This window comes from Peribacillus asahii (assembly GCF_004006295.1).
Taxonomy (GTDB): Bacteria; Bacillota; Bacilli; order Bacillales; family DSM-1321; genus Peribacillus; species Peribacillus asahii_A.
This window is the reverse complement of record NZ_CP026095.1, coordinates 4,458,872-4,516,542: the sequence shown is the minus strand read 5'-3', so window position 1 is coordinate 4,516,542 and position 57,671 is coordinate 4,458,872. Positions and strand designations below refer to the sequence as shown.

44 protein-coding genes and 3 pseudogenes (2 of these 47 running past the window's edge) are annotated in these 57,671 nt (G+C 37.5%); 39 read left to right on the top strand and 8 right to left on the bottom strand.

The window, feature by feature from the left end; genetic code table 11:
• Positions 1-696, top strand: partial view of a sporulation protein gene (locus tag BAOM_RS22205; RefSeq protein WP_127762157.1) — the 3' portion only. The gene continues 234 nt to the left of window position 1, outside the view; only the last 696 of its 930 coding nucleotides appear in the window; the start codon falls outside the window, past its left edge; it ends in the stop codon at positions 694-696.
• A gap of 601 nt (positions 697-1,297) precedes the next feature.
• Here BAOM_RS22205 and BAOM_RS22200 read toward each other — a convergent pair.
• The gene (locus BAOM_RS22200) at positions 1,298-2,179 is read right to left on the bottom strand and encodes a LysR family transcriptional regulator (RefSeq protein ID WP_127762691.1); all 882 of its coding nucleotides are present in this window, start codon (positions 2,177-2,179) and stop codon (positions 1,298-1,300) included.
• Positions 2,180-2,310: 131 nt separating this feature from the next.
• Between BAOM_RS22200 and BAOM_RS22195 the strand changes: the two genes are divergently transcribed.
• Genes BAOM_RS22195 through BAOM_RS22185 form a run of 3 tightly spaced genes read left to right on the top strand, consistent with a single transcriptional unit; the run spans position 2,311 to position 4,900 of the window.
• Positions 2,311-3,012 (top strand): CoA transferase subunit A, encoded by a 702-nt coding sequence (locus BAOM_RS22195; RefSeq protein WP_127762156.1) that lies wholly within the window; start codon positions 2,311-2,313, stop codon positions 3,010-3,012.
• Positions 3,013-3,041: 29 nt separating this feature from the next.
• Positions 3,042-3,695: a 3-oxoacid CoA-transferase subunit B gene (locus tag BAOM_RS22190; protein WP_127762155.1), complete on the top strand. Its 654-nt coding sequence runs from the start codon at positions 3,042-3,044 to the stop codon at positions 3,693-3,695.
• A gap of 17 nt (positions 3,696-3,712) precedes the next feature.
• Positions 3,713-4,900, top strand: coding sequence for an acetyl-CoA C-acetyltransferase (locus BAOM_RS22185; RefSeq protein WP_127762154.1), 1,188 nt, complete (start codon positions 3,713-3,715; stop codon positions 4,898-4,900).
• Between the two features lie 130 nt (positions 4,901-5,030).
• Here BAOM_RS22185 and BAOM_RS22180 read toward each other — a convergent pair whose 3' ends face one another.
• Both BAOM_RS22180 and BAOM_RS22175 read right to left on the bottom strand, forming a co-directional pair.
• Entirely contained in the window at positions 5,031-5,501 is a 471-nt protein-coding gene (locus BAOM_RS22180) for a low molecular weight protein-tyrosine-phosphatase (protein ID WP_127762153.1), read from the bottom strand.
• Complete coding sequence (locus BAOM_RS22175) at positions 5,498-6,328, bottom strand: EcsC family protein (RefSeq protein WP_127762152.1); 831 nt, start codon at positions 6,326-6,328, stop codon at positions 5,498-5,500. The genes BAOM_RS22180 and BAOM_RS22175 overlap by 4 nt, the downstream gene beginning before the upstream one ends.
• 137 nt (positions 6,329-6,465) lie before the next feature.
• Here BAOM_RS22175 and BAOM_RS22170 point away from each other — a divergent pair, with 137 nt between their 5' ends.
• From BAOM_RS22170 to BAOM_RS22085, 20 genes and pseudogenes are all read left to right on the top strand, one after another.
• Complete coding sequence (locus BAOM_RS22170) at positions 6,466-8,778, top strand: bifunctional metallophosphatase/5'-nucleotidase (RefSeq protein WP_257467488.1); 2,313 nt, start codon at positions 6,466-6,468, stop codon at positions 8,776-8,778.
• 260 nt (positions 8,779-9,038) lie between these two features.
• Positions 9,039-10,493, top strand: coding sequence for a circularly permuted type 2 ATP-grasp protein (locus BAOM_RS22165; RefSeq protein ID WP_127762151.1), 1,455 nt, complete (start codon positions 9,039-9,041; stop codon positions 10,491-10,493).
• A complete protein-coding gene (locus BAOM_RS25265) occupies positions 10,486-11,448 on the top strand; it encodes an alpha-E domain-containing protein (RefSeq protein ID WP_257467487.1) in 963 nt (320 codons plus the stop codon). The genes BAOM_RS22165 and BAOM_RS25265 overlap by 8 nt, the downstream gene beginning before the upstream one ends.
• A 51-nt stretch (positions 11,449-11,499) precedes the next feature.
• Complete coding sequence (locus BAOM_RS25260) at positions 11,500-12,375, top strand: transglutaminase family protein (RefSeq protein ID WP_257467486.1); 876 nt, start codon at positions 11,500-11,502, stop codon at positions 12,373-12,375.
• Between the two features lie 645 nt (positions 12,376-13,020).
• Complete coding sequence (locus BAOM_RS22155; RefSeq protein ID WP_127762150.1) at positions 13,021-15,615, top strand: hypothetical protein; 2,595 nt, start codon at positions 13,021-13,023, stop codon at positions 15,613-15,615.
• A gap of 583 nt (positions 15,616-16,198) precedes the next feature.
• On the top strand, positions 16,199-16,927 hold the full coding sequence (locus tag BAOM_RS22150; protein ID WP_127762689.1) for a YveK family protein: 729 nt from the start codon (positions 16,199-16,201) through the stop codon (positions 16,925-16,927).
• Between the two features lie 19 nt (positions 16,928-16,946).
• Positions 16,947-17,642: a CpsD/CapB family tyrosine-protein kinase gene (locus tag BAOM_RS22145; RefSeq protein ID WP_127762149.1), complete on the top strand. Its 696-nt coding sequence runs from the start codon at positions 16,947-16,949 to the stop codon at positions 17,640-17,642.
• Between the two features lie 126 nt (positions 17,643-17,768).
• Positions 17,769-18,533: a tyrosine-protein phosphatase gene (locus BAOM_RS22140; protein ID WP_127762148.1), complete on the top strand. Its 765-nt coding sequence runs from the start codon at positions 17,769-17,771 to the stop codon at positions 18,531-18,533.
• A 625-nt stretch (positions 18,534-19,158) separates the two neighbouring features.
• Entirely contained in the window at positions 19,159-20,982 is a 1,824-nt protein-coding gene (locus tag BAOM_RS22135) for a nucleoside-diphosphate sugar epimerase/dehydratase (RefSeq protein WP_257467484.1), read from the top strand.
• A gap of 145 nt (positions 20,983-21,127) precedes the next feature.
• Positions 21,128-21,435: pseudogene (locus BAOM_RS22130) on the top strand (polysaccharide biosynthesis protein); the annotation flags it as partial.
• 280 nt (positions 21,436-21,715) lie between these two features.
• On the top strand, positions 21,716-22,960 hold the full coding sequence (locus BAOM_RS22125; protein ID WP_127762147.1) for an oligosaccharide flippase family protein: 1,245 nt from the start codon (positions 21,716-21,718) through the stop codon (positions 22,958-22,960).
• Between the two features lie 197 nt (positions 22,961-23,157).
• Positions 23,158-24,489 carry a polysaccharide pyruvyl transferase family protein gene (locus BAOM_RS22120; RefSeq protein WP_164853314.1) on the top strand — a complete coding sequence of 444 codons (1,332 nt, stop codon included), beginning with the start codon at positions 23,158-23,160 and terminating at the stop codon, positions 24,487-24,489.
• 285 nt (positions 24,490-24,774) lie between these two features.
• Positions 24,775-25,974: a hypothetical protein gene (locus BAOM_RS22115; RefSeq protein WP_127762145.1), complete on the top strand. Its 1,200-nt coding sequence runs from the start codon at positions 24,775-24,777 to the stop codon at positions 25,972-25,974.
• Positions 25,971-27,110: a glycosyltransferase family 4 protein gene (locus BAOM_RS22110; RefSeq protein ID WP_127762144.1), complete on the top strand. Its 1,140-nt coding sequence runs from the start codon at positions 25,971-25,973 to the stop codon at positions 27,108-27,110. The genes BAOM_RS22115 and BAOM_RS22110 overlap by 4 nt, the downstream gene beginning before the upstream one ends.
• A 5-nt stretch (positions 27,111-27,115) precedes the next feature.
• Positions 27,116-28,165: a UDP-glucose 4-epimerase GalE gene (gene galE / locus BAOM_RS22105; RefSeq protein WP_127762143.1), complete on the top strand. Its 1,050-nt coding sequence runs from the start codon at positions 27,116-27,118 to the stop codon at positions 28,163-28,165.
• A gap of 54 nt (positions 28,166-28,219) precedes the next feature.
• Positions 28,220-28,822: a sugar transferase gene (locus BAOM_RS22100; RefSeq protein WP_127762142.1), complete on the top strand. Its 603-nt coding sequence runs from the start codon at positions 28,220-28,222 to the stop codon at positions 28,820-28,822.
• 1 nt (position 28,823) lies between these two features.
• Positions 28,824-29,441 (top strand): acetyltransferase, encoded by a 618-nt coding sequence (locus tag BAOM_RS22095; RefSeq protein ID WP_127762141.1) that lies wholly within the window; start codon positions 28,824-28,826, stop codon positions 29,439-29,441.
• Positions 29,442-29,460: 19 nt separating this feature from the next.
• Complete coding sequence (locus tag BAOM_RS22090; RefSeq protein WP_127762140.1) at positions 29,461-30,627, top strand: DegT/DnrJ/EryC1/StrS family aminotransferase; 1,167 nt, start codon at positions 29,461-29,463, stop codon at positions 30,625-30,627.
• 135 nt (positions 30,628-30,762) lie between these two features.
• On the top strand, positions 30,763-30,909 hold the full coding sequence (locus BAOM_RS24675; RefSeq protein ID WP_164853313.1) for a hypothetical protein: 147 nt from the start codon (positions 30,763-30,765) through the stop codon (positions 30,907-30,909).
• A gap of 679 nt (positions 30,910-31,588) precedes the next feature.
• Complete coding sequence (locus tag BAOM_RS22085; RefSeq protein ID WP_164853312.1) at positions 31,589-32,989, top strand: glycosyl hydrolase family 28-related protein; 1,401 nt, start codon at positions 31,589-31,591, stop codon at positions 32,987-32,989.
• A 346-nt stretch (positions 32,990-33,335) separates the two neighbouring features.
• Here BAOM_RS22085 and BAOM_RS22080 read toward each other — a convergent pair.
• Positions 33,336-33,629 (bottom strand): annotated as a pseudogene (locus BAOM_RS22080) (ATP-binding protein); the annotation flags it as partial.
• Between the two features lie 115 nt (positions 33,630-33,744).
• On the opposite strand from BAOM_RS22080, the gene BAOM_RS22075 reads away from it, so the two are divergent.
• Positions 33,745-34,080, top strand: coding sequence for a hypothetical protein (locus BAOM_RS22075; protein WP_127762137.1), 336 nt, complete (start codon positions 33,745-33,747; stop codon positions 34,078-34,080).
• Here BAOM_RS22075 and istB read toward each other — a convergent pair.
• Both istB and istA read right to left on the bottom strand, forming a co-directional pair.
• Entirely contained in the window at positions 34,056-34,823 is a 768-nt protein-coding gene (istB, locus tag BAOM_RS22070; protein WP_127760599.1) for an IS21-like element helper ATPase IstB, read from the bottom strand. The two genes, BAOM_RS22075 and istB, sit on opposite strands and share 25 nt — an antisense overlap.
• Complete coding sequence (gene istA, locus BAOM_RS22065) at positions 34,820-36,052, bottom strand: IS21 family transposase (RefSeq protein WP_127760600.1); 1,233 nt, start codon at positions 36,050-36,052, stop codon at positions 34,820-34,822. The genes istB and istA overlap by 4 nt, the downstream gene beginning before the upstream one ends.
• 766 nt (positions 36,053-36,818) lie before the next feature.
• Here istA and BAOM_RS24670 point away from each other — a divergent pair.
• From BAOM_RS24670 to BAOM_RS22050, 5 genes and pseudogenes are all read left to right on the top strand, one after another.
• Positions 36,819-36,992 (top strand): annotated as a pseudogene (locus BAOM_RS24670) (Ig-like domain-containing protein); the annotation flags it as partial.
• Positions 36,993-37,526: 534 nt separating this feature from the next.
• Positions 37,527-37,685, top strand: coding sequence for a LytR family transcriptional regulator (locus BAOM_RS22060; protein WP_127762136.1), 159 nt, complete (start codon positions 37,527-37,529; stop codon positions 37,683-37,685).
• Positions 37,686-37,749: 64 nt separating this feature from the next.
• A complete protein-coding gene (locus tag BAOM_RS22055) occupies positions 37,750-38,400 on the top strand; it encodes a hypothetical protein (RefSeq protein ID WP_127762135.1) in 651 nt (216 codons plus the stop codon).
• 34 nt (positions 38,401-38,434) lie between these two features.
• Complete coding sequence (locus tag BAOM_RS24665; RefSeq protein ID WP_164853310.1) at positions 38,435-38,587, top strand: YwzD family small protein; 153 nt, start codon at positions 38,435-38,437, stop codon at positions 38,585-38,587.
• On the top strand, positions 38,584-39,063 hold the full coding sequence (locus BAOM_RS22050) for a VanZ family protein (protein WP_127762134.1): 480 nt from the start codon (positions 38,584-38,586) through the stop codon (positions 39,061-39,063). The genes BAOM_RS24665 and BAOM_RS22050 overlap by 4 nt, the downstream gene beginning before the upstream one ends.
• 43 nt (positions 39,064-39,106) lie before the next feature.
• Here BAOM_RS22050 and BAOM_RS22045 read toward each other — a convergent pair whose 3' ends face one another.
• Positions 39,107-39,604 carry a hypothetical protein gene (locus BAOM_RS22045; protein ID WP_127762133.1) on the bottom strand — a complete coding sequence of 166 codons (498 nt, stop codon included), beginning with the start codon at positions 39,602-39,604 and terminating at the stop codon, positions 39,107-39,109.
• A 342-nt stretch (positions 39,605-39,946) separates the two neighbouring features.
• On the opposite strand from BAOM_RS22045, the gene BAOM_RS22035 reads away from it, so the two are divergent.
• From BAOM_RS22035 to BAOM_RS22010, 6 genes are all read left to right on the top strand, one after another.
• Positions 39,947-41,122 (top strand): hypothetical protein, encoded by a 1,176-nt coding sequence (locus tag BAOM_RS22035; protein WP_127762132.1) that lies wholly within the window; start codon positions 39,947-39,949, stop codon positions 41,120-41,122.
• 262 nt (positions 41,123-41,384) lie between these two features.
• Positions 41,385-43,448, top strand: a complete 2,064-nt coding sequence (locus tag BAOM_RS22030; RefSeq protein ID WP_127762131.1) for a hypothetical protein — start codon at positions 41,385-41,387, stop codon at positions 43,446-43,448.
• 324 nt (positions 43,449-43,772) lie between these two features.
• Complete coding sequence (locus tag BAOM_RS22025) at positions 43,773-45,905, top strand: hypothetical protein (RefSeq protein WP_127762130.1); 2,133 nt, start codon at positions 43,773-43,775, stop codon at positions 45,903-45,905.
• Between the two features lie 250 nt (positions 45,906-46,155).
• A complete protein-coding gene (locus BAOM_RS22020) occupies positions 46,156-46,791 on the top strand; it encodes a phosphatase PAP2 family protein (RefSeq protein WP_127762129.1) in 636 nt (211 codons plus the stop codon).
• 120 nt (positions 46,792-46,911) lie between these two features.
• A complete protein-coding gene (locus tag BAOM_RS22015) occupies positions 46,912-47,451 on the top strand; it encodes a transposase (RefSeq protein WP_127762128.1) in 540 nt (179 codons plus the stop codon).
• Positions 47,452-47,673: 222 nt separating this feature from the next.
• Positions 47,674-48,903 (top strand): right-handed parallel beta-helix repeat-containing protein, encoded by a 1,230-nt coding sequence (locus tag BAOM_RS22010; protein ID WP_257467483.1) that lies wholly within the window; start codon positions 47,674-47,676, stop codon positions 48,901-48,903.
• A 96-nt stretch (positions 48,904-48,999) separates the two neighbouring features.
• Here BAOM_RS22010 and BAOM_RS22005 read toward each other — a convergent pair whose 3' ends face one another.
• Positions 49,000-50,346: an alkaline phosphatase gene (locus BAOM_RS22005; RefSeq protein WP_127762685.1), complete on the bottom strand. Its 1,347-nt coding sequence runs from the start codon at positions 50,344-50,346 to the stop codon at positions 49,000-49,002.
• A gap of 343 nt (positions 50,347-50,689) precedes the next feature.
• On the opposite strand from BAOM_RS22005, the gene BAOM_RS22000 reads away from it, so the two are divergent.
• From BAOM_RS22000 to BAOM_RS21985, 3 genes are all read left to right on the top strand, one after another.
• Complete coding sequence (locus BAOM_RS22000; protein ID WP_127762127.1) at positions 50,690-54,112, top strand: S8 family peptidase; 3,423 nt, start codon at positions 50,690-50,692, stop codon at positions 54,110-54,112.
• Between the two features lie 580 nt (positions 54,113-54,692).
• Positions 54,693-57,080: an accessory Sec system translocase SecA2 gene (gene secA2 / locus BAOM_RS21990; protein ID WP_127762126.1), complete on the top strand. Its 2,388-nt coding sequence runs from the start codon at positions 54,693-54,695 to the stop codon at positions 57,078-57,080.
• Positions 57,080-57,671: the 5' portion of an accessory Sec system S-layer assembly protein gene (locus tag BAOM_RS21985; protein WP_127762125.1), read on the top strand. The gene runs 299 nt beyond the window's last position; the window shows 592 of its 891 coding nt (coding positions 1-592); it begins with the start codon at positions 57,080-57,082; its stop codon lies off the right edge, out of view. The genes secA2 and BAOM_RS21985 overlap by 1 nt, the downstream gene beginning before the upstream one ends.

Sequence of the window (57,671 nt, the reverse complement as noted above, 5' to 3'; positions counted from 1 at the left end):
ATTCAGCCTAAAGAACAAAAGGTAATCCCTTTTCATTATGCACTGCCTACGAATATCCCGGTTTCACGAGGAACGGTTTCCTATCATTTTGATACACACCTAGATATCGAGGGAGGAGTCGATCGTAAAGATGTTGATCATCTCATTGTTCAACCACAAGGGGCACTTCAAGCCATTTTTAATGCAATGGGCCGATTAGGTTTTCGAGAGAAGGCGGATTCAGGTAAAATTGATCAATATGGTCAGGAATTTGCTTTTTTCCCTACTCAGGCATTCTTAGGACAAGTAAGTGAAGTGGAAATGCGCTTTGCTGCTGAACAATCGGGGATTTCTGTTTGGATGGAAGTAGATTGCAAAAACGGCTACAAAGAAGTGGAAGCAAAACGAGAATTTCGCTTAGATTGGACTATTCTTGAAAATGAAGCAGAGCTTGAGAAAGTATTAGGTCAATATATCGCTGAAGCAGTTGAACAGCCATATATTTATACACAGCCTTTTTCTTATGAGGCTAATCGTCATCACGGTATTTCTTCCGCTTTACCCGGCATGATTGGCGGATTAGCTGTTGGTGTGTTAGGAGGTATGTTAGTTGCCGAAGTGATGGATGAGTTTGTTGAGGAAATGTTTGAAGAAGAAGCAGAGGAATTTGAAGAAGCTTTTGATTTCTTCGGCGGCGATGATGGTGAGGAGTCTTAATTAAGTCAATGATATATAGATATATATAAGGCTGTCCCAAAAGTCATGAAAAGTGGCTTTCGGGGCAGCCTTCCTTTTTGCCATTCTTAAAGTGTGTTGAAGGACAAAATCAAGAAAATGAGCCAGGAAAATGTCCTTCATCAGGGTCATGAAGGACAAAACCGAGAAACCGAGCCAGAGAAATGTCCTTCATTAGGGTTATGAAGGCCAAAATCGAGAACTTGAGCTAGTGGAATGTCCTTCATTGGAGTTATGAAGGACAAAACCGAGAAGTTCAACCAGTGAAATGTCCTTCATTAGGGTTATGAAGGACAAAATCGAGAAAACGAGCCAGAGAAATGTCCCTCATCAGGGTTATGAAGGACAAAATCAAGAACTTGAGCTAGTGAAATGTCCTTCATTGGAGTTATGAAGGACAAAATCAAGAACTTGAGCTAGTGAAATGTCCTTCATTGGAGTTATGAAGGACAAAACCGAGAAGTTCAACCAGTGAAATGTCCTTCATTAGGGTCATGAAGAACAAAACCGAGAAAACGAGCCAGAGAAATGTCCCTCAATTTTCAGACCTCCCTTTCCCCCAACATATCATTATCCTTAAAAATCACTCTTCTTCACCTAACATCTTCAATAACTCTTTTAATGCAAAAGAATGATAGGCGCCTTTTTTAGTAATAATCCCGAGCTTCCAAAGGAGAGTGGAGTTTTCTTCAATCGGTATGATTTTGACATTGCTGTTAGTTTGTTTGTCATAAATTAATCTCGGCAATAACGCGATACCAAGTTTTGATGAGACGAGTCCGACGATTAAATCCCACTGTGAGCTTTGATAAGAGATCGTTGGGGTGAATCCATGGTTTTCACATGCTTGGATAACGTGGTCATGTAAAGTAAAGTCCTTCGAAAACAAGATGAATCTTTCGTCTCTTAGTTCACTCAAAGAAATAGACTGTTTATGGGCGAGTGGATGATCTTCGTGAATATATAAAACGAATTCATCTTGAATAAACGGGTAGATATTGAATTTTTTCTCATTGGCTGGCATGACAATGATACCTAGATCGACCTGTCCATCTTCGATAAGCTGGCCAAGCAATTTGGCGCCGAGTTCAGTCAGCTCAAGGGATACTTTTGGATATTTTTGATTGAAGCGACGAGCGATATCAGGGAAAAAAAGTGTGCCAATCAGAGGAGGAATCCCGATTTTAATTGTGCCCGCAGTAATATCCATGAGCTCCTCTAAAAGTACATCTAATTCAGACAATGCTGCCAGTGCTTTTTGCCCCTGCTGGTATACAATCTGCCCTGCATCTGTCAGTCGTAAATGTCTCGTTGAGCGATCAAACAGTTCAACATGAAGTTCCTCCTCTAATTTCTTTATAGCTTTACTTAAAGAAGGTTGCGTTAAGTAGGAATGGGCAGCAGCTTTTGTAAAACTTTTATGATTAGCGACTTCGATAAATGAGTTTATGTCTCGTAATTCCATCATTTTCTCCTATTTATTCTTTATTTTCATATTCCTTATTCCTTTTATGTATTTTACTTATAGAGAATAGAAATGTAAACTGTAAATAAATAAATTATTCTAAATATTCAAAGTGTTGGAGGGGGAGCCAGATGAAAAACAGCAAAGTAATGAATTCCTTCTTGGAAGCGGTTTCAGATATTAAGGATGGTTCAACGATTATTGTGGGCGGTTTTGGTCTTTCAGGTATTCCGGAGTATTCGATTCAGGCTCTTAAAGAGCAAGGAACAAAGGATTTGACAGTTGTTAGTAATAATTGCGGAGTCGATGATTGGGGACTTGGGCTGTTGCTTGCAAATAAGCAAATCAAGAAAATGGTCGCTTCTTATGTCGGAGAAAATAAAATTTTTGAACAGCAGTATTTAAGCGGAGAATTGGAAGTCGAATTGACTCCTCAAGGTACACTTGCAGAGCGAATGCGAGCTGGCGGTGCAGGCATCCCTGGTTTTTATACAGCAACAGGAGTCGGTACACCAATTGAAGAAGGAAAAGAAACGAAGATTTTTGACGGGAAGAAATATCTTTTAGAACGAGGAATTGTAGGGGATTTCGCACTTGTAAAAGCATGGAAAGCAGATAAATTTGGTAACCTCGTGTACCGAAAGACTGCTCGCAACTTTAATCCACTTGCAGCGATGGCCGGAAAAATAACGATTGCAGAAGTAGAGGAAATTGTGGAACCTGGTGAACTAGATCCAGATGAAATCCATACACCAGGCGTTTATGTACAACGTTTATTGCTTGGGTCGAATTATGAAAAACGCATTGAACGACGGACGGTTGCAAAAGCTTAAAATTTTTTGAAGGAATGGAGTGTCTGAATATGAGCGATAAACGTTTGGATATTGTAAAAAGAGCAGTTCAGGAAATTAAAGATGGCATGAATGTTAACTTAGGTATTGGCCTGCCGACACTTATTGCAAATGAAATTCCAGATGATTGCGATGTGTTGCTTCAATCGGAAAATGGTCTACTTGGTATTGGGCCATATCCAGTAGCAGGTGAGGAAGATGCGGATTTAATCAATGCTGGAAAAGAAACCGTGACTGTCGTTCCGGGTTCCTCATTTTTTGACAGCGCAGAGTCGTTTGCTATGATTCGCGGCGGCCATATTGACCTTGCTATTCTTGGGGGAATGGAAGTGTCAGAACAAGGGGATTTGGCGAACTGGATGATTCCTGGGAAAATGGTAAAAGGTATGGGCGGCGCGATGGATCTTGTCAACGGAGCAAAGCGTGTGGTAGTGATTATGGAGCATGTGAATAAACATGGAGAATCAAAAGTGAAAAAGGCATGTACACTTCCATTGACTGGTCAGCAAGTGGTGAACCGATTAATTACTGATTTGGCTGTTTTTGATTTTACTCCTGAAGGGATGGTTCTAGTCGAAACGCAAGGGAATGTTTCTGTTGAAGAAGTAAGAGCAAACACAGAGGCACAGTTTTCTGTAGCTCCTGAGCTTGTAGCAGTAAACTAAAAAAAGGGGATGATTCTATGTCAAGAACGGTAATTGTAGATGGGGCACGAACACCTTTTGGAAAATTTGGCGGTGCACTTTCATCATTAAGTGCATCAGAGCTTGGTGGAATTGCAATGAAAGAAGCACTTAATCGTGCGGGCGTGAAGCCGGAAGAAATCGATGAGGTTATTTTTGGTAATGTCCTGCAGGCCGGGCAGGGGCAAATTCCCTCCCGCCAAGCTGCACGTGCAGCCGGTATTCCGTGGGATGTTAAAACGGAAACAATTAATAAAGTATGTGCCTCAGGTCTTCGCAGTGTGACGCTTGCTGATCAGATTATTCGTTCAGGTGATGAGGAAGTCATTCTCGCCGGTGGCATGGAGTCGATGTCGAACACCCCTTATGCTGTGCCTAAATCCCGTTGGGGCATCCGCATGGGTGATACGCCAATGGTGGATTTGATGATTCATGATGGTTTATCGTGCAGTTTCACTGGTGTACACATGGGGAATTACGGGGACAGCACAGCAACAGAATTCGGGTTGTCACGTGACTTGCAGGATGAGTGGGCTGTCCGAAGTCACAGACTGGCATTTGAGGCAATAGAAGCTGGGAAGCTTGCAGAAGAAATTGTAGCAGTGGAAGTGCCTCAGAAGAAGGGCAATCCGATTATTGTAGAAAAAGATGAAGCTCCGCGTAAGGAAACTACGAAAGATGTATTAGAAAAATTACGTCCAGCCTTTAGTAAAGAGGGCACGATTACAGCAGGTAACGCACCTGGTATTAATGACGGTGCTGCTGCGCTTGTACTCATGAGTGATGAACGTGCTAGAAAAGAAAACAAAGATGTTCTTGCTACAGTAATAGCTCATGCAGAGGTTGCGGTAGAGGCTGGAAACTTCCCGCAAACACCGGGTCTTGTTATAAATAAGCTTTTAAATAAAACAGGAAAAACGGTTGCGGATATTGACTTATTTGAAATTAATGAAGCTTTTGCTGCTGTTGCACTTGTAAGCAATCAAATAGCTGGACTTGATCCGGAAAAAGTAAATGTTAACGGCGGTGCAGTCGCTCTTGGTCATCCAATCGGTGCCAGTGGCGCACGTGTTATTTTAACGCTTGCTTATGAATTGAAGCGCCGAGGCGGCGGTATCGGAATCGCAGCGATTTGTTCTGGCGGCGGTCAAGGGGACGCGATTATGATTGAAGTGCCCGGTAAATAAGCTTGGTTAGACCTCCTTGTCGGGGCAGCGTGAGGAAAACGGAATTCCTCGCGCTGCCCTATTTTGAACTTTCTTTGGCGTTTGTAAAAAAAGGAAATCCCACTCACATTCGCGGGATTTCCTTTTCTTATTATTTCGTTACGTTATGCTCGACCCGGATCTTCTCAAGTAAAGCTTGGCAGCCGTCTGTAACAAGGTTAAACGTTTCTTGGAAATCCCCTGTATAGTAAGGGTCCGGGACATCTTTTTTATGGTCTGTTAAATCGAGCAGGCGGATAATTTTTGGATGGTTAGGTTGGCCTGTCATTTCATAAATGTTCGCAACATTACTTTCATCCATCCCTACAATGTACTCGAATTTCTCAAAGTCTTCTTTTTGCAGTTGGCGTCCGGCAAGGCCTGCTGATGAGATGTTATATTTTTTTAAAATCGTCACCGTGCCTTTATGTGGAGGACTTCCAATATGCCATGAACTTGTGGCCGCTGAATCGACCGTTATTTGGTCGCTTAACTGTTCTTTTTCAAGTAAGTCACGAAAGATTGCTTCAGCCATCGGTGAACGGCAAATGTTTCCGAGGCAAACAAATAAAACGTTAATCATGTAGTAGGCTCCTTTTTATCTGTGATTAGTAGATCTAGATTGTCCAATCGTTCTAATCGCTCCAACACTCGTCTTTTTTTATACAGCATATTAGCGGCTTCGCCAACATCTTGAATCGCTGTTTTGTTCATATACGCTCCGAAAATCATCCCGGCAATCGGAATCATTTGAAAAAGCTTCTTCCAGCCAAAATTATCTCGGTACGTCATAAATACTTCTCGCCATCCTTGTAGTTGGGAGAAGCCTTGCTCTCTTTTTGGAGCGGTCAATTCTTCTAATATCGCTTTCTTTCCTACGACATCGGATGAAGTAAATTGCATGCATTTGACCATAAAGATTCGTTCTTCTTTATCTGTTGGATCATACCCATAAGCGACAGCTACTTCCTGAATCGTCTTCAATGTTAATCCTAGAATAAGCGGAATATCGATAGCTAATGTAAATATCCCGCCAATTCCAGTAGTCGCTCCTTGAATTTGAGCATTTTTCGCTCTTGTCGCGATAAAAGCATTTGCGACTTTATCCATATTCTCAAGAGGGAATGTTTGAACATCTTCTAATGTAAGTTTTCCATCGGAGGATAATAGTTTAGATGCTTTATCTAGCGTAGCATCATTGTTCACTAAATATTGACCGCCAGTGTCGATATAATTCGCAATTTCATCTAGTAAATCGTTTATTTTATTATGAAGAAACTTAGGCGTTACTTTGTCCAGCATCATAAAAGGGATGCGCCCTAGCTTCTCCCAAAAAAACAATCCTTTTTGATCTTTCTCCCATTTTTCAATTGTTTTCAATTCTTCTCGCAATTGGTCTTTATTTTCCATTGGAAACACCTCAGCCGCTTGTGGATATATTTTTTATGTGAATTAATGTAAAATTTTGTATTGAAAGGCTTTTATTTGCCCATTTCATCGTATCATAAGAGATAGGGAAATTCTATTTATAAGGGGGATGTACCAGTATGGGGAATAAGAAGATGTTTAAAGTGGCAATGGCTGCGGCAATCGCCGGAAGTGTGATTACGACGGTTGCTCCGACGCAGTCAGAAGCAGCAGATAGCCTTAGAAGCAAGATTCAATTGGCCAAGTCTACTATGAAAAAACCTTATAACACCTATTTCAAGACGACGACATTAGCTTCCGTAGCAACGGTTGAAAAAGAAATTAAAGCCGCGAAAAAAGTAAAAAAAGAAATCGACGCAGCCATTAAAAAATCTAATTTATCCAATAAACAAAAAGAAGCTCGATACAAAGAAATTAAAGCATACAACAAGTACATCACGCGGGCAGAAGGATATGTCAAAGGCTACAAAGCAGCTGAAAAGGCAAAATTCGCGAATGATAAAGCATTAAAAGCGCTCGAGCAAGCAGTTGTAAATCAAAAACCGAATCAAGTGTTGAAACGATATGAAGCACTTCAAGAAGCTGTAAAAAAAGCCGATAAAGCGATTAAAAATACAGTATACGGTGCCAAAATTGAAGCACTTCTTTCTAACCAATTCACAAAAGTGACGAAACAAGCGCTAGCAGGCGATATAAAAGTATATTATTACTACGCACAAGCAGAGGATTTAATTGAAAAAGGAAAATTGCAAACGGCAGAAAAGCGGATGACAGCCGTTGCTGCCCAGCTTGAAAAAGTCGATAAAACTTCAGTGCTCGGTCAAGCGATTCACCAATATGTACAAGCTGTAAAGGCGAAGTATGATGCAAAGGAAAAGTTCACCTTATCTTTAATGCATACGAACGATACGCATGCTCATCTTGATAATGTCGCGAAACGAGTAACGGCAGTGAAGGAAGTGCGAGCGAGCAAACCAGCTGCTCTGTTAGTCGATGCAGGTGATGTGCTAACGGGAACGTTATATTTTAATGAATTTAAAGGACAAGCTGATCTGCGGTTTATGAACCTAATGAAATACGATGTGATGACATTCGGCAATCATGAATTCGATTTAGGTGCAACGGCTGAGGGGCATGGAGCATTAGCCCAGTTTGTGAAGGGAGCTGAGTTTTCATTTGTCAGCTCCAATGTGAATTTTAGCAAAGACGATAAGCTGAAAGGATTGTTTACGAATGCCATTACGTCTAAGCCGAGGGATGGTCAGATTTATAATGGAATCATTAAAGAAGTAAACGGTGAAAAGGTTGGAATCTTCGGCTTAACGACAGAGGAAACGAAGGCTATTTCGAGTCCTGGAAATGTTGAGTTTGAGAATTATAAGGAAGAAGCGGAAAAAGCCGTTACAGCTTTTGAAAAACGAGGCGTAAATAAAATTGTTGCTGTGACTCATATTGGGTATGATGACAATCCAGCCTACGATAATGACCTTACGTTAGCGACGGAAGTGGATGGCATTGATGTCATTGTTGGCGGGCATAGCCATACACAATTAGATCAACCGGTCGTCGTGAATAAAGATGAAAAAGGGAAAACGAAAGCGCCGACTGTTATTGTTCAGGCCTATCAATATAGTGATTACTTAGGAACGGTTGATGTTCAATTTAATCAGAAGGGGCAAGTGATCGGCCAAGCCGGTCAACTGATTAAACTAGCCGATAAACAAGAAGACCCTGAAGCGGCCGCATTGTTAAAAACATATTCAGCCAAAATAGAAGAAGTGAAAAACACGCCAATCGGAGCAACAGCCGTTCAAGCCCTAGATAATCCTCGTGATTCCGGGGACGATACGAAGCCGAGTGTGCGCAAAAATGAAACGGCACTCGGCAATTTAATTACAGATGGCATGCTGAGTAAAGCGAAAGAGTTTAATAAAGATACAGTGATTGCGTTCCAAAATGGCGGTGGAATCCGCGCTCCGATTGACCAAGGAGAGATTACGTTAGGCGATGTGTTAACCGTACTTCCGTTTGGAAATACGTTAGCAACAGTGAAACTGACAGGAGCAGAGATTATCCAAGCGTTAGAACATAGTGTTAGTCAAGTGCCGAAAGAAAGCGGCGGCTTCTTACATGTATCAGGCTTGAAATTCACGTTTGACAGCAGTAAACCTGCGGGCAGCCGTGTTCAGAAAGTAGAAGTGCTACAAGGCGGTTCGTATTCAGAGTTGCAGTTATCCAGTGAATACGTTGTTGCTACAAATGCCTTTACCGCAAAAGGTGGAGACGGCTTCGCCGTTTTCCAAAAAGCCTATGAACAAGGACGAGTCACCGACATCGGCCTAGCTGACTGGGAGAACTTCAGTGAGTATGTGAGTGGGTTGAAGACGGTTAACCCGCAAATAGAGGGTAGAATCAAAAACGTGTCACAGTGACTTTTCAGAATGTGTATAACATGTGGATAACTCTGTTGATATCTACCCCTAAAAGGAAGATGCATCCGATAATGGATGCATCTTTTGGTGTTTGAAAGTCACAGTGACTTTTCGAGTTGTGGATATCCTGTGGAAAACCTAACACTTTAGGAGTTTTTGTTAATTTTAACCAAAAAAGAAGGAATTGTACCTAGTTTGTCGTATTGATTAACAGATATGTTCTAAAACATTTAATTATTTAACATCGGAGGCGAGTAGTCATGTTTGAACCGTACAAGACAGGTCATTATTATGATGAAATGTTGCAGGAAAATGGTGAGCCAAAAGAGCATTATCGGCAATTTCATTCTGTGCTGCAAAGGTTGTCAGAAGAAGAGTTTAAAGAAAAGCACGAAACAGCACAATCTAGCTTTCTGAGACAGGGTATTACCTTTACCGTCTATGGAGAAGAAGGCGGAACAGAGCGGACAATGCCTTTTGATTGTGTTCCGATTATTATTCCAGCTGATGCTTGGGAGACGATTGAAAAAGGAATGAAACAACGCGTTGAGGCGCTTAATTTATTTTTAGAAGATATTTATCATGATCAACACATACTCAATGATGGCATTATTCCGAGAGAACTTGTAGAACAAAATCCATACTATTATAAGCAGGTAAGCGGCACTCAATTCCCCTTGAAAAACCACATTTTCCTAGCAGGGATTGATTTAATAAGAGATGAACAAGGGACATATCGTGTACTTGAAGATAATTTACGTAATCCTTCGGGCATTTCTTACGTCTTTCAAAATCGATTTGTTATGCGGCAAGTGTATCCGGAGTTTTTCTCGAGACACTCTCTTTGTTCGCTGGAAGATCAAATTACCCATCTTCAATCTGCCCTGCTTTCACATATCCCATCTAATATGAAGAAACATACTGAACCTCGCGCTGTATTGCTAACAGCAGGTATGTACAATTCCGCTTATTATGATCATGTTTTTCTCGCGCAGCAAATGAATATTGCGCTTGTGGAAGGGCGGGATTTGATTGTAAAAGATAACGTTGTCTATATGAAGACGATTCAAGGTTTAAAACGAGTCGACATTATTTATCGTCGAGTTGATGATGATTTCTTGGATCCAAAAGCATTTCGTGAGGACTCTCTGCTCGGTGTTCCAGGTTTAATAGATGCTTATAAACAAGGAAATGTCGCCATTTTAAATGCCGTTGGTAATGGAGTGGCTGATGATAAAGCGATGTATACATATGTTCCTGATATGATTCGTTATTATTTAAAAGAAGAACCGATTATTCAAAACGTCGAAACATATATTTTGAGTGATCCGAAACAGCGGGAGTGGGTGCTTGAGCATTTACATGAGCTTGTTGTAAAAAACGTTGGTGCTTCAGGTGGATACGATATGTTAATTGGGCCGCATGCATCAGAAGAAGAAATTGAAATATTCCGCTCGAAAATTTTAGAAAATCCGAAGCAGTACATCGCCCAACCGACGATTAAGCTATCCAGAGCTCCAGTCTATCAGCAAGGCAATTTTTATCCATGCCATGTGGATTTGCGTGTTTTTGTCATGAAAGGGGAAGAAACGCATGTCTTACCTGGGGGACTTTCACGAGTTGCTTTGAAAAAAGGGTCGCTTGTTGTTAACTCGTCTCAAGGCGGCGGCGGTAAGGACACATGGGTGTTGAAGGAGGTTATGCAGCATGCTTAGTCGCGTAGCAGATGCGTTATATTGGATGGCTAGAAATGGTGAACGAACAGAAAATAATGCTCATATTCTTCAAGTTCAATTGGTGAAAATGTTAGAAGAGTCAGGAAGAGAAAGTGTGAATTATCAAGATTGGCAGACGGTAATCGATATATGCGGCTCGAAATCAGCGTATGAAGAGGATTACGGAGAACTTCGTGTGCACAAGGCCGTTGATTATATTGCATTTTCTAATGGGAATTCGAATGCCCTAACGAATACACTCTCTTATGTTCGAGAAAATGCACGCATGACAAGAGATGTGATTCCAAATGAATTATGGGAAGTATGGAATGACCTATATTTACATTCACAAAGTAAAGGGCCGCATACAGAGTTCTCATTTCAAGACATTCATAGTTTTTTGCAGCATATTAAAACAACGTCCATGACATCGACAGGAATCATTGATTCGATGATGTCCCGAGATTTACCTTATCATTTCATGAAGATTGGGCAGTGGTTGGAGCGAGCTGAAAAGACGGCCCTTATTATGAAAGTAATGCTTCAAAAGGCGAAGCTTTCTGATTGTCATAGTTTTAGTGAATACGATGGACAATTCGCTCTTCGGCTAGTGAATGGGTATCAGGATTATTCAAAGAAATTTCGTCTCAAAGATCCGGCGCTTATCCTGCAATTTCTTATTTCTGACCGGACGTTCCCGCGCTCCATTTACTATTGTATCGAACATGTTAAAGAAGTAATTTGGAAGATTGAAAGTGAGAAGGTGGCACATTACTCCTGGAGAATGTATGCCGCGTTAGATGAATTAATCGCTTCAGTCGAGGACGTTTGTGTTCAACAGCTAAGTTTTGAAGAACTAGAGATGTTTATCGCGGATATACTGAATCAATGTATCGAGTTTGGCAAAATCTTCTCAACGACGTATTATTTAATAGAAGCTGATGCAAGCAGATGAAAGAGTAGAAATGTTAAAAGGTCCTTCTCTCTTAATAATCAGCAATAATTTTTGCATCTAGGGAGTGGATGGACAATGAAATATGAAATTGTACATAAGAATACCTTTTATTATGAAGATGATGTACAGCAAAGTTTAAATACGATTCGCTTAAAGCCGAGAAGTGATGCATGTCAGCGTCTGCTGTCTTATCGTAAAAAAGTAACGCCGACCTCCATGGCGAAGGAACATATCGATATATGGGGGAATTATGTAGAAAGTTTTTTTATTCCAGAGAAGCATCGTATTTTAGAAGTCGAAGCAACATCCGTTGTCAGCATTCAAAAAACACCATTTATTCATCAACTAGACTATTCACCAGAAATGAAATCAATCTTTCATTCAGCATTATTCCACGAACATTATTTACCCTTTTTAAATCGGACCGCTTACACGTATTTGGAACAGCATCAAATCGATGAAGTCGTTCGCGAAGTAGGAGATATAGACAATCCGATTCAATTTGCCCTACAGTTAATGAACTATTTGTTTGAAGTATTCGCATATGATACCGAAGCAACAACCGTGGAGACGAAGGCTGTTGAATCATTGCAGTTAAAACGAGGGGTTTGCCAAGATTACACCCATGTCATGCTGGGGATTCTGCGAGCACGCGGCATTCCTGCGCGATACATGAGCGGCTATTTATATGTTGGCGAGAATTCTAATCTCGTTGGCAGCGCTGCCTCACATGCCTGGGTAGAAATCATGGTCCCCGGTATCGGCTGGGTTGGGCTAGATCCAACCAACAACGTAGAAGCCATCGACAACCACATTTGCCTATCCGTCGGCCGCGATTACTCAGATGTCAGCCCGCTTCAAGGCGTCTATCATGGCGGGAACCATACGCTTGAGGTGGAGGTAGAAGTATCTAAGTCACACACCTAAAGTCGCCACCCCTAAAGTCACTCTAAAGTCACAGTGACTTTTCAAATTGTGGATATCTTGTGGATAAATTTGTTAACAAGTCCACCAAAGTATAGAGTAACAAAAAATGCATCCAATACTATTGGATGCATTTTTTTATGGCTGAGTCACAGTGACTTTCTAGAATGTGAATATTCTGTGAATAAAAGTTTTAGAATATTAGAAATATATTCTTTATAAAATATATTTAACCAGTATAGATATATATCGGAATAATTTTTTTAATTTTTTGGGTGTGGGTCTTAGGTCTAATATCACAATGTAGTTTCATATAAATGGGTTAGTTGGAAATGTTGGTATATAAGTAGTTGAGCTATCGTGACTATTGTAGCTGTTAATGTTAAAAAGATTACAAAACTAGTGAAACTTAACTCCTATTATGTAATGATTGTTATATTAATCTTTATATTGAGATAAAATTGATGTATGATAATTGCAGGGGAAAGAGACTAGAAAAAGTACCCTATATTGTAATATTAATGATAGTTTCTGTGAAAAAAGTAGCTTTTAAAGTCTGATAGGACCAGAAACTTGTAATAAGATAGGACTCTTATTCTATAGACGATAGAATGAGTAAGAGTTAATTTGAGGGGAGTATATTCTACTATGAGTAAAAAGAAAGCAATTAAAATCGCAACAGCATCGGCAATCGCTTTAACAGGAGCAGTAGCAGTGGCACAACCACAAGCAGACGCTGCAACAAACTCTGTTGATAAAGCGATCACAAAAGCTACAACACAAGTAAACAAAGCGTTTAACTTGTACTACAACACTGCTAAGAAAAGCAACAAACTTCCTAGCGGTTCTGCAATCAGAAAAGAAGTTAAGTTAGCTGAGCAATACTATGCAGCTGCACAAAAAGAAATCGCTGCAAAAGGTGGAAGCAAAAAAGCTGCTTACACTAAAAAATTAGAAGCAAGCAAAACTTCTTTAAACCGTGCGAAAAACTACGTTGCAGCAGTTAGCGTAACATTAAAAGCTTCAAGAACAGCTCTAGATTCAGCAATCGAATCTGGTACACAAAGCAAAGTTCTAGCAGCACAAACTGCATTAGACAAAAAAATTGCTGAGTTCGAAAAAGCGGTTGCAAAAGTATTCGGCCCAGATACTCGCCGTTTATTAACAAAAACTTACACAACTCCAGCTAAAGCAGAATCTGCTGCTGTAGATACTGAAATGAAAGTTTATACTGCTTATAAAGAAATCGAAAGCAAAAAATTAATCACAACAGATCTTGAAAAAGCTGGCGAAAAAATCGAAAGCGTTAAAGCTGACGTTGAAAAGTTAAAAGCTAAAGATACTAAATTAGCTAAAAACATCTTAAAAGCTGTTGAGAAAAACAACGCTAAATATGAAGGGGCACAAGGTTTTAAAGTTTTAAAAGTAAGTGCGATTAACGCAACTCAAGTTGAAGTGAAATTCAACAAAGCTGTAGATGCAGGGACAGTATTTGCAGATGGGAAAAGTGGAGCGTTTAAAACTGGTGCAACAGTTACTTTAACTTCTTTAGATGCAAAAGTATCAGGAGCTTTAACTGGTGAACTAAGCAAAGATGGCAAAACTTTAACAATCACTGCTGCAAATGAACTTTCAAAACGTTATGATTTAGTAATTGATGGCATCAAAGAAGTGAACGGAAAAGCATTAGTTAAATATGAAGAAACAATTAAAATTGAAGCAGATACTAAAGCTCCAACAATCGCTGGAACTGAACAAATTTCTGCAAACTTAGTTAAAATTAAATTCTCTGAGCCGGTACAAGCACATACTACTGCAACACTTAAATATGCTGATGGAAAAGCTGTTTCAAATGCATCAGTTAGCGTAGCTGAAGGAGCTACTGAAGTAGTAGTTGACTTATCAGATGCGGCTGTTGAAGTTAACAAGCCAATCACAGTTACTTTCATCGGTCTTAAAGATAAAGCTGGTAACCTTGTAACGCCAAACCCAGCTACAGTAGAAATCACTAAACAACAAGCTGATGGTGTTAAACCTGCAGTTGAATCTCTAACACAAACTGGTGTTAAAACTTTCAATGTTAAGTTCTCTAAAGATTTAGCAGCAGCGCCTACAGTTACTGTTTCTAATTACGATGTAGATTCAGTAGAAAAAGTTTCTGGTAACGAGTACAAAGTTACTGTGAAAACAAACCTTAACGGTGTTCAAAACGTAACTGTAGCTAGCTACAAAGATTTATCTAACCAAGCTGGTGAATCAGTAACTAAAGTCGTTACATTTACTGAAGATACAGCTGCTCCAAAAGCAACGAGTGCAACAGTAGTTGTAGGTTCTGACAACGCTGAATACCTTGAAGTTACTTATGATAAAGATGTTACAGAAGGTAAACTTGCAATCTCTGGTTCATATGTAAAAGATCATGTGACAACATCAGTAGCAACTGTTAACGCAGACGCTAAATATGCTTCAAAGGACAGCAAAAAAGTACTTCGCGTAGCATTATCAACTTTTGCAGCTGAGAAAGGTGCAGCTTATAAAGTTGACGTTGTTCCAGCAACTACAGGTGGTGTAGCAAGTCTTTCTGGAGTAGCTCCTGAAAAAGCTTCAGCTTCATTTACACGTGGTGAAGATGGTGCACAATCTAACACTAATAAATTAGCAGCTCCTGCACTTGCAGTAGTAGATAACAATACACTTACTGTAACATTTACTGGAGCAGTTGATGGTGCATCTGCAACAAACGCAGCTAACTATAAAGTTGACGGTGCTGTAGTTGAATCAGCAACATTAGCAGCTATTGCAGACGGTAAACAAGTAGTTACTTTGAAACTTAAAGCTAACTCAAATACATTTACAGGTGTTCGTAACATCACTGTTGAGAATGTAAAAGCTCTTGGTTCTACAGTAACTATGGATAAATTCGTTCAAAACGATCTATCTCTTAAAGAGAACGTTGCGCCTACAGTAACTTCTGCTAAACTTACAGCTAACAATACAATTACTTTAACTTACTCTGAAGCAGTAGTAACAACTGGTGCGAAAGAAGATTTTGAAGTTCTATATGGTGGTAAATCACTAGCTACTAAAGTTGAACGTAACGCTACAACTACAATTTCTATCCCTGCTGTTACAGCAGAACAATTAGCTCAAGGCTTATCATTAAAAGCTCTTGAAACTTTAGATATTGAAGATGCAGCTGGAAACAAACTTTCAGTACCAGCAAACATTACTGTAGCTCAGTAAGATTTGTGTCACAATGACTTTTCAACTTGTGGATATTCTATAGATAAACACAGCTGGAAAGGGGAGGGTCTATCATTTTTCAAAATGGTAGGCTCTCTTTTTTGGGTTTTCATAGATTAATTATGTCACAGTGACTTTTCAAAATGTGGATATCCTGTGGACAACCCCAACAAAAAAGGAGAATCCCTCATTTTCTTTAAAATGGTGGATTCTCCTTTTATTTTTCAAAAATCTCCCTAATTCTGATGGGCTTTTCGTGTTAAAATGGATAAGGTGTTCTTATTTTACGATATGTTATCTGTTAATAGCAGAAAAAATGAAACAATATCAACATCGAACTCATTCAAATCAGTGGGAATTTGAGGAGATTTAATCGATGAAAATGGATTAAATTGGTGTTTGTGATGAAGTGATCAAATCCTTCAATGGTGGGATTTTCTTTTGGGAGGGGTTAATGACATAGACTAAGAGTAGTGGTAATACTTTCTCATATAAAAAATCTAAATTTAGAAAAAATCTCAAAAAATGTATGCTATAATAATGTGTAGTTTTTGTCGAGAAATAATATATCTTGGAGGAAATGATGGAAGAGACGATTAGTTTACGAGAATTGTTTGAAACGTTAAAAAAACGACTGTCTTTAATTCTAGTTATCACCTTACTAGCTGCAGCGGTTAGTGGCGCAATTAGTTATTTTGTACTAAAGCCTGTTTATAAATCATCATCACAAATTTTAGTAAGCCAATCAGCGGCGGGCTCGTTAGCTTCGATTGCAGGCATTTCTTTAGATGATGACGCGAAATATATCGAAACGTACAATGTTATTTTAAAAAGTCCTTATATATTGGATCAAGTAATTAAAGAGTTGAAGATGGATACAACTCCTGAACAGCTAAATGGTAGTGTGAGCGTTACCCAAGAAGGTGCATCACAAGTCGTGACGATTAGTGTGACGAATAATGACCCAGCGGAAGCGGTACGTATTGCGAATGAAATTGCAGAAGTGTTCCAAAGAGAAATTGCACAATTAATGCGCATTGATAATATTACTATCCTTTCAGAAGCAGAATTAGCGGAGAATCCAGCTCCTGTAAAACCAGAGCCACTATTAAATATTGCGATTGCGATTGTCGTTGGATTAATGGCCGGAGTAGGGCTAGCTTTTCTACTTGAGTATTTGGATAACACAATTAAGTCTGAACAAGATATTGAAAAGCTGTTAGAGCTTCCTGTCTTAGGTGTTGTTACAAAGATTACCCCGAATGAGGAAACGGAATCTTCTTCAGTTTCAGTACAAAAGAAAGCAATATAAACTTGAGGTGAACATGCTAATGTTTGGTAAAAAAAAGAAAAACGAGCAACCTTTAAATCGGACGCTGATTACACATACGGATCCACGTTCGCCTATAGCTGAGCAATACAAAACGATTCGTACGAACATCGAGTTTTCTTCGGTGAGTGAATCGATTCGTTCTATAGTCGTTACATCATCAGGACCAGCAGAAGGAAAGTCAACGACTGTCTCAAATTTAGCCGTTGTCTTTGCGCAGCAAGGAAAAAAAGTATTGCTCATTGATGCCGATTTGAGAAAGCCGACTGCTCATTATACGTTTAGAAAAGACAATAGAGTGGGCTTAACGAATGTACTGACAAAACAAATGGAACTAAGCAAGGTTGTCTCTAGAACGGATATCGAAAATCTATATCTTTTAACAAGCGGCCCAATCCCGCCGAATCCAGCAGAATTGTTAGGTTCAAAGGCAATGGGCGAATTACTGGATGGTGCTTTTCAATCTTTCGATATGGTGTTATTCGATACGCCGCCAGTGCTAGCGGTGACAGATGCACCCATTCTAGCTAGTAAATGCGATGGTACGATTCTAGTTGTTCATAGTAATCAGACGGCTACCGAAGCTGCTAAAAAAGCGAAGGAGCTACTTATGGCAGCTCAAGCTAAAATTATTGGAAGTGTATTAAATGATAAACAGCAAAAAGAGAGTCATTATTACTATTACTATGGTAAGTAATTAATAAAAAAGTTACAAAAACATGACATAAAAACCTTTTTTTGTTTAGTTGATAGGTCTATAATAATGGTTATATATGGATAAAAAGGTCAGAGATACAATTTTAATACAAAAGGAGGATTTGCGATGATTGATATACATAGTCATATTTTGCCAGGTATCGATGATGGAGCTATGGATGAACAAGCAAGTATAGCAATGGCGAAACAAGCTGTAGCAGAAGGGGTTCATACAATTATCGCAACTCCCCATCATAAAAACGGGCAGTTTGAAAACAAGAAAGAATTTATTTTACAGCAAGTAAAGAAATTAAATGAGATTCTTTCAATAGAATCGATTCCTCTTACCGTACTTCCTGGACAAGAACTGCGAATTAATGGGGATGTTCTCGCTGACTATGAAGCAGGGGAAATTCTCACTCTTAATGGAACACAATACTTATTTATTGAATTTTCCTCAGGACATGTTCCACGCTATGCTGAGCAACTATTGTATGACATTCAATTAAAGGGGCTTACGCCGATTATTGTTCATCCAGAACGAAATCAAGAGCTTATTACAAATCCTGATCTGTTATATCAATTTGTCGAAAAGGGTGCGCTAACACAAGTAACAGCGGCGAGTATTACAGGAGGATTTGGGAAGAAAATTAAGAAGTTTTCGCATCAATTAATAGAAGCTAATTTAACCCACTTCATCGCCTCAGATGCTCACAACATCACAAGCAGAAGTTGCAACATGCAAGGAGCTTACAGTGAAATTGAAAAGGAGTTCGGCAAAAGCAGCGTCTGTTTGTTTATGGAGAATGCTGAGCTATTAGTAGAAGGAAAGCTAGTGTATAAGGAAATGCCGCAGAGGATAAAAACGAAGAAATTTTTAGGTTTATTCTAAAAAAACTTCATATCTTGTCAGAAACATTGACCGGTGAAGCTTCCTAACCGTTATCAACGGAAGCACTCGATCATACTGTGGGTGGCCTATATTCGCACACCTTAGACGCTTGTCGTCAGGAGTATGGTGTGAGGGTGGGTTAGATGCCCAAATTTATTATGTTAATTAAACTATATATTTATATTATCGTCCAATATATATAACTTTTAATAGATTTATTGAAAAAAATCCGATTTTTTTAGATGGTTAATGGGGATATATGTGTTTAACGTATTTTATCATTAACTATTTAACTTTATAAGGATTAATATCCGGGAAATAAAGGGGGAGAAGTAACTGTATGTTGTAATTTGGGTCTGAGCTGTATCAGGAGAGGAAACTTATCGTTAAGGAATTACTAATCCCAATGCTTATAATGGCCAGCGCTATCAAGCGAGTAATTTCGTCGAAGGCTTCACCTAATCTCATAATCATTAGGGAGATACATATTAACACCTGGAATTTTCATGTTCTTAGAACAACAAGAAACAGGTGCAGGTGAAGTACTTCGATTGATAAATGCAATTCTAAAAAATTAAGTTTAGTCAAATCATGAAACATATTTTATGTCAAGGAGGGATCGCAATTGGTTTATAAAAGACGGGTTCCGTTATTAGTTCTGTTGGACTCCATCATCGTGTTATTTGCAATATTTATTGGATACTTTATTTTAAATCCCTATATGAATGTGTATACGATTCCTATGCTATGGGTAAGCTCAATATCCTTACTTATAAGCCATCATGTATTTGCGACTATTTATCGTCTTTATCAAAAAGCATGGGAGTATGCAAGTGTTGGGGAATTAACAGCGATTGTGAAGGCTATTACGTTTTCGATTACGGTGACAGCGATTGTTCAACTTATCGTGACTCAGGATATTTATTTTCGGGTGTTAGGAATTACATGGATGTTGCATGTTATTTTAATTGGTGGTTCCCGGTTTTCATGGAGAGTTTTCCGAGACCGGCTTATTGCACCGAACCCCGATAAGAAACGGACACTAATTGTTGGAGCAGGTTCAGCTGGAACAATGGTGGCAAGACAACTTCTGAGAAATACAGATGCGGACCTTTATCCGGTTGCCTTTGTAGATGATGACCCTAAAAAATATAAACTGGACATCTATGGAATCGAAGTACAAGGAACTAGTAAGGATATTCTACGAATTGTAGAAGAATCAAACATCGAAAATATTGTCATTGCAATTCCGTCATTACAAAAACAAGAGATGAAAAAAATCTATGAGGAATGTGCAAAAACAAAAGCGAAGACGAAGATTATGCCATTAATAGAGGACCTTGTAACTGGGAAAATTTCTGTTAATCAAATGAGAGATGTTCAAGTAGAAGATTTACTTGGTCGAGAACCAGTGGAATTAGATATGAGCATGATTTCAAAAAAACTAACAGGAAAAACGGTACTCGTTACAGGTGCTGGCGGATCTATTGGTTCGGAAATATGCAGACAAATATCTAAATTCCAACCAGAAACATTACTTCTTTTAGGTCATGGTGAAAATAGTATTTACACAATTGATATGGAATTAAGAAAAAAATATGCCGATGAATTTGAAATCATCCCGATTATTGCAGATGTTCAAGATCGGGGCCGAATCTTTGATATCATAAATCAATATCGGCCAGATGTTGTATATCATGCTGCTGCTCATAAGCATGTTCCGTTAATGGAGTATAACCCGATAGAAGCGGTTAAGAATAATATTTTTGGTACGAGAAACGTAGCGGAGGCTGCTGATACGTTTGGAGTGAAAAGCTTTGTTCTTGTTTCAACCGATAAAGCCGTCAATCCCCCAAATGTGATGGGTGCGACAAAACGTTTTGCAGAAATGATTATTCAAAATCTAGCAAAGGAAAGTAAGACAACGTTTGTTGCTGTACGCTTCGGAAATGTACTTGGAAGTCGTGGAAGTGTTATTCCTCTATTTAAAAAGCAAATTCAAGCAGGTGGTCCAGTCACGGTTACTCATCCAGAAATGACAAGATATTTCATGACAATCCCTGAAGCTTCACGACTCGTTATTCAAGCCGGTGCTTTGGCCCGGGGAGGGGAAGTGTTTGTTCTTGACATGGGAGATCCCGTTAAGATTGTGGATTTGGCCCAAAATCTCATCACTCTTTCAGGATATACGGAAGAAGAAATTGGCGTTCAATTCTCTGGCATAAGACCTGGAGAGAAGTTATTTGAAGAGTTATTGAATGAAAATGAAGTTCAGGCAAAGCAAGTGTTTCCTAAGATTCATATCGGAAAGGCAGAGCCGATGGAGAAGGAAGCGTTATATTCTATGATTGAGACTTTGCCTTATAAGGATGTAGTAGAGTTGAAGGACATATTGGTCGGGGTTGCTAATACGAAGTTTAGTGGGCAGAAGCAAATAGTAGGATCTTGATTTAAAAAGTTAATGGATGAATTCAAAGCAACATGACTTAATTATTGCTTCCGTTAATTATTTTACAGATGTTATAAAAAAACAATGAAATAGAAAAAAATATTTTAGTTCGTGTTTACATGATTAATCTTATTATTATGGATTAGGTGGATTTGTACTAGTGACTCATCCGGAAATGATGAGATATTTCATGACGATACCAGAAGCATCACGACTTGTCATTCAAGCTGATCCCCTTACATGAGGTGAAGAAATCTTTGTATTGAATATGGGAGAGCCTATTAAAATTTTCAATTTAGTGACGAGCCTTATTCAGTTATCGGGCTATAGAACTGAGAAAATTGGAATTAAATTCTCAGCACTTCCACCTGGGAGGGAAAATGTTCGAGGATTTGCTTAATGAAAACAAAATTCATTCAAGTGAGTTATTTCCGAAAATTCACATTAGGAAGACTAGTAAGGTGGAAGGTGATACTATTTAGCTGTTTGTCCAAAATATATCTGAAAAAGATAGTAATCTAATAAGAGAACAGTTGATTGAGATTGCGAATACGAAAGAGAATCTAAAGACTGTGATAAAAGAAGCTACGTGGGTATAAGTAAGTATTGAAAATATTATTTCTTAATTTCAAAACTTGGGGATTTGGAGTTGTTTAAAAGTTATATTAGATTAAGCGTAAGTAGATTTAACTCACTCCAAATCACAAAAAATTAAATAAAAGGATTATATTCAATGAGGGGAAATTTTAAAAAGATATATGTGAACAATCAAAAAAAATTCAGTAAATTTTCTTGGTTGTTTTTTGGAAATGTTATTTATGCATTAAGCCAATATGTATTATTAATTACCATAGCCAAATTAGGTCAAATTGAAATGGTTGGCCAGTATGGTCTAGCTCTAGCATTAACTGCACCATTGCTTATGTTTTCAAATATGAATTTACGTTCAATATGGATTTCTGAGAGAAAAATGAAATTCGATGATTTTGTAGGTTCTAGAATAATAATTAATAGTTCTTTATTAGGCTTTTTTTTAATATTAGTTTTTTTTCTGGATTACAATGAAAAGACAAAAACAATTATATTATTAGTTTTTTGTCTTAAAATAATAGAATCGTTTAGTGATATATATTATGCCCAGCTCCAGAAACAACAAATGTTGGAGTCTATCGGCAAATCATTGATTTTAAAAAGCATAATATCAGTTGCTTTATTTTCTTTGTCAATGATTGTTTGGGGGAATCTAATTTTAGCCCTGTTAATCCAAATTTTTGGTTTTATTGTCTTATTCTATATTTATGAATATAGAATAGTAAATATTAATTTAAATTTTAAACTTTTTTTAAAAAAGAAAAACTTTAAATTAATAATTGTAAAAGGATTTCCGCTAGGTGTTGCAGGATTGTTAATTTCGCTCAATGTAAATATACCAAGATTTTTTATTGAAAAATTTCTTGATATATCGTTATTGGGATATTTTATAGCCATTAGTTACCTATTACAGTCTTTAAATACGTTTATCGCATCGCTCTCTCAGTTTTTTTTACCACTATTATCAAGAAAATATGATGAAGACCTTTCAATCTTTAAAGATATTTGTTGGAAAATAATAATATTTATGGTTGGATTTTCAATAATAATGATTTCTATTTTTTGGTTTTTAGGAGAAGAGATATTATTAGTTGTTTACGATAAAAGTTATATGGATTATAAAAATATATTAATTTTATTATCTATAGCATTTTCATTTAATTTTTTAAGTACAATGTTAGAAACTATATTAAATTCAATGAGGAAATATGTGATTCAATCCAAAAATGTATTTATTTCTTTTGTCTGTGTTACTATCTTTTCATTATTCCTTTTACCTTCATTAGGATTAGAAGGAGCCGCTTATGCTATTATTATTTCAGCAGTATTAAGGATGAGTGTTAACTTTGTAGTATTTGTAAGAACAATAAAGTTAAGTAATATTTAAGTAGAAGAAAAAGGTACCACAGGTCTATTAGAAACTTTACAATCTCGTTCTAAAAAGCGTCAACATAAAGATAAGGAAGGCGCGAAATCAGTGTCGTTATCGAGGAGACTGTCAATATATATGTTAATTCTAGGAAGTATATTAGTAATTAAGGATTCTTAGCACTAAAATAAATATAAAAAGGTTGGTTGCTTAAATTGGATAACTATTTGTTGGTTCCGGGAAATACAGATTTAAATAGGGGAGATCAAGCGCTAATTTGGGAATCTATAAGAATTATTAAAGAAATTGATTCAGAAGCCGACTTTGCGCTTCTTAGCACAGGGGAGACTGAGGAGGAAAAGTATTTACAATCATATCAAACCAAAGAGATGGGATATAAATTTTTTAATCCTTTAGTAAATCACCCAGGACGCGGAGAAAAAGAAAAAAACAAACAATATTATTCTAAAGTACAATATATTAAATGGGGAGTAAGAGCAATTAAAGATTTAATTCCCAGAGTTTTAATTTTGCCAAATATCAAATTATTAAATAAAATTGGCTTTAAATTTTTATCGGAAGATTTTACAGAAACATATAGCATTTTAAAAAATTCAAAGGCTGTAATATTTAAAGGTGGAGGTTTCATTCATAGCTATGGTGCTGTTACTGATTCTTATGTAATGTTTTATTTTTTATACTATGCTATGCTTGCAAAAAAGTTTAATATTAAGGTTATTTTTATGCCTAATTCATTTGGTCCTTTTAGAAATAAGTTAGCTACAATTTTAATAAAAAAAGTATTACAAAATGTTGAACTAATTACTGTTAGGGAAAAAATTTCTCAGAGTGCACTTAGTCATGTGATACAAAAACGGCCGCCTTTCTACCCTGACTTGGGTTTTTTTATGCCTTCAGATGAAAGTTTTGACGCAAAGGGTTATTTAAAAAAACTAAAGGTTCCTTTTGATAAAATAAAAGTTGGTATAACTGTAAGACCTTATAGGTTCGACGGACATCCTAATCCGGAGGAGGCATATGCTAAGTATATAAAAAGTTTCACAGAATTTATTGAATATCTCATTGCTAAGCATTATCATCCAGTTTTAATAGCGCAAACCATGGGACCGAGTTATAATGAAGATGATAATGAAGCGATTAAATTAATTGTTTCGAAGCTTAAGGAAAAACATATAAGTGTGATTTCTGATGGAAGTCTTAATGCTAAAAAAATAAAAAAAATATATAGTTGTATGAACTATGTAGTCGGAACACGTTTTCATTCAGTTATTTTCTCATTATCGTCTAATGTACCTTCTATAGCAATTTCATATGGAGGGAATAAAGGTAAAGGAATAATGGAAGAGATGGGTTTGTCTGAATTTGAAATACCTATAGAAGATTTAAGTGAACATTCTTTAATAGAAACGTTTAAATCAATGGAATTAAATAAAGATAGCTATATTAGTCAAATAGAAAGAAAAATGAAAGAGTATTTAGTTGCAAGAGAGGAATTGAAAAAGGAAATAAGAAGGGTGTTAAAGTAATGTTATGAAAGGTTAATGTTAGAAATTCCAATTATTTTAGATAGGAAAATGATTGGGGATATTGAAAAAATTGGAGAATGAATATCTATACAAGATAAGAAAGTTAATATAATTTAAGGGGCTTCACTGAAATATATATTGTCCTTAGTAAATTCCTTTGTCTATAATAATTTGGATTGTATGTATGAAGTTGTTTTTTATGTCAAGAACAGAATTTGATATTGAACCTAATTTATTAGTATTAAAAAAATATCTTGTGATTCTTATAATATCGAGGACGTATAAATGAACAGAAATATAAGTTTACTTGCCTTTTTTACTATTGTATATTGTTTTGTTTATTTTGTATTATCTAGCATCGTTTATTTTATTAGCTTGTCTCAAGGTTATGGCGGACTAGCTCTTCCACTATTTGGTGGAGGGGATGACGGTAAAAGATATGCTCAAGAGGCCATCAATGTCGCAAAAGATTTGCCAGCTACGCTAACGTCCATTCATGCACTTGTTTTAGGATATGTTTTAAAGATTTTCCATTCGGAAAATCTTTTTTTATTGAAGGCTTTTAACTATTTGGGTAATGTATTGTTGGCACTTGTCTCTTTAGTCATATTGAAAAGGACGGTAAAGGCACCTAAGGTATATAATGTGTCAGCATTTGTTTTATTGTTACTATTAATTTGTTATCCTAGCTTATTATTAAATTCGAGTATGTCAATTATTCGGGATGCTTGGATTTGTCTATATTACCTTTTAGCAATTTTATTCTTCTCAAATATATTTATGAAGGGTAATCATAAAAGTATTTTATTGAACATCGTATTTCTAATTATTGTAGTATATCTCTTATTTGGATATCGTGAGTATGCGCTACTAAGTTGTATAATGGGTTCCCTTCTTTATTTATTTTTCTTGAAATCAAAGAAACCCAAGCGCAGTAATAAAAAAATAATTCTTTTTTCTCTGATTTTATTTGCTATTGTATACACATCATTACGTTCTTATACTATACCAATTGTTAATATGTCTTTGCAGGATGCCTTAATGTATCGACAATCTGGTATAGAATTATTTACTGGTGGAAGCCAAATGAATATTTCTCTTGATCAGTCTAATGTTGTTTTGTTTTTAATTAATTACGTTTATAGCATTATTAGTAATGCTTTTGGGCCGTTTCCATGGCAAATCACGGGTGTTTCAACCTTACTTATTTTCTTGACAGAAAGTTTATTCTTTTCGTTTGTTTTTATATTTCTGTATAAAAGAAAGCATATTTTTTCAAAAATGGATTTATTATTGATTACCCATTCAATTGTCTGGTTCATGTTGATTGGCATTACGAATGATAATATAGGAACTGCTGCTCGCTTAAGAATGGTGGGATGGATTCCGGCATTAATTGTATTTGCAAAATATTTTGGTTTATATTTGATATCTAAAAGAACTGAGAAAAAAGTAAATGAGGAAAAAGAAAGTGGGATATTATGAAAGTATTATTTGTAGCTTCTGTTTTTTATCATCTAACCACCTTTCATGTCCCTTACATGAGGCTACTCCAAAGCAAGGGATATGAAGTATGGGCAGCAGCGGATGGAAATTCGGAATTAAAAGCATTGTTAGAAGAAAAAGGAGTTCGATGTATAAATGTCGCATTTTCGAGGAGTCCTTTGTCTGCATCTAATTTTAAAGCATATCAGCAAATGAAACAGTTACTTCGTGAACAGGAGTTTGAACTTGTTCATGTACATACACCAGTTGCTGCGTTTTTGACGAGATTGGCGTTTAGTGGGCAGAAGAAAGGTAAAATTCTTTATACGGCTCATGGCTTTCATTTTTATGAAGGAGCACCGAAAAAGAATTGGTACATTTTCTATAATGCTGAAAAGATGGCCCGAAAATGGACGGATGGCTTGATTGTAATGAACAGTGAAGATCATCGTAATGCAATGAAGTTGGGCTTTCGAAAAGATGAGGTCTTTTATGTACATGGTGTCGGAGTTGATATTCCTAATTATTCGAAAAGTGATTCTGAAATAGAGCGTATAAAAAAAGAACTAGATATTAAGCCAGATAGTCTTATCATTTCATTTGTAGCAGAATTGAATGACAATAAAAATCATCAATTTTTACTTCGAAATTGGAAAGTAATTGTTGAGGAGTGTCCGAGGGCAGTATTATTACTGATTGGTACAGGTGATAAAGAGGCCGAATGGCGTCAGTATATAGAGGATAATAAATTATTGAACGTAAAGGTGCTTGGTTATCGAAATGATGTGCCAGAGATATTGAAGGTGACGGATATTGTGACGTTATTATCAAAGCGAGAGGGGTTGCCGAAAAGTATTATGGAGGCAATGGCATATAAGATTCCATGTATAGTAACAGATACAAGAGGATTGCGCGATCTAATTAACGATGGAGAGAATGGTTTTGTTGTACCCCATGAAGATGACGTCCGTATTCAGCAAGCATTTATTGATATGTTACAAGATGTTAAACTAAGACAATCAATGGGGGAACGGGGTTATGAACTTGTCCAACCATATGCGATTGACCGGGTGTTGAAAGAATATGAGTTAATTTATAGGAAATATTTGAACTTCAACTCTATAGAAAAGGAGTGAGAGAGATGTCTATATTGGTGACTGGAGGAGCCGGCTTCATTGGAAGTCATACAGCTCTTTTGTTGTTGGAAGCGGGTTATGAAGTCGTCGTTGTCGATAATTTTTCTAACAGTAAGCCGGAAGTGATAAGTAGAATGGAGTCATTAGCAGGTCAGAAGATTCCTTTGTATGAAGTTGATTTACGTGATGAGATAGGGTTGTCGACCGTTTTCGAGAACCATCAAATAGAAGCAGTTATTCATTTTGCTGGGCTAAAAGCTGTCGGAGAATCGGTTTCGAATCCTCTATATTATTATGAAAATAATATAGGAGGTACGATTACGCTGTGTCAAGTAATGGAGAAGTATAATGTGCATAAGATGGTATTTAGTTCATCTGCTACTGTTTATGGAAAACCAGATCAAGTGCCAGTTGCGGAAAATGTACCACTTCGTTCAACGAATCCGTATGGAAGGACGAAATTGATGATTGAGGAGATATTACGAGATGTTTATATATCTAATCCAGATTGGAGTATTGCGCTGCTTCGTTACTTTAATCCATTAGGTGCTCATGAAAGTGGTAAAATTGGTGAAGACCCGAATGGAATCCCGAATAACTTAATGCCATATATTACACAAGTGGCAATTGGAAAACGTGATGAGTTACTTGTATATGGTGGAGATTATGAAACTCCGGACGGTACAGGAATTCGTGATTATATACATGTTACTGATCTTGCAATGGGACATTTGAAAGCATTGCAAAGAGTTAAGAATGTAACAGGTGTAGAGGCTTATAATCTGGGTACAGGGACAGGATATAGTGTATTGGACGTTGTACGTGAATTTGAAAAAGTGACAGGTGTTAAAATTCCGTATCAAATTGTTGAACGTCGCCCAGGTGATATTGCGGAATGTTATGCGAATCCAAATAAGGCGGAGCGTGAACTAGGATGGAAAGCAGATAAGACACTCGCTGATATGTGTCGTGATGCTTGGAAGTGGCAGAAGGTTAATCCGGAGGGATATTCAGAAAGTCTACAGAAAAAATTTGATAGTAGTATTAAAAATTGAAAATCTTAATGTGTATAAAACTAATGAAGTTAATTGATAAAAGCGGGTGTTTAAATGAAACGAATCTTTGATTTTGTGTGTTCATTGATGGGACTGATTATGTTGTCACCAGTTATTCTGGTTACTGCCTGCCTAATTTGCTTAAAACTCGGTTCACCTGTTATTTTTAAACAACAACGCCCAGGTTTGCAGGGCAAGCCTTTTTTTGTGTATAAATTTAGAACTATGACGGATGAGAGAGATGAAGATGGGGAACTACTGCCTGATCATGTTCGCTTGACATCATTTGGAAAGTTGTTGCGCAAACTTAGTTTAGATGAGTTACCACAGCTGTTTAATGTATTAAAAGGTGATATTAGCTTAGTCGGTCCTCGTCCTTTGCTGATGGAGTATTTGGACTTGTATACTCCAGAACAAGCACGTCGCCATGAAGTTCGTCCTGGTATAACAGGCTGGGCGCAGGTGAATGGTCGGAATGCAATTTCGTGGGAAGAGAAGTTTAATTTGGATGTATGGTATGTGGAGAACCGCTCTTTTTGGTTAGATATAAAGATTTTGTTCATGACAGTGTTGAAGGTATTTAAGTCTGAAGGGATTAGTCAGACAGGGCATGTGACAATAGAGAAATTTAAAGGTTCGAAAGGGCGGGGAGCATAAAATGAAGCCCATTATTGTGATTGGTGAAGGGGGCCACAGCAAGGTTATTCAGGATATTATTTCTGCTAGTGGAGTTTATACAATCATTGCTATCTTAGACGATAAATATACTGAGCTTTTCGAGAAAGATGGTATTAAGATAGGCCCAATATCTGAGTTCTCTAAATTAGAATCTTCTGAAGCTATTATTGCAATTGGTAGCAACCATATTCGTAAAAAAATAGTGGAAAGACTTGAATGTGTAACTTATGCAACACTTATTCACCCCTCAGCTATTATTAGTCCTTCTGCAAATATTGCGGAAGGAACTGTTGTGATGGCGGGGAGTATAATCAATGCTGATACTATTATTGGGAAGCATGCAATTATTAATTCTTTAGCTGTAATAGAACATGATAATAACATTAGAGACTATGCACACATTTCTCCAGGTGCTATTTTAACCGGTAATGTACAGGTAGGAGAGGGGACACATATTGGGGCAGGAGTTACTATAATACCGGGGAAAAATGTTGGAAATTGGTCTATAATTGGAGCGGGGGCCACTGTGGTTCAGGATATTCCTAATGATGTAACCGCTGTGGGAATACCAGCGAAAGTATTAAAGCATTTAAATTAACAGACTGAAAGGTGATTATATGTCTAACTATTCAAGAATTTTCCTTTCCTCTCCTCATATGAGCGGAAATGAGCAAAAGTATATTAATGAAGCATTTGAAACAAACTGGATTGCACCACTTGGACCGAATGTGGATCAATTTGAGCGTGAACTTTCGGACTATGTAGATGTACGTGACGCAGCTGCTACAAGTTCAGGAACAGCTGCAATTCATTTAGCATTGCAATTGCTCGAGGTTGAACAAGGTGATGTCGTATTTTGCTCGTCGTTAACGTTTATTGCAAGTGCGAATCCAATTGTGTATCAGGGAGCAGAGCCGGTATTTATTGATTCAGAACCCGATACGTGGAATATGTCACCTCTAGCATTGGAGCGGGCACTTTTGGACGCAGAGTATGAAGGGAAGCTTCCTAAAGCAGTTATTGTTGTGAATTTGTATGGACAAAGTGCTAAGATGGATGAAATTATGGCAATCTGTAATCGATATAGTGTGCCAGTGATTGAAGATGCAGCTGAATCCCTTGGAGCGGAGTACAAAGGTAAGAAGAGCGGTACATTTGGTAAGTTTGGGATTTATTCGTTTAATGGTAATAAGATTATTACTACGTCCGGTGGTGGGATGCTGGTATCCAATGATGAAGCAGCCTTGAAAAAGGCACGTTTTTTAGCTACACAAGCACGGGATCCAGCACCTCATTACCAGCATAGTGTGGCAGGTTATAACTATCGCATGAGCAATATTTTAGCTGGTGTTGGACGAGCACAGTTGGAAGTATTGAATGATAGAGTAGCAGCAAGACGATCTATTTTTAATCGATATGTAGAAGCATTTGGTAATATTGAAGGTATAAACTTTATGCCGGAACTTGAAGGTACACTACATAACCGTTGGTTGACAACGTTGACTATCGATCGAGAAGAGCTTGGTGTATCACCAATGAAACTAATTGATGCTTTAGCAGAAGAAAACATCGAAGCCCGTCCAGTTTGGAAACCACTTCATTTGCAACCGTTGTTTGAAGGGAAAAAGTATTACATGCATGAAGAAGGACGAAGTGTGTCAGATAAGTTGTTTGCAAATGGTCTATGTTTGCCTTCGGGATCAAATATGACCGAAGAACAGCAACAGCGTGTGATTGATAAGGTGTTAGATGTGGTGCATAGTAATAAAGTAAGAATAAGTTGAGATTGGTGTATATAAATCATAGTGGTTATTGATATATTACCAATTATTATAAGTGAAAAACATATTGTTAATTTTATGTAGTGAGAGAGGGCTATCGGTTGATAGCCCTCTATTTTTATATAGGGAAATCTTACAATGATATCAAGTGTAACCAAGAAGGCTTTTCATCAATTACTTCAAGAGGCAGTTGATAATAAAGGGAGGTCTATGCCGAATCTAACAGTAAGTAAATCAGTAGAAGAACTATCTATTAAATTAAGTGGGAGTTTTAAAAAGAGTTAATTAAATTTTTTTCTAAAAGGATAGGCCTGGGGGATGCGTGGTAGGTATGTTGCGATTATTTATTAGACATTTAAAATCAACACGGTTGCACAGGATATAAGGGAATCTTGCAAGTTTTCGATATTTTCTATGGGATTTGCTAAAGAAAAGTACAAATACTCCAGGAATTCACTCCTAATTATTCTGAATATAGGTAAAACCTTTAGTATAACAGAGTGTTTCAATCCTTCTACAGATTACTTCACAGGAAAGTCAATTTAAAAAATCCAATTGTTATTATAATGCAATAGATACCTTGAAAGATGAACTAATAAAAATAAACAATGCTTACAGTAATCCATGATGTTAGTCTAAGAAATGGGCACGATAAATAACGATTCTAGTATAATTAGAAGAACGAATAAGAATGAGATGTCCAGTATGGAAAAAAGTTACGATAAGGAATTTAAACTATATGCAGTAAAAATGGTCATAGAGTGGCACTGGCATTTAAAAAATGTAGTGTTTGGTAATTTAGAATATGCACTATTTAGTGTATATTCATCGTTTTACATGCAGTGGCGGGTATGATAGGCTCGTGCACGAAGCCTACTACCTGTTCCTTTGTGATAAGTTATATCCGCAGAAGCTCCATGTAAAGTGTTCAAAAGTGGCAAACGTTCACAAGGAGGAATATTCTTTGAAAAGAAGGAACTTATTACGGTTTTTTTTACTTTCTATTTTCACTTTTACTTTTGGCTGGATAATAAAAAAGGTAAGTGAAAATACGATACTGCAACGAGGCGATTCTGGGGAAGTTACGGAATCTGGTACTAATGAAATTAAGCTTTTAACGGAAAAGTTGGCGGATAATGCAAAGAAACTTAATGGATGGATTGATGTTACTCAAGCCCCATATAATGCGAAAGGGGATGGAGTAACAGATGACTGGCAAGCTATTCAAGATGCAATAAATGCAGGAGATAAAATATTTTTTCCTCATAAGAGATTTAGATTATCTAATTCTTTGTCATTTAACTCAACAAAAATACTTGAAGGTTCTGGATGTGGTTTGGATTATTCTACTTCTAAAACCGTTTTGGAATTTGATGAAGGGGTAGCAGGAATCATACCTATGACAAATAATGCAGCTTTTACTGAAATATCAAATATATGTCTATATTCAAAATCAGTTGATTCTGGTACCGATGACGGTATAAAAATCGAATCAAATAGGGTTAACTTGAGAAATGTCCTAATAGAAGGGTTTGGAAGACATGGAGTGAATTTAGATTCTACAGGCGTTAATAGTAACTTATGCCAATTGTCTAATGTACGTGCTTATCGAAATAAAGCAAACGGATTCAATTTAAGCGGTGGAGTAGATAATAATGTAATTACTTTAGATAAATGTGATGCCTCAGTAAATGGTGGATGGGGTTTTTACAATACAGCTAGGCATACTCTACATTTGAACTGTCACGCTTCGCAAAATACACTAGGGGCAATCTATGATAATGGTAATTCTAATGTCTATTTTATGCCTTATATTGAGAAAGGGGAAGGAGATACTGCAATAATTGATTCAGCATCAAGCACAGGAACATGGATAGCGGGTCAATATGCGGCTGTATATCCTACTGTTCATGCTAAAGCTCAAACTTCATGGACGATACTTTTTGGTTCATCTTTCACAAGAAGGTTAAGAATAGATAACACTGAGGGACCAACGACAGGGAAAACATACGAGTTTGATTCAGGTGTTTATAAGAAGGATTATTTTAGATTGAGAAATGCCACTGATTCAAAAAATATTTTTGAAATAAATTCAACAACATCACGTTTTAACTTCTTTATACCTGTTGCTTTTACTCCTGTTACAGCTAGCACCGTAAACAATAGTGTTTTTGTCGATGGTGCGGACAATATCCTTAAATTCAGAGATAATGCAGGCAGAACGGGAAATATATCTCGTTTTGTAAGTGTTCCAGCCTCAGCAACCGCAACAGGAACTCCTGGTGATTGGTCGGCTGATGGGAATTATATGTATGTTTGTTATTCTGTAAATAAATGGAATAGAGTAGCCGTAGACGCATGGTAATGTTTTATTAAAATTTAAATGAATGAACAAGCTATCTAGAGACAATTTCTGTTTTCCATGAAGGTATATGTCCTTAGAAATCGCATAAGGCTTGCGGAAACCTGAATGCAGAAGCGGAAAACACGATGTGTTCGCCCTTTAAAAACATTAGCTTCTCCCAGTCGAATTGGGGCTGACGGCCGAATTGAAAATCATGAGGGATAAAGGCTTCATGAATTTATTTTCTGCGTTTAGCAACGATTTTATGTATATTGGAGGTAACTCCTTTATAAGAAAAAATGGACCTGCCGCCCCCCTCCCCCCCCCCGCTCGGCTGGTGTCAACAACGGATTAAAATTCCCTTTTTTCAACGATTTATGACAGCTGGCTGAATGCCGGCTTTTTGCTTCTTACGAAGCCTGTAAGAGCCTCCCTTAATATTAAATGTAGTGGCGTGATGTAGAAGTTGGTCTAGTATTGCTGTTGCTAATACTTCATTTCCAAATATTTTCCGCCATTCAGTAAATGACTTATTAGATGTAATAATCAAAGATCTGCCTTGTTCATAACGTTTAGAAATAACCTGAAAGAATATATTTGCACTTAGATTATCAAAAGGAAAATAGCCTAATTCATCAATAATCAATATGTTTGGCTTGCTCCAACGTTTTATCACCATTGCTAACAATTTCTATTCTTTGATTTTGATCGAGAGGTAGAATCAATAAGAAGTGGAGAAATAAAAATTAGTGAAGCACCTTATAAGATGACTCGTTATGGAATATACGTTATACATACTTTCGGATGTGGCTGAAAATGAGCCCACGCCGGCACATGAATTTAAAGTTAGTTATGCCAACATTAAAAATGGAGAAAAGGAACAAACTGTTAAGGTCAATACTTTATACACACGCCCAACGAATTTTGACATAAAGGATGACCACTACATAATAGATGAAGATTATTATAAATTCACCATTAAAAGGTCTTCAAAGGTTTCTTTTGTGTTAGACAATCCATTATTCTTTGATATATGTCAACAACGGATTAAAATTCCCTTTTTTCAACGGAACAAAATTCCCGATTATCAACGATTTATGACAGCTGGCTGAATGCCGGCTTTTTGCTTCTCACGAAGCCTGTAAGAGCCTCCCTTAATATTAAATGTAGTGGCGTGATGTAGAAGACGGTCTAGTATTGCTGTTGCTAATACTTCATCTCCAAATATTTTTCCCCATTCAATAAATGACTTATTAGATGTAATAATCAAAGATCTGCCTTGTTCATAACGTTTAGAAATAACCTGAAAGAATATATTTGCACTTAGATTATCAAAAGGAAAATAACCTAATTCATCAATAACCAATATGTTTGGCCTACTCCAACGTTTTATCACCCTGTTTATGAGTCCTTGTTTTTCTGCTTTATTACATTCATTGATGAAATCATCTGCCCTAATAAAGAGGGCGGTATAACCTTTTATGATTGCTTCTGTAGAGAATGCTACTGAAAGGTGGGTCTTGCCTACCCCTGGAGGACCCAGGAGTAAGACATTGTCACCATTTTCAATAAACCGACAGGTTAGAACTTCCTTAACGCGCTTTTCACTAATACTTGGTTGAAAATCAAATTCAAAGTCATGAATAGTCTTTTGAAATGGAAGTTTTGCTTTTAATAATCTTTTCTCTAATTCTACTGATTCTCTGTATTGAATTTCGTTTAACAGAATAGTGTTAAGAAACTCAGAATATGGTACATTATCTTTAGAGGCATCTTCTAGTAGACCTTCAATTTGGTCTGCAGTATGCTGCCATCCAACTTTTATTAGTCGTTCAGTTAGATGTTGAGTGCTCATCCAAGGTCACTCCCTTCTAATTGTTCATACACTTGTAGGGAACGTTGTTCCACTTCAAGATCAGGGGATTGATTGAGACTGGTCGCCAAACCTGTAGTTGTCTCATTCAATCCTTTTTTATAATGTTCCAGTTTCATATGAACTTCTGTTTTCCCTGTTAGTATAGGATGCTTAGCTATACATTCAAATTCATCATAAATTTCAATGTGGTGCTCAAGTGTTTCTTTTACCTTTACTTTCTGGCCTACAAATCGGAACGGAACAGAATACCGTTTCCCATTATAAGATATAAAGGAGTCTCTACTTACTTCGCGTATTTCCCAATGTGCAAGCGGAAATGCTGGTTTCATATTAGAGTTTCCTAGATGTTTTTGTTCTAGTTCAAATCTCTTTAATGGTGATTCATTTGTAGTACCATTTGGTTTTTTATTTGCTGTTTTATCCAACCACTTTCGAACATCCTCATTTAATGAATGTAAATTCGGCTGATGCCTTCGCTTCATAAAGTTCTTCTTGAGATAGCCAACTACATTCTCCACTTTTCCTTTAGTTTGAGGTCTACTTGGTTTACATGCCTTTGGAACAATTCCATAGTAGGCAAGGAAATCCTCAAACTTTCTATTAAACCGAATTTCAATAGGTGTATGCTTAGTAACTGCTGTTTTCATATTATCGTAGAGGATTTGCTCTGGTACTCCATTAAAGTATGCAAATGCATTCATATGACATTTCATGAGTGTTTCCAAATCCATGCTGCTTGTAAATTCAATATACTTCATTCGGGAATAGCCCAATACCATAACGAAGGCATATACTTCTTTCATTTCCCCATCAACTTCAAATTCACCTACATGTGCCCAATCCATTTGAGCCTGCTTACCAGGAGGTGTCTCAAACCGTAAGGTTGCTTGTTTCTTAGGACTTTCTCTGTATGGTCTAACAAAATCCCTTAAGATGGTCATTTTCCCCTTATAACCAAGGGCTTCAATTTCATCTAGTAAAACTGCACAATTTATGGTTCCTTCCTTAATTCTTTGAAGAATATACTGTTTATAGGGATCAAGTATACTTCCTTTTCGATCCACTTTCTTTTTAGAAGGCAGTGTATCTTGCTTTATGTACTTACGTATTGTTTTTGGATCAAAGCCTGTTTTCTCAGAGACAGCTGTAATGGTCCAACCTTTCTGATATAGTTCTCTAATCATAAAAAATTCCCCAATCTTGATCATTAGTTTCTCCACTCCGATTTATCTAGTATCGAAACTAATTCTCCGTTATTTTAGGGGAATTTGGAACCGTTGTTATTAGGGATTTTATCACCGTTGCTAACAATATATATGCAGGGTCATTGGGATTACATCATTTTAGATGAAAATAAACGGGGATTTGTAAAGGATGATTAAGTATAATATGTTGCATCAGGGACGGATTTATAATCGAGATGATGTAGATTATTACAAACTTTCAATCCTTTCTAATGGACAGTTTTCATTTGATTTTAAGGAGGAAGGAATATTCTACAGAAGTTCAACTATTAGATAAAAAACCTAAATGTGATTAAAAACAATAGTAACTTTTTTCCCCACGGGGCTCGACTATAACTCTGCCAATACATATCCCAAAAGTCACCTATTATTTGAAAATAATAATTCAGAATTTTCAGATAACTATACATATAGGAAAGGCGAATACTATTATAATCATAGTGCTAATCGTCGGTATCAATTTAAACCAATTTTTAAAGCAACTAGCTTTACAGAATTGGAATTAAACAATGATAAAAAATCATCCAATACGATTAAGTTAAACAAATATTACTTAGGTCGAAATAATGCAGATTATAATCATGATTATTACCAATTTTCTTTACCTTCAATAAAGAATTTCACGATTCTATTGACTGATTTGGCTTTCTCACAAGCTTCAAAAGTAAGGATGCTGGACAATAGCGGTACAGTTCAGTGAGAAGCTGTCACTAAAGGTAAAGTTCAATTTAAGTCAACATCTACCTATGTGTCAGGAATGACACAACCGAATGTAAGTGTAGAAGTATTGGATTTTAAAAATAAAGTGATTGCCAAAGGAATATCAGATTCAAAAGGAAAGTACAAGATTAAGATGAAAAAACAAAAGAAAAATTCATACTTAAAATTAAAAGAGAAAGATTAGGTTGGGAACCAAAGTTCAGTTGTGAAGGTGAAAGTGAAATAGTGGTGGTGAGTGTTTAAAGTAGATAAAAAACAAAAAGTAACGGCTATGAGACCCCATAGCCGTTACTTTTTGTTAGGACAAAAGGACTCTTTATAGATGAGCCAAAAATACTATTTCGAATGATACTATTAAACATAATCGTAAGCCGTTCATTTAATTAATTTCCGATTCTGCTTCCAAACCTTCACGAAGAGATGTCTATCCTCCGTCTTGAAAAACTTGATACCTATCATTTTTAAAGGTGTCCAAATTTCTTTCATATGGTAGTATGGCATTTGGGTTCCCCCCTCTCTTTTGTAAAAATTCTCCTCCTTATTTCTACCTATCCTCAATGTATGTTCCTTTATTATACATTATTGTTATTAAATAGTAATAATTATTCATATTCAAAAATCTGACAAAATTAGACCGAAACGCAGCTTTAATTACAGAACATACCTATTTATAGATTTTGGGTTTTATAGTAAAATCTATATGGGAGGCGTGAACTATTTGAATATTCTTGAACAATTACCTAAATCTATTAAGAAAACATTGAGATATATTAGACAAGATGTCCATTCTATTGAGAAATTAGAAGCGATACAAAAAATTCTTAATATTTATATAAATAGACGTAAAGAACAATTACAAAAACAAAGAGATCTTTAAATCATTCTATTCTTTTACATATAGAGTACAATTATAATCAAGTAAAAACTGGGAGATAACATGTATGAAAACAAGAAATAAAGTCCTTGCCGTTGTTGGCAGTATATTTGTCATTATTATGGCATTTATTATTGTTAATCAAAAGAGCCAGAAGGAGGAGGGAGAATCTGTTACTGTTAGTGAGAAAAGTCACACCTCAGATTCTAATAATGAGACAAAAGACCAAAAAAAGGGAGAAGAAGTGGGGAATGATGGGGACTCTAATCCCAATTCTGCATCTGTAAGTAATGATGAAGAACCATCTGAAACAGGTGTTGGTCAGGATGGAAATGAAACGTCGGTTGGTGAAGCTTCTGAATCGGAGGACATTTCTAAAACAGAAGATGAGGATACAAAGAAAGAAGCAGGATCTTTAGCAAATGGAGAAGTAGCGGGGAAAACGTCGGAAACGTCAAAACAGGATACACAGGACACTGAGGCAGTACCTTCAACGGAAGAGAAATCTGAAGGAGAATCTGGTGGTTTACATTTTTCTTCAAGAGAAGAAGCAATGGCATTTGGATTTAGTCGTTTTACAGAAGAAGAAGTTGCGCTTTATAATAAAGCTGCTGAGCGGGGATTAACGCCTGAACAAGAAGCAATGGCTCTTCAAATTGCTTATTCCCGTTTTACAGCAGAAGAAATTGCAGCGATAGAGGAAGCTTTAGGAAGGTAGTCGTGATACATAAGAAGATAAAGAGGAGTTTAATATGAAATCAACTAATATATCAAATGAAGCTTTTTATCAACTCCTAAGAGAAGCTTTTGAAAAGGGTGAACAAGACCCTAATGTTACCGCCGATGAATTAGTAGAAGAACTGTCTGTTAAATTAATGCAAATGGTAGAGTATAGAAAGCGATGAAACGAAAGTTTTTCATCGTATTTCTTGCTTTGTGGGGATTGCTTATTTTCTTTTTTTCCTCACAATCGTACAGCGAGCAGAATCTATCACCTTATCTTACGGTTCTTTTAGGTGATAGTAATTTGGATAAAATTTTTTCTAGTATTCAATTTATCTATGCAGGCCGTGAAATAAGTGTGTCGAATTTAGGAATGGTTCATTTTGTTGAGTTTTTCATTCGGAAAGCTGCACACTTATTTGTTTTCTTTGTGTTGGGTGCTTTGTCATGGCTTGTTAGTACTAGGGTGTGGAAAAGCAAAGTGATCGCTACGATTGTGGCGGCTTTCTTTGTTTTCCTTTATGCTTCTTTAGACGAGATTCATCAACATTATACGAATGGACGGAGCTCTTTAGTAGAGGATGTTCTATTAGACACATGCGGAGGAATTCTTGGAGTCGTGACGTGTATCATTGTTTTTCGAATGAAGAAAAAGTAAAAATAACCTCATTTCGAGTGGCGAAATGAGGTTATTTTTAGCTTTAAAAATCTTTGACCTGACTGAGAATGCGTTTATATCGTTCTTTTTTCTTTTCTTTATAGGTGCGCTGAAACTGTTCAGCTTCTTTGACATTATGTCCGTTTTTTTCAAGGTCATATTGTAGCTGTTGATAGAGGGCGTTGAAGCTTTGATCAGCTTTTTTCTCTAATTCTTGTGCCGTTTCTTGATATTTTCCGGTAATTTCAGTTTTTGAGTCTTTTTTACTAACATAGTCTGCTTTCGCAGCTACCATTAGCTGATCAATCTTGCTTGTTTCTTGTGCTTCTAACTCTTCAAAAAGAGCACTATATTCTTTTTTTATTTGCTTAACGGACTTCTTTTCAGAACTTATTTGATTGGAAGCGTTGGATTCTGTTTCAGTTAATGCTTGCTTAGCGGCTTGTACGGTTTCATTCACATTGTGCTTCCAATAGAAATTACCACCGATTAGAGTTCCAATAGTGATTAGACCAACGATTGGTACGATTATGCGCTTCATATTTTTTCACTCCATACGTATAGCATCTTAATGCAATCGTACCACAAAATTATATAAAGTGAAACTTCCATCAGTGGGGCGCTTCATCCCCCGCTGATGGTTAGTTGAACCAATCAGACCTTTACAGGCAGTTGTCCCCCACCTCTCTTCTCTGTTTTCTCGTAAGCTTGGGGTGGGGGGCTTACTGCCTGTTAAGTGTGTGGCAAAAGGGCATACTGGTATGAAAAAACCTTAATATGCAAAATAGGGGATTTTTTTATAGTAAAGTTGGCATGGTTCATTTAATATGTTTATATACATAGATAAAAAGTATGAGGTAGTAGAGAGGAGAATTACATAATCATGAGTAAAAAGAAAGCAATGAAAGTAGTAACGGCTGTAGTCATCGCAGGATCAGCTATTACAGCAGTAGCACCAGCACAATCGGAGGCGGCAACAAATTCAGTAGATAAAGCGATTACGAAAGCTACTAATCAAATGACGAAAGCGTTTAATGTCTATTATCAAGCGGCTAAATACAAGGGCAAATTACCGAGTACGACAACAATCCGTAAAGAAGCAAAACTAGCTCGAGAGTACTATGATGCGGCTAAGAAGGAAATTTCTAAAAATGGCGGCAGTAAAAAAGCATCGTATACGAAAAAGTTAGAAGCGAAAAAGCAATACTTAAATCGTGCGGAAAACTATGTAGCTGCAGTAAACGTAAACATCGCAACGAAGAAAACAGCATTTAATATAGCTGTCGAAGGTGGAACGCAAAGAAAAGTACTCCTAGCTCAAGAAGCTCTTGATCAGAAAAATGCTGAATTCAAAAAAGCAGTAGCGAAGGTTTTCGGTCCAGATACTCGCAGACTTCTACTTGCAAAATATTATACGCCAGCTGAGAAATTATCAGCGACTGTAGATGCTGAAATGGCTGTTTATCAGGCGTATAGAGAGATTGAACAAAAAAATCTAATTGAAACAGATTTAGCAAAAGCAGCGGAATTAATTGCGAGTGTAGAAAAGCAAGTTGCTGCGATTGAAAAGAAAGATACGAAACTAGCGAAAAATATTATGAAAGCTGTTAAGAAAATCCGTGGCCCACTGACGCCAGCACCGGCACCAGTGCCAGCACCAACACTGGAACTAGCATTAAATAGTATCCAGGCATCTGTGAGCAATGGTGGTACATTACGTCATGATACGGCTAATACATATATATTAGAAGGTCCTTCAACAGCTGTGGTGAATTCTCTTATCGTTGGGGCTAATCTGGATGGTTTCACTGCAACAGTCGTTTCTGTAGCTGGTTATCCAGTGAATAAATCATTTACAGATAACGATGGAGACACTAGTATTACAGTAAATCTTAATGATGTCCTCCCAATCGAATTACCAAACGGACTGAACTTAGGTACGATGAAAACCTTTTTTGGAGAGGAAGCTGTTATCGTAATCAATTTAAGTAAAGCAGGAGCAAAAACGGTTACGGAAACTATTACTTTAGATATAGAGATTGTAGAAGCGACTAAATAGTTTGAGTGCGAACCCCGTAGAGAGTATCTCTATGGGGGTTTTTTGTTGTAGTCAATGCCATATTTGAGGTGGGATTAATCATATTGAACAGGGCAATTATCCTAGTATAGTGTAATGAAATTTTTCACAAATCTACAAATTTAATAGGTTATTTTTACATATATTATGGTAGAATTGACATAGTAAAATTTAATATGTTTATGTGCGTGTAGAGTAAATAGACATAATGAGTGAGATATTTTGGAAAGGGGACTACATATTAATGAGTAAAAACAAAGCAATTAAAGTAGTAACGGCTGCCGTTATCGCAGGATCGGCTATTACAGCAGTAGCACCAGCACAATCGGAGGCGGCAACGAATTCAGTAGATAAAGCAATCACGAAAGCGCATAACCAAATCAATAAAGCTTTTAATGCCTATTATAAAGAAGCTAGATTTGACAATAAGCTACCTAGTACGTCACAAATTCGTAAAGAAGCAAAACTAGCTCGAGACTACTATGAGGCAGCTAAGAAGGAAATTTCTAAAAAGGGCGGCAGTAAAAAAGCATCATACCTGAAAAAATTAGACACGAAGAAACAATCTTTAAATCGTGTAGAAAACTACGTGAAGGCCATTAACGTAAATGTCGCAGCTAAGAAAATTGCTTTTGAGGCAGCTGTAAAAGGCGGAACACAATATAAAGTATTAGCAGCTCAAACAGCTCTTGACCAGAAGAATGCTGAATTCAAAAAAGCAGTAGCGAAAGTGTTCGGTCCAGATGCTCGTCGACTTTTAACGGCTAAATACTACACACCAGCTGACAAATTATCAGCGACTGTAGACAATGAAATGGCTGTTTACAAAGCGTACAGAGACATCGAACGAAAAAAGCTAATTGAAACAGATTTAGCAGCAGCAGAAACATTAATTAATAAAGTAGAGAAATACGTTGTTAAGATTGAAAAGAAAAATACAAAACTAGCAAAAAATCTTATGAAAGCTGTTAAGAAAAACAAAGCAGCTTATGAAAAAGAACTAGCTCGTACAGTAACTAGCCAAAAGAAATTAGATGCGATTCTTAATAGTGCAAAAGATGGCGATAAAGTAGAAATCAAAGTCCAAGCAACTGAAAACTTAAAAATTGCAACAACAAAAGCTCTTACAATCACATTAACTGGTAACTTTAAGAAGAAAGATCTAACAATTGATGTGCCAAACGCACATATTACAAACAAAGCAGCTAATTCAGGCACAGTAAGAATTAACGATGTATCGAACACAAGTTATGAACAAGTAGGTTCATACGTTGAATTAATTTATAACGATACGAACGGTGGACGCATCATCAATAGTACATCAGCTCCATTAAACATCACAATCGCTGCTGGTGCAAAAGTTACACTAGTAGGTAACTTTGGTAAAATCACAGTGCTTGGGAACGCTGAAATAACTCTTGAAGCTAATACAGTTGTCCAAGAAGTAGCTGCTGTAAGTGGAGTAGTAAAGGTAATTACTAAAGAAGGTGCGAAAGTAGAAAAAACAACAGGTAGTGGTACAGTAGAGGTTACACCATCTACACCTGGTGGTGGTGGCGGACCTACTCCTCCGGCACTAGCATTAAGTAAAATCGATGCAGGTGTGAGTGGTGGTACATTTACTGCTACTAATACTGCTGATAGATATATATTAAGTGGTCCTGCAACTGCTCAGTTGTCTTCTCTTACTCTTGAAGCTAGTCTAGATGGGTTCACTGCAACAATCGTATCTGTAGATGGTGTCCAAGTGAATAAATCTTATACAGAGCCTACTACTGATAATAATAATAGTCTTACAGTAAGTCCAAATCAATTCCTTCCAGTTCCATTACAAGATGGACTTAGCTTAGGCTCATTGAAAAGTTTTGTTGGAGAGGAAGTTATTATTGAACTTAAATTAACTAAAGGATCTGAAGTGGTTACGAAAACAATCACGATAGATATAGAAGTTGTGGGCGCGAATCCAAATGAGTGGTTCCAATTCAAGAGAACAACTGATGGTAATGTTGAAGTTGAATGGAAAAACAAATCTGCAAAAATAACTGATATGTATGATTATACTCAGACGAATGAACAACAATTTTTAGATAACTTCATGTTAGGAATAGCAGCATACATTGACCCTGCAAATACTGGAGTTAAGTTAAGTAGTGATGGTGTAACCTATAAAGAACTATCAGAATATAATAGTACAGAAATAAAGAACTTATTAGGAATAACTTCTTCTGATACAAAGTTCCAAGACCTTGTTAATACAACAATTTATGCTGAAGTAAATGGAACTAAACGTACAATTACATTTAAGTAAAAAGACAGCCCTATAGAGATTAATCTCTATAGGGTTTTTTGTGTTAGTTTTTAACTATGACTTTACTTACGATGTTATTCTAATATACACTTCCTCCGATTAAAATCCTAATAGTTACTAGAATAACAATTGGTATGATTATACATTTTATAGGTATATTTTGCTATATAATAGAATGGAGAAAATTACCGCTACACTATATATAAATAGGAATCTTTGCACATAGTAATGTTAGTATAGTTAATTTAAGATATTTATATACATACAATTATAAGCAAATAGACATAATGAATAGGATATTTTAGGGAGGAGAATTACATACTAATGAGTAAAAACAAAGCAATTAAAGTAGTAACTGCTGCGGTCATTGCAGGGTCAGCCATTACAGCAGTAGCACCAGCACAATCGGAGGCTGCAACTAATTCAGTAGATAAAGCAATCACGAAAGCTAGTAACCAAATGACGAAAGCGTTTAATGCCTATTATAAAGAAGCTAAATACGAGGGCAAATTACCTAGTACGACAACAATCCGTAAAGAAGCAACACTAGCTCGGGACTACTATGAGGCAGCTAAGAAGGAAATTGCTAAAAATGGTGGCAGCACATCTAAGAAAGCAGCCTATACGAAAAAATTGGATGCGAGCAAGCCAGCCTTAAATCGTGTAGAAAACTATGTGAAAGCAATTAACGTAAACGTCGCAGCTAAGAAAAAAGAGTTCGAGGTAGCTGTAAAAGGTGGAACACAAAGTAAAGTATTAGCAGCTCAAGAGGCTCTTGATCAGAAAAATGCTGAGTTCAAAAAAGCAGTAGCGAAAGTATTCGGTCCAGATGCTCGTCGACTGTTACTTGCTAAATACGCTGCACCGGCAGATAAATTATCAGCTACTGTAGATGCTGAAATGGCTGTTTACAAGGCGTATAGAGACATCGAACGAAAAGATCTAATTGAAACAGATTTAGCAGCAGCAAAAAAATTAATGGATAAAGTAGAGAAACAAGTTAAGGCGATTGAAAAGAAAAATGCAAAACTAGCAAAAAATCTTATGAAAGCTGTTAAGAAAAACAAAGCAGCTTATGAAGCAGCAAAACAATTAGATGCGATTGTTAATAAAGCTACTAACCAAATGAAGAAAGCGTTTAATGCGTATTATGAAGAAGCTAAATACGAAGGCAAATTACCTAGTACGACAACAATTCGTAAAGAAGCAAAACTAGCTCGAGACTACTATGAGGCAGCTAAGGCAGCAATCGCTAAAAACGGTGGCAGCGCATCTTATACGAAAAAGTTAGAAGCGAACAAGGTATACTTAAATCGTGTAGAAAACTATGTGGCTGCCATTAACGTAAACGTCGCAGCTAAGAAAAAAGCATTCGAGGCAGCTGTAAAAAGTGGAATACAAAGCAAAGTATTAGCAGCGCAAGAGGCTCTTGATCAGAAAAATGCTGAATTCAAAGCAGCAGTAGCAAAAGTGTTCGGCCCAGATGCTCGTCGACTTTTACTTGCTAAATACGCTGTACCAGCTGATAAGTTATCGGCTACTGTAGACGCTGAAATGGAAGTTTACAAAGCGTATAGACAAATTGAAAGAGAAGATCTAATTGAAACAGATTTAGCAAAAGCAAAGGAATTAATGGATAGCGTAGAAAAATATGTTGATGCGATTAAAAACAAAGATACAAAATTAGCACAAAATATTATGAAAGCTGTTGAGAAAAACAAAAAAGCTTATGACGAAAGAATAGGTAATACACTTCCTGATCTTCCTAGCCCGACTGTAACAATAGCAGGTCAGAATGCTGTAAACGGTACGGTTGATTTATCGGGGTTAGCTGATAGTGATAAAATTAGCGAGGTTACAGTTGCTGGAGCACCTGCTAATGCTGAGTTTGTGATTACATCTGTTAAAGCAGTTAATAGAAATATAGAATTGATTAAATCTGGAGCTAATGTAACAGTTTCAACTGGAGATGGCGACTTTGTAGTTACTTCATCTGAAATCCTAGGCCAACTTGATGGTGGAAATGATGGAGTTAGTCTTGGTACGCTTAGAAGTATTTTAGGCGGTGGAGATTTAGTCATTAAAGGGTATATTAAGAAATCTGGGTATAATAATTACAATATAGAGACTACTATCAAGTTAGGTGCTGGTGTAGGATCTCCAGTAATCCAGAATGAATATTTTAAAATTGAGAAAAAAGGTAATAATACAGCTGAAGTAACGGTTTACACAAATAAAGATGTTACGTTAGGTACATTAGCCAACCAAGGATTTGACTTCCCTACTATTCTAGCAGCTACAATTTTTAATGATGCAGGTTCAGCAGATGCAATTACCGCTGCTCTGCTTGCAATTACTAATGGTAATAAAATAGAGTTAACTAAACTATCTGGCTTAGTAGATCAAACAATAACTCTAAATGGATACACAGTTACATTCAAAGATGCAAAAAAATAATCGTTTAAAGAATTAAATCATGAGGCCCTGTGGAGATGAATTTCTCTATGGGGTTTTTTGTTTGTGTCACAGGCACTTTTCAGTTTGTGGATATTATGTGGATAAATTTGTGGATAAATGGAGTCCCTATACTAGGTCTTAAACATTTAGCTATATATCACGGTAAGTCTATTTACCCAAGTAAGCATTTTGTGTATTCTTATCTATAGCTATAGGGTAGATATGAATAAAGATAGAAGGAGATTTACGAATGGGGAAAGATTTACATAAGAGTAGCGGGAAAATGTTGATTGGAGGCATTGTTTCTCTACTAATCTTTTTTATGATGATGTTAGGTGTTCAGAAGGAATTTATCTTATCTTTTGATCACTCGGTTCAGGACATGTTTAGAGGGACTGGGAAAGGTGCACTTCATTTTTTTGAAGGTGTTTCTGCTATGGGTTCGACGGCCGTTATTGCTGCAGGAAGTTTATTCTTCCTTTTGTGGTTATGGTTTGTGAAAAAGCATTATGTAGCGATGGCTATTTTTGCGGTTGGAGTAGGTGGGGGAAACCTGCTTAATAAGTTTGTAAAAAACAGTATTGAGAGAGAAAGACCTGTCGGCAGTGCGGAGGCCGAAGCGATGAGCTACAGTTTTCCAAGTGGACATGCGATGGTTGGGTTAGTTTTCTATGTATTGCTTGCGTATTTTATTACGAAGGAACTCAAATCAAGAGCAGCAAAATGGTGGATCAGCGCGGTCGTTTTTGTGCTTATGTTAGTAATTGGAGTGAGCCGAATTGCAGTGAATGCCCACTTTATGTCTGATGTCATCGCCGGCTATGCCCTAGGAGCGGTGTGGAGTTTGATTTGTATATATGTGTTTAAGAAAGTTGTGTCACAGTGACTTTTTGAGTTGTGGGTAATATGTGTATAAGTTTGTGGATAAATTGATTATTTATCTTGCTTTTCTCCTTTTTGCTTATAGAGATTCTAGCAAGTATACTAAAGCAAAAAGGAGAAAAATATGGGTCATAGAATTAGGGAATGGTCTCCAGATCAATATTATCACGTTAGCAGTCGTGGAAATCGGAAAGAGCCGCTGTTTTTGAGCGGGGAAGATTATTCTGTTTTCTTGCATTTACTTTCGAAAATCCATGAGAAGTATCCGATTGAGCTTACCTCCTATTGTTTGATGACAAATCATTATCACCTTCAAATCCGCTCTCCTGAAGTTTCCCTCTCTAAAGTGATGGCGCTTTTAAATAAGCGTTATGCTCATTATTTCAATAAGAAATACGATAAAACTGGTCATCTGTTTGAAAAGCGATTTTTTTCTAAACGAGTGGAAGGCCTGATAGGGATGGCTGAAGTAAGCCGCTATATTCACTATAACCCCGTGAAGGCATGTATGGTTTCAGAACCACAGCTCTATCAATGGAGCAGCTATCGCTCATATTATTCGTCATATACCTCTTATCCCTTCCTCAATAAACAACCACTATTAGCCCTCTTTAATCATTGCCCTCAAGCTTATCATGAATGGTGTATCATGAAGTCACAGTGACATTTCCAGTTGTTGATAATATGTGGATAGTTTTGTGAATAAGCCGTCGCCATTTTACCGATAGGCGGCAGTTTTATTCCGAATTTTGCCTATTTTAGCTCTTTTTGCAGGGATAAATGGTAATATAGGGGATGAGTCACAGTGACATTTTCATCTGTGGGTATTATGTGGATAACTCTGTGTATAAAGGTTTCTATTATTTGGAGAGGAGATTTTGAGAGCATGATGAAAAGGTTGAAGGGAACAGGAGCATTATTAGCTGCTTTTGTGCTCATATTGAGTTTATGGGTGGGAATAGCGCCTCATTTAACAGAGGCTGCGGCGAAGAAAGTGTATACGGTTTCACCAACAACAAAGCCGGTGAATCCAACGATGCTAAAGTACACTACATATAATAGCCATACGAAGCATTATTACTTATTACGCTCCTACTTAGAGAAGTTAGAAAAAGAAGGTGGCGGTACGCTCGTATTGAAAAAAGGAACGTATACGATTAGTAATGTGTTATATGTTCCGTCGAATGTCACCATTAAAATGAAAAGCGGCGTCAACATTGTGAAAGGGACGAAAACAGGCACAAACAAGTTTAGCCCGTCAAAATCGATTTTTCAATTAATTAGGCCATCGAAATCGGAAAAGTCAGGCGTATACGGAAAGTATAATGGCGAGAAAAATATTTCTTTTATTGGCGAAGGCACAGTCACGATTGATATGAAGTATGACAAAGACGCCATTGCGATAATTATGGGACATAACCAAAATGTAAAAGTGGAGAATATCCAGTTTAAGAATATGTATTCAGGCCACTTCATTGAGATGGATGCTTCGAGTCATGTTGTGATTCGAAATAATAAATTTACAGGTTCCAAAGCATCAGATAAGAAGAATAAAGAAGCAATTAACCTCGATACGCCGGATAAAACGACAGGGGGATGGCATCAACAGTGGAGTAAGTATGACAAAACTCCAAATCGCAATGTAACGATTGAAAACAATACCTTTAAGAATGTTGATCGTGCCGTAGGTACGCATAAATATTCTGGTGGCAAGTATCATGATCGAGTTGTTCTTCGCAATAACAACATTGATGGAACGCGTTCAGATGCGATTCGTGTGATGAACTGGTCCAATGCGGTTATTGAAAACAATGTAATCAAAAACGTGGAGAACGGAAAAGCGGGTACGCGAGGCATCTTAGTGAGTGGTGCAATTAATCCAACATTTCAAAACAACGAGTTCAACAATGTAGGCAGAATCATGCAATTCATCGCTTGGAAAAACAGCGGCCCAGGCTCACAATATGCGATTACATATAACAAACTAAGCAAAGCCAACAAACAAGCACTCCTAACAAACAAAGCCATCAACACGTCCGAAACCATCATCCGAATCAGCAACACGTACAACGAATTTGTGAAAGATACAGAGAAAATCGAACTTGAGTCACAGTGACTTTTTGAGTTGTGGGTAAAATGTGCATAACTATGTGGATAACCCAAAAAGGAGCGAAATCATTTCGCTCCTTTTTGATTTTGTTCTGACAAGCTATTACTGGTTTCCTAGCTGTTGCCCTGGCGTAAATGGAATATTGGCAGCGTTTGTAATGATAGTTGAGACATCGGTATTGTCGATGACTCGGTTAAAAGCTGAGCTTCCAGGTCCGGTTGCGAATATCGGAATCATATTGGCTGTATGTCCACCAGTAGAACTGGCGGCACGAATGCTGGAATCGACGACGCCTACGTTGTAATGTTTAGCGATGGTGCTGCCCACTTCCCAATTTACGCGATTTTGTGGATACACCATCGTCCGATTGCTTTCTATATTCTTAATGAATTGCTGTGCTTCTTTTAGTGTAAGCTGGATATTGGCATGTTTACTAAAGACCTCTATCACACGTTCAGGTGCAAGTCGAGCATCTTTAGTTGCCTGAAGCTGTTTCGCCATATATTCAGCACTCATGTTTACTTTTTTCAAGCCTTCGATGTTCATCTTTTCTGTTGCGGAAATTCCCATCGTTTCGTGATCTGCTAAGACAACGACGAGCGTGTCGTTGCGTTTCTTAGCCCAATCCACAACTGCTTTCACGGTTTGATCAAACGCAATGGTTTCCTTCCAAATCCCAGTGACATCAGCAGCATGAGCCATATGGTCGATTCTTGCTCCCTCAGCCATTAGAAAAAATCCTTCTTCTCCCCAGGATAGAACATCAATCGCCTTCATTGTCATCTCTTGTAATGTAGGCTCTTCAGATTTATATTCTTCCTTATCAATCTGAAAATTCATATAGGCAGGGTGGAACAGACCTACTAGTTTATTGTTCCTCGGTGACGCAGCAACTAAATCATTGCGATTCGTTGCAATCGTATAACCGGCTTTACGGAATTTTTCTATTAAATCGACGCCATTTTGCTTCTTGGGCGTAAAATAGCTGGCTCCACCTCCAAGGATGACATCGATTTTATGGTTAAACAGCTGCCGTGCAATATCAGCCGCATCTGTCCAGCGGTTGGCGACGCTCGCTCCAAAAGCGGCAGGTGTTGCATCTACAACGGTGTTTGTAGAGATGATGCCTACTTTTTTGCCATGTGTTTGAAAGGCATCGAGTATACTATCTACTTCTTGTCCTTTCTCATTAATCGCAATCGATTCATTATTCGTCTTGATGCCTGTGGCAATCGCCGAACCACCAGCCGCTGAATCGGTGACAAAGTTATTGGCTGAGTACGTGCGCATCAGACCGACATGATTGAGTGTCTCCATATGTAAAACACCCGTCTTGCCATACTCCAGCTGACGAGCAACTTCCAGTTGACCAAGCCCCATCCCATCGCCAATGAGCAAAATCACGTTCTTCGCAGGAGTATGTAGCTGCCCCTGACCATGAACCTGCATCGGAGCAGCTAGGAGGAGAAGCGCAACCAGCAAAATGTCACAGCGACTTTTCAAGGTGTGGATAATATGTGTATAAATCTGTGTATAACTTCTATTCAATTTGTTCCGCTCCTTTATCTTTAGGTGTTGGTTGTTTGTAGTATGTGCGGAATTGGGAGTAGAGAATCATATAAGTGGCTTAATGTAAAGGAATTGTTTCATTTAATTGTGTGATTTTCGAGAAAAATATTACAATTATATGACAATTTTTATATTTATTTTAAAAATATGGGTATATATTGGTTCTTTTGAAATGGGATATTTGTTACGATAAACATAATTTGCTAGATTAGGAGGAGATTTGTTGAAGTCAATTAGGAAGAAATTAGTAGCGTTAGGAGCGAGCTTTGCGCTTGTAGCTTCACCATTTGCTAGTATGACAGTGGAAGCTAGTGCCGAGCCGATTGCGAAAAAACTGCAATCCGTCAACAGTTCTGAAAAAGTGGCCAAACAGTCTATAAATAACAGTCTATCCAATAAGGAAAAAACAAAAAACTTTAGTGACGATACCATCATTGTTAAATATTCTAAACCGTTAACGGTTAATGACCATAAGAAAGCCGGTGGAACGGTTATTCAACAAGTCAGTGGGCTAAAGTATGTTGCGATTAAGGTAAAAGATAAGAAAAAATTACAGCAAACGATTCAAAATTATCAAAAGAACAGCAAGGTTATGTCTGTTCAACTAAGCCCTATCTACAAGCAAACGGGAACGATTGATCCAAAGATTAGTGAGCAATATGTTCATACTCAATTAAATACAGCGAAAGCACAGAAGCTAGCAGGAAAGAATCAAGTGAAAGTAGCGGTTATTGATACGGGGATTGACCGTAACCATCCTGAGTTAAAAGATTCGATTATTTCAAGTACAAACATCATTGACCCGATGAATCCAGCAGCTGCCGATATTCATGGAACACATGTGGCCGGAATTATTGCCGCGAAGAAAGATAATGGAATCGGTGGATATGGCGTCAATCCAAATGCTAAAATCCTCTCATTCGATGTGTTTGGCGGTGATATGTGGACGTTCGATTACACGATTGCTAATGCTATTTTGGAAGCCGTTGACGAAGGAGCTAAGGTCATTAATATGAGTTTAGGTGGTTCTATGCCTTCTGATCTTTTAAAAGAAGCAGTCGATAAAGCCACTGATCGTGGCGTTGTTGTAGTCGCTGCGGCCGGAAATGATGGAATGAATTTGCCAAGCTACCCGGCAAGCTATGAAGGGGTTATTGGCGTCGGCTCTGTCAATAAAGACAAGAAACTAAGTGAATTCTCTACATATGGTGCTTCGACAGATATTGTCGCACCTGGAGAAGATATTTATGCCCCTTATTATGATGTAAAGAAGGGCTCCACTTTTGACCGTTTAAGCGGTACATCCATGGCTTCACCTGTCGTTGCCGGAGCTGCGGCATTGCTATTGTCCAAGTATCCGAAACTAACACCAGCGGAAGTGGAATATGTGTTGGAAAAAACAGCAACAGACCTTGGTGAAAAAGGGTTTGATACGAAGTATGGCAATGGTCTTGTTAATCTAACAAGCGCATTAACGTACGATGTGAAGAAGATCCCTACTATCGTAAAACAAACATGGGGACAAAAAGAAATCGTAAATAATGCAGCACTTATCACTGCTCCAGCAGAAGTGAAGGACTCTTTAACTAAGCCTTCGGAGCAAAAGTGGGTGAAGCTGCCGGTTGAAAAAGGCGAGTATATTCAAGCTTCATTAATCGGCCACTCTTCTTACGATTATAAAATGAGCATCCATTTTTATGGAGACAATCAGCAGCAATTGACAGATATTAATGATGTGAAAGAAGGAAAAGTAGAAGGAAAATTGATTAAGGCGCCGTTTAGCGGGATGGTTGCAATCGGTGTGAAAGATGTGAATGGCAGCTATGATGATTCGAGTAGCAAGCAGTCTTCCTACACGTTGAAAGTGGACAAACTAGCAAGTTTACCGGAAGATGAATCGACATTAGAAGCTCCTATTGCCATTTCAAGCTTACCGTTTACTCAAAACAACTTAGTTTTCACAGGGGAAGAAGGGGAGGATGATTTCTTCCACTTTACGTCAAAAGAAGCTCAGCTTATGAAGTTTGATATTTCCGGTATTCCTGGGGTAGATGTGAGTGCTCACGTGTATGAAAAAGATCAGCTGTTCCCACCAGTTATTGAAGGGGAAGGACAGCCATCGACGGAACTGCCACAAGTGGAAACAGTTTCGGAAGAGATGCCACCGCTCTATTCAAGCAATACTGGTAGAATTGGAGAGTCAGAAACTCTTATTTTCAATACGGAAGCCGACAAAGAATACTATATTAAAGTGACGAATAAACCGACATACTATGAAGTTGCTTCCAGTGATTTCATATTTGAATCTATAGGAAACACAGAAGCGGCCCCATCTGCGCTGCCATATAGCGTAAAGCTTGAAGGGAAGACGGTTCCTGAAGATGAAGATCAACATGCTGGTGGAATAGAATTTGAGGAAGAGTCGAAGTTTATTGAGTACTTAGCTGCAATTGCTAAGCCATACGAGATAGCTTCAACGCTCAATGGCTATTTGCAAAATACAGGTGATCAAGATTGGTACAAAATGAATCCAACAGCGACAGGAATTTATCAATTCAATCTTCCGACACCAACTGTAAACGTACCAGCTGTTAACTTGTACGAAGTAATAGAGGGTCAAGATGAGGCAGGGAAGCCTTATGCATATTTAGCCCCAGTTGCATCTAATGAAGAATTTAGCTGGTATAGCTGGACTGCTTTAATGGCCAATAAGATTACGACTGGTTTAAAAGCGAATAAAACATATTACATGGCCGTTAGCCCAAATTGGAGTGCAAATCAAATCCCATATGAAGGCTATAGCATTTCATCTAAGCTGCTAATCAGCAACCCTGGGGACAAATATGAAGAAAATGATTTGCCTGAGCAAGCAAAAGATTTACCGGCAAAAGGAGTAGAAGCCAACTTTGCTATGCCGAATGATGTGGATACGTATTACTTCACAGCTAAGCAAACAGCAACGTATGGAGTGAAGTTCGTTCGTACTCGACCAACGACTGCTTTGAAGAATAAATACGGTGAAGAATTACTTGCTCCTATTTATGGACAGATTGTGATTACAGAAGATGTGAACAAAAATCGTAAATTAGATGAAAATGAATATGAACGTTCGTCTTATATATTAAATTCTATAGCCGCAGGAATGACCACAGGTTCCTTTAAAGCAAAGAAAAATCAATCGTATTTCGTTAGTACGCTTGGTATGACAGAGTCTGGTTCAGGCATTTCTCTATTACCGTATAAATTAAATATTGATGCGGTGAATCGAAAAGATGAAGATGCCGGTTCTAAGGTGAAAAATAATACACCGTCTAAACCAATTGCATTGAAGAAACAGAATAGCAAGTCTTATGCTGCAACTGCTTACTTAAATGCGGGTTATCAAAATGGAGATACAGATTGGTTCGTCTATAAAGCAACTAAAACGGAACAAGCAACGGTAACACTAAATGCCGGAGCCGAAATTGATGGAATTATCGAAGTGTACAAAAATGGAAAGAGAGTCGCTAAATCCGATTACTATGGACAAGGTGACAAAGAGATTCTATCGTTAAAACTAACAAAAGGCACATACTATATCAAAGTACGCGACAGCAAAGGCCGTGCCTCATTTGACCCGTACACATTATCGTTAAAATTGAAGTAATAGTAGTAGAGATGGGAGGCTGCTCCACAAGTCATGAAAAATGGCTTTCGGGGTAGCCTCCCTATTTAGTTGAACCATCATTCTCTTCAAATACTTCCTTTTTTGCTGGCCTCAAGGTGTGTTGGAGGACAAAAATGAGAAATCAAGCCGGGAAAATGTCCTTCATTAGGGTCATGAAGGACGAAATCGAGAAATCAAGCCAGGAAAATGTCCTTCATCAGGGTGATGAAGGACAAAACTGAGGAATCGAGCCGTGGAAAAGTCCTTCATTAGGGTTATGAAGGACCAAAATGGGGAATTCGGCCAGGGAAAAGTCTTTCATCGACGTCACGAAGGCCCAAAGTGAGGAATTCAGCCAGTGAAATGTCCTTCATCAGAGTCATGTCACAGCGACTTTCCGAACTGTGGATAAAATGTGCACAACTCTGTTGATAACTTCCACCCTGCTCCTTTGTACGGAAGGACGGAATTTCACCCTACAGGCGCAAATTGATTATTTTTTACATCCGACCAGGATATAGCTAATTATGATATAATTTGACTAGTGTCAACTAATAGAAGTAATTAGGAGAGAAACTGTATGTTATCTAGTGTAAAAAAACTATTTAATGATAGTTCAAAAGATTTAAAACGCATTTATAAGCTTGTCGATACAGTTAATAGTTTAGAAAGTAAATATGAAGCATACTCCGATGAAGAGTTGCGCGGTATGAAAGATCAGTTTAAATCGATGTTAGCTGAAGGCAAGACGTTAAAAGATATTCAATGTGATGCGTTTGCTGTTGTTCGTGAAGCAGCGAAACGTGTATTGGGCTTGCGTCATTATGATGTGCAATTAATTGGCGGGTTTGTATTAAATGAAGGCTCAATTGCGCAAATGAATACAGGGGAAGGGAAAACACTCGTTTCTACTTTACCTAGTTATTTGCATGCGTTAGAAGGAAAAGGCGTTCATATCATTACCGCTAATGAATATTTAGCAAGCCGTGATAAAGAGATTATGGGCCAAGTTCACGAAATGCTTGGAATGACCGTGGGCTTAAATATATCTCAAATGGACACTTCTTCTAAAAGAGAAGCCTATGCAGCGGATATTACATATGGTACCGGAACGGAATTTGGTTTCGACTATTTACGTGATAATATGGTGTTTCATAAAGAAGCTAAAGTACAGCGTGGCCATAACTTCGCGATTGTTGATGAAATTGATAGTATTTTAATTGATGAAGCGAGAACGCCGTTAATTATTGCCGGCAAATCAAGCGAAGGGCAAGAGCTGTTTGCGATTACAGCACAAATTATGAAAACGTTCCAGAAAGACGTAGACTATGAAGTGTTTCTAGAAACAAAGCATACGTTTTTAACAGACGAAGGTGCAAATAAGATTGAAAAAGCGTTTGGGATTGATAATTTATATGATCCGGAACATCAAGAGCTGCTTCATAATGTGCTTCAATCATTGAAAGCATACGTGATTATGAAGCGGGATGTTGATTATATTATCAAGGATGGCAAAATCGAATTAATCGATAAGTTCACAGGCCGAGTGATGGAAGGCCGCTCATTTAGTGAAGGATTACATCAAGCCATTGAGGCGAAGGAAGGCGTAGAAATTACGGAAGAAAATGAAACGCAAGCGACGATTACGGTTCAAAACTATTTCCGCTTATACAGCACATTGTCAGGAATGACAGGAAGTGCAACGCCATCGAAAAAGGAATTTTGGGAAACGTATCAGCTTCCAGTCGTTACAATTCCGACGAATAAAACGATTTTACGAATCGATGCACCTGATTTAATTTATAAAGACCAAGCAAGTAAAATGAAGAAAATTGTCTCTGAAGTGAAGCGGGTGAACAGTGTAGGACGTCCGGTTTTAATTGGAACAACGTCTATTGAACAATCGGAAGAGCTGTCCATTCACTTAAAGAAAGAAAACATTAAACATCTTGTCTTGAATGCCAAAACAGAAGCAGATGAAGCGGAAATTATCGTGAAGGCAGGGCAAAAAGGCCAAGTGATGATTGCGACTAATATGGCAGGCCGTGGTACAGATATTTTATTAGACGATGAAGTAAAAGAATTAGGCGGTTTATATATTCTTGGGACAGAGCGTCATGAAAGCGAACGAATTGATATGCAGCTTCGCGGTCGAGCTGGGCGTCAAGGAGACCCAGGGAATTCACAATTTATTATTTCATTAGAAGATGATTTGTTCACATATTATGATGAAGAACAACATGAACGTTATGTAAGTAAAGTAAAAACGGACGCAGAAGGGCTTGTATTATCACCAGCACCTGATAAATATATGAAGAAAGTGCAAGAAACGATTGAATATATGCATCAGTCTGCTCGTAACCACTTATTAAAGCTGGAAAGCCCGTTAAATGAACAGAGTAAAATTATTTATTCTATGCGCGATCGCATCTTAGACCTTGAGACAGAAGAAATGTTTTCTATTTTGCTAGAATATATGGAAAAATATATTCGTCGACTTGTTGCGGTTTATTATCCTGAAGAAGAAGTGCTTGAAGATGGTGTAGAACGCAGTCTAGAATCGTTTATTAGAGAGCTTTCTTTAGTGTTTCTATCATTAGATTGGCAGGAAGAAGAGTTAATCGATGTGGAGCGGGCACAAGTAGAAGAACGAGCAATGGCAGCGTTTGAAGAGTTGAAATCCTATATTTTAACGCTTCAAGAAAATGAGGAGCTTGGTCAACAGCTGAGGAGCTTCATGCTTGAGCAAATTGATACGCACTGGATGAGCCATTTAGATCGCTTGAGCAACATTAAAGAAGGAATTAGCTTGAGCGGATATGGACAGCAAGATCCGTATCAAATATTCGATAAAGAAGCACTAAATGAATTCAACATGTTAATGAATGAAATCGAATCTGGCATTAGCATTCATTTTATGGATCATGTGAAAGAAGAGCTCGAAGAACAGATGGAGGAAGAAGAGTAATGGGGTTATTCGGAAAGAAACAGAAAAAAGCAGAAAACGTAGCCGTTGAAGAAAAGATTGAAACAGCTACAGCAGAAGAAGCCGTTTCAACAGATGCGGATGCCGTTCACACAAAGCTTGTGTTTCATGAAGAGTGGCAGCCTTCTACACAAGAAAAATATGTGTTAATGTTCCGTCATCAACAGTTGCCATCTCTAAAGCCAAATCAAATTTCCATTTCAGGGATTCGTTTGACACGCTTTGAGGAAGATATTCTTGTAGAAGCATTCATTCGTAACACGCTATCTCGAGCTGTGCAATTTGACATGGTGGATTTAGTGTTATTGGATGAAGAGGGTCAACCGATTGTAAAAGGTTCGTTTGATTTATCAGAGATGGGTGAACTTCCAGCGTTATCATGCGTGCCTTGGAGATTTTTCTTTGAGGAAGAATCACTGTTAACCGATACGATTCCAGAAGAAGGCTGGACGATTGCATTTGAATTAAAATCTCAAGCAGCAGAACATCAGTTGGATTTAGAGCCTAACTGGAAAGAGCAATTATCTCAAGCGCAAATTGAACATTTGCAGCAGATTGTCGCAGATCTTCCGG

What these genes read in the sequence shown, in the direction of transcription:
- BAOM_RS24675 (WP_164853313.1), top strand. Translation starts at nt 30,763, where the DNA reads ATGATATCAAGTGTAACCAAGAAGGCTTTTCATCAATTACTTCAAGAG.
- BAOM_RS24665 (WP_164853310.1), top strand. Translation starts at nt 38,435, where the DNA reads ATGAAATCAACTAATATATCAAATGAAGCTTTTTATCAACTCCTAAGA.
- BAOM_RS22185 (WP_127762154.1), top strand. Translation starts at nt 3,713, where the DNA reads ATGTCAAGAACGGTAATTGTAGATGGGGCACGAACACCTTTTGGAAAA.
- BAOM_RS22170 (WP_257467488.1), top strand. Translation starts at nt 6,466, where the DNA reads ATGGGGAATAAGAAGATGTTTAAAGTGGCAATGGCTGCGGCAATCGCC.
- BAOM_RS22150 (WP_127762689.1), top strand. Translation starts at nt 16,199, where the DNA reads ATGGAAGAGACGATTAGTTTACGAGAATTGTTTGAAACGTTAAAAAAA.
- BAOM_RS22045 (WP_127762133.1), bottom strand. Translation starts at nt 39,604, where the DNA reads ATGAAGCGCATAATCGTACCAATCGTTGGTCTAATCACTATTGGAACT.
- BAOM_RS22125 (WP_127762147.1), top strand. Translation starts at nt 21,716, where the DNA reads ATGAGGGGAAATTTTAAAAAGATATATGTGAACAATCAAAAAAAATTC.
- galE (WP_127762143.1), top strand. Translation starts at nt 27,116, where the DNA reads ATGTCTATATTGGTGACTGGAGGAGCCGGCTTCATTGGAAGTCATACA.
- BAOM_RS22050 (WP_127762134.1), top strand. Translation starts at nt 38,584, where the DNA reads ATGAAACGAAAGTTTTTCATCGTATTTCTTGCTTTGTGGGGATTGCTT.
- BAOM_RS22165 (WP_127762151.1), top strand. Translation starts at nt 9,039, where the DNA reads ATGTTTGAACCGTACAAGACAGGTCATTATTATGATGAAATGTTGCAG.
- BAOM_RS22090 (WP_127762140.1), top strand. Translation starts at nt 29,461, where the DNA reads ATGTCTAACTATTCAAGAATTTTCCTTTCCTCTCCTCATATGAGCGGA.
- istB (WP_127760599.1), bottom strand. Translation starts at nt 34,823, where the DNA reads ATGAGCACTCAACATCTAACTGAACGACTAATAAAAGTTGGATGGCAG.
- BAOM_RS22010 (WP_257467483.1), top strand. Translation starts at nt 47,674, where the DNA reads ATGATGAAAAGGTTGAAGGGAACAGGAGCATTATTAGCTGCTTTTGTG.
- BAOM_RS22140 (WP_127762148.1), top strand. Translation starts at nt 17,769, where the DNA reads ATGATTGATATACATAGTCATATTTTGCCAGGTATCGATGATGGAGCT.
- BAOM_RS25265 (WP_257467487.1), top strand. Translation starts at nt 10,486, where the DNA reads ATGCTTAGTCGCGTAGCAGATGCGTTATATTGGATGGCTAGAAATGGT.
- secA2 (WP_127762126.1), top strand. Translation starts at nt 54,693, where the DNA reads ATGTTATCTAGTGTAAAAAAACTATTTAATGATAGTTCAAAAGATTTA.
- BAOM_RS22100 (WP_127762142.1), top strand. Translation starts at nt 28,220, where the DNA reads ATGAAACGAATCTTTGATTTTGTGTGTTCATTGATGGGACTGATTATG.
- BAOM_RS22110 (WP_127762144.1), top strand. Translation starts at nt 25,971, where the DNA reads ATGAAAGTATTATTTGTAGCTTCTGTTTTTTATCATCTAACCACCTTT.
- BAOM_RS22190 (WP_127762155.1), top strand. Translation starts at nt 3,042, where the DNA reads ATGAGCGATAAACGTTTGGATATTGTAAAAAGAGCAGTTCAGGAAATT.
- BAOM_RS22200 (WP_127762691.1), bottom strand. Translation starts at nt 2,179, where the DNA reads ATGGAATTACGAGACATAAACTCATTTATCGAAGTCGCTAATCATAAA.
- BAOM_RS22015 (WP_127762128.1), top strand. Translation starts at nt 46,912, where the DNA reads ATGGGTCATAGAATTAGGGAATGGTCTCCAGATCAATATTATCACGTT.
- BAOM_RS22030 (WP_127762131.1), top strand. Translation starts at nt 41,385, where the DNA reads ATGAGTAAAAACAAAGCAATTAAAGTAGTAACGGCTGCCGTTATCGCA.
- BAOM_RS22175 (WP_127762152.1), bottom strand. Translation starts at nt 6,328, where the DNA reads ATGGAAAATAAAGACCAATTGCGAGAAGAATTGAAAACAATTGAAAAA.
- BAOM_RS22095 (WP_127762141.1), top strand. Translation starts at nt 28,824, where the DNA reads ATGAAGCCCATTATTGTGATTGGTGAAGGGGGCCACAGCAAGGTTATT.
- BAOM_RS22020 (WP_127762129.1), top strand. Translation starts at nt 46,156, where the DNA reads ATGGGGAAAGATTTACATAAGAGTAGCGGGAAAATGTTGATTGGAGGC.
- BAOM_RS22005 (WP_127762685.1), bottom strand. Translation starts at nt 50,346, where the DNA reads ATGCAGGTTCATGGTCAGGGGCAGCTACATACTCCTGCGAAGAACGTG.
- BAOM_RS22195 (WP_127762156.1), top strand. Translation starts at nt 2,311, where the DNA reads ATGAAAAACAGCAAAGTAATGAATTCCTTCTTGGAAGCGGTTTCAGAT.
- BAOM_RS22180 (WP_127762153.1), bottom strand. Translation starts at nt 5,501, where the DNA reads ATGATTAACGTTTTATTTGTTTGCCTCGGAAACATTTGCCGTTCACCG.
- istA (WP_127760600.1), bottom strand. Translation starts at nt 36,052, where the DNA reads ATGATCAAGATTGGGGAATTTTTTATGATTAGAGAACTATATCAGAAA.
- BAOM_RS22075 (WP_127762137.1), top strand. Translation starts at nt 33,745, where the DNA reads ATGGAATATACGTTATACATACTTTCGGATGTGGCTGAAAATGAGCCC.
- BAOM_RS22145 (WP_127762149.1), top strand. Translation starts at nt 16,947, where the DNA reads ATGTTTGGTAAAAAAAAGAAAAACGAGCAACCTTTAAATCGGACGCTG.
- BAOM_RS22055 (WP_127762135.1), top strand. Translation starts at nt 37,750, where the DNA reads ATGAAAACAAGAAATAAAGTCCTTGCCGTTGTTGGCAGTATATTTGTC.
- BAOM_RS22035 (WP_127762132.1), top strand. Translation starts at nt 39,947, where the DNA reads ATGAGTAAAAAGAAAGCAATGAAAGTAGTAACGGCTGTAGTCATCGCA.
- BAOM_RS22115 (WP_127762145.1), top strand. Translation starts at nt 24,775, where the DNA reads ATGAACAGAAATATAAGTTTACTTGCCTTTTTTACTATTGTATATTGT.
- BAOM_RS22155 (WP_127762150.1), top strand. Translation starts at nt 13,021, where the DNA reads ATGAGTAAAAAGAAAGCAATTAAAATCGCAACAGCATCGGCAATCGCT.
- BAOM_RS22025 (WP_127762130.1), top strand. Translation starts at nt 43,773, where the DNA reads ATGAGTAAAAACAAAGCAATTAAAGTAGTAACTGCTGCGGTCATTGCA.